Here is a 57,671-nt window from a genome sequence, read left to right as displayed (position 1 = left end):
TGCCGCCAGCGACTTGATGGGTGGCTATTGCTACCTCAACAACGCGGCCATCGCAGCGCAAGCCTTTCTCGACCAGGGCCACAAGAAAGTCGCGATTCTCGATGTCGACTACCACCACGGCAACGGCACCCAGTCGATTTTCTACGAGCGTAGCGACGTGCTGTTCACTTCGATCCATGGCCACCCGGAAGCCGAGTTCCCGTTCTTCCTCGGCTATGAGGACGAGCGCGGCGAAGGCGCCGGTGAAGGTTTCAACTTCAACTATCCTTTGCCCGCCGGCAGCGGCTGGGATAGCTGGAGCGCGGCGCTGGAGCAGGCCTGCAACGAGATCGAAACCTATGGCGCCGATATCGTCGTCGTGTCCCTGGGCGTGGATACGTTCAAGGACGACCCGATCTCCCAGTTCAAGCTCGACAGCCCCGATTACCTGGCCATGGGCAAACGCATCGCCAAGCTTGGCGTGCCGACCCTGTTCGTGATGGAAGGCGGTTACGCGGTAGAAGAGATCGGCATCAACGCCGTCAACGTTCTTGAAGGCTTTGAAAACGCTTAACAAGGAATCGCAAAACCATGAAAAATCTCAAGCGGTTTATCGTTCCTGCCCTGTGCGCCACGGTGCTCGGTAGCGGCGCTCATGCCGAAGAACGAACGTTGCGCGTCTACAACTGGTTCGACTACATCACCCCCAAGGCCCTGGAAGATTTCAAGACCCAGAACCCACAGACCAAACTGGTCTATGACATCTTCGATACCAACGAAGCACTGGAAGCCAAGCTGCTGACCGGCAACTCCGGCTACGACGTGGTGGTGCCGTCCAACGTGTTCCTGGCCAAGCAGATCGAAGCCGGGGTGTTCCAGCCACTGGATCGCAGCAAGCTGCCGAACTGGAACCACCTCGATCCCAAGCTGATGAAGCTGATCGAGGCCAACGACCCGGGCAACCAGTTCGCCGTCCCGTACATGTACGGCACCATCCTGATCGGTTTCAACCCGGACAAGGTCAAGGCCGCGCTCGGTGAAAACGCGCCGGTGGACAGCTGGGACCTGATCTTCAAGGAAGAGAACATCAGCAAGCTCAAGCAGTGCGGCGTCGCCCTGCTCGACTCGCCGTCGGAGATCCTGCCCCTGGCCCTCCAACACCTTGGCCTGGACCCCAACAGCAAAAAGCCTGCGGACTACGACAAGGCTGAAGCGCTGCTGATGAAGATCCGTCCGCACATCACCTACTTCCACTCGTCCAAGTACATGGCCGACATCGCCAACGGTGACATCTGCGTCGCCGTCGGATACTCCGGCAGCTTCTCCCAGGCCGCCAACCGCGCCAAGGAAGCCAAGAACGGTGTGGTGGTCGACATGCGCCTGCCCAAGGAAGGCGCGCCGATCTGGTTCGACATGCTCGCGATTCCCAAAGGCGCGAAGAACCCGCAAGACGCCTACACCTTCATCAACTACCTGCTGCAGCCCCAGGTGATCGCGCCGGTCAGTGACTTCGTGGGTTATCCGAACCCGAACAAGGACGCCACAGAACTGGTCGACCCGGCGATCCGCAACAACCCGAACCTGTACCCGACCGAAGCGGCCATGGGCACCCTCTACACCCTGCAACCGCTGCCGCGCGATGCCGAACGCGCACGCACCCGGGCGTGGACCAAGATCAAGTCGGGGACTTGAAACGACGCTTGAAACCGATGGTACGCAAGGATGCGTAATGACATGGCGCGTGCGTTGGCCTGCGCCGACATACACCTTGTAGGAGCCCGGCTTGCCGGCGAAGGCGTCCTCAGACTTTGCGCTGGCCTTTGAGCCGCCTTCGCCGACAAGTCGAATCGCCGCACCGCGGGCGCCTACAGTAAATCGGGTACATCCGCGAGCGATTGGTCGGCTATAAGATCGCCTTCGCCTTCGCCTTCGCTGCGATGCGGCGACCCGACCACAGGCGCTTCTTTGTGCCTGCAATAACTATCTACCACCTCCCGCCCCCACCTGCCCTCTACCGTGCCCGAACCCCGCGCTGTCCCCTCAGCGCCTCACCGGACACAGGAAACGGCCATGCCCGCCACCCCCTCCAGCAACCCCGACGACATTCTCACTCAACTGGTGACCGGCCCCTCGATCAGGGAAGTCGCTTCGACCTCGATCCGCACTGCCCTCGACACCGAATATCCGCAACTGCATATCGATCCAAACCTGACCCTGGTGGTTACACCCGTCTGGACCATCACTGACAACCAGGTCTTGCCCGGCAGCAGCCGGTTCGAATCCCTGACCGACGTCCTGGTGCGGCTCGTCTTGTCCGGCGCGACCGCCACTTACATCGACGGTGAACACTTCCTGACCCGGCAACCGGGCGTCGAGCCGATCATCAAGCTGCCGGTAAAGATCGATGCCATCGGCTGCCTGCTCAATCGCCTGGCCCAGCTGTATTTCGTGGCCTATCAGGAGCAACAACTGGACTACTGGAATGACGCCATCGCTCCCGATAAACCGCGCTGGCATCAAATCAGCGAAGGCCTGCACAGCCTCTGGAACGGCGACAAACCCGCTGACTGGGACGAAGAGCAACGGGCCCTGGCCCAGACCGTCTACGACTACCCGCAACAGGCCAATCGTCAAGCCCACGACAAGTACCAGACACGCGCTTGCCTGATCGACATCGACGAGCTCGATCAACAGCGCAGCGAACACCGGCAACTGATGGACACCGCCGTGATTGTCGGCACGCTGGGGGATCGCACGCTGGTCGTTACGCATTCAATCACTAAGGGATTCAGTCAGTACGGCTCGTTGGCGGCTTTAGGCGAAGCCCTTCGCGAACGTTTCACTTCATCGGTGAATGCTCGACAACTGCAGTGGCGCCTTTACGAACCCACGGGCAATTTTTTCGACCAGCAGGCCTGTGCGTTGATCGCACTGGAGATCCAGGCCATCGGCTCGCTCGATGAGAGGGCGATATCGATGCTGACCCCTCCGGTCGCAGCAGCGGCCGGTGATTTCGAAAAGCTTGAAAAACAGCATCCCACGCGTTTCAGCCAGGTCCGGCGTCATCTGCAGGACTGGCTGCTCGATGCCTCGACGGTCGACCTCACTCGCTACAGTCGGCACTTGATGGACCTGGCGTTGTTACGCGAGCAACATGCCGGGAAGTCGTTCAACGATGGCATCGCTACGTTGCGCGACTTTACCCTGAAGGCCTTGCGAGACAAGATGACAAAGGATCATCCGCAAGCGTCCCTGCCGCGCCTGGAAGATGTTGAAATCAGCAGCACCCGCCCGGTGATCCTCGGGACCATCGCGGTGCCGGGCAAAACCGAAACCGTCACCCTGACACTCGTCGACCTGGCGTTGCAGAACCTGACAGCCCTGCCCTGGGGTGACAAAACCGTGCAATACCGCGACGGCTCAGCGGTGCCGACATGGCTGACGCCGACCTATCTGGACAGCCTGGTGAGCGCCGTGAACATCGGCGAAACCTACCCTGGGCTGATCAAGCGCACACTGCTCGACGACCCGCAGGAAATGGCCCGGCGCCGGCAACTCTACGCCGACGACCTGCGCATCCAGCTACCGCTGCAAACGCTGCAATCGAAGATCCGTGGCGAAGCCGGCATCGATGACCTGGGTTATCGCTATGTCGTCGCGGCCTTGCAGGAAAAGGCGGCGGATCGTTATGTCGAGGGTCTGGAAATCATCATCCGTCCACTGGCGTTTATTCCCGGCGGGCGCAACGGCGGCAAGGCTGACGACGTCGCCAACATGTTCGTGATCGGGCCGCGCCAAGTCGATAAAGGCCCGTGCCTGCTGTATCGGCCACTGCTCGATCAGCCACTGATGCAGTTCCCCGGCGAAGCGAACCTGCTGTACGCCATCAAGCACGACAAGGCGTTGCGCCAGTCGGTCCTGGCCTGGCTGGCCGATGACGTTCGCTTCAACTACTCGCAGTACGTGTTCCCTGGCGAGTTGCCTTCCGTCTGGACGTTATCGCAATGGCTGGTCGATCCAGCCTCGCTGCTGGGGATGATGGGCGCAGTGACCCTGGGTTCCTCGCCAGTGCCGCAACCTGCCTTGTCGGCACTGTTCAGCGCCAACGCCAACGCCTTGATCACCCTGGCCGACCGGCAATCGGTGTCCAATGCACAAAGTCGTTGGGCCACCCTCAAACAGGCGGCCTGGATGCTGTTCAATGTAACGCTGCCCTTTCTCGGGCGAACGGCGGCGACGGCCGCCTGGATCTGGCAGATCATGGACGATCTGGACCAGGCGCGCGAAGCCCGGGAAGCGGATGATTCCGCGCATGCATGGACCGCGCTGACCGACCTGTTCCTGACCCTGGGCATGGTCCTGGCGCACCACGCCGCCACGCGCAACAAGCCGCGCGCCCCACGCCTCGAGACCGCCACGCCAGCGCTCGAAAAACCGGTCGCGGCCACTACCGTGACGCAGATGCCCGACATCGTCGCTCACCACCTGCCCGACAACCACCCGTCCCCCCTGCACACCGTCGGCATTTTGTCGCCAACGAGCCTGGCGTCGGTGCTCGACCGACTGGCCATCGCCAAGCCCGCAGGTCTCGAAAACCCGTCAAACGAACCCGGCCCCTACCGTTTTCTAAGCCCGCTCAGGCAAAAATGGTATGCCCAGGTCGGCCAGCGCTGGTTCGAGGTCTGGCGCAACGACGATGGCGATGTGCAAATCATCGACTCGCGTTTCACACCGTCACGCAGCGGTCCGCTGCTGATTCATTCCGCGCAGGGACAATGGTTCATCGATACACGCTTGCGCCTGCGCGGCGGAGGCCGCCGCCGAGAAGCACTCGTCCTGCAGAACCAGCAACGCAAGGACGCGCTGAAACTGCAAATGACAACGTTTGAGAGTCGCAAAACCGAACTGGCGGAGGAACTCGATGCCGCGGAGAAAGCAGTGACGGCGCCCGCCACGGACGTGGCCGACCCCAATCGGCAACGCCTGATCGAGACACTGGATAGGCAACTGGCCGAGTTCGGCACTTTCATCGAACAACTCAAGACTTACAACAGCATTGATTCGATCCCCAACTACCGCACGGTCCTGGTCGACTGCCTGACTTATCAGCTGCACCTGGCGCAGAAGTGGTTCATTCAGCAAGACGCGGTCTTCGGCGAACGCATGCGTCGATCCCTGGCGCTGCTGGAAAACGAGCCGGTTGACGGCACACAGACGCCACGCCAGACCCACCAGCTCACCAGTGATCTGAACCAGAGCTTCATCGACAAGATCGAGTTTGCCCAGGCACGCATTGAAGAGCTGAAACGACTGGGCAAGGAAGGGGCCAAAATGGCCCGGCAGGGCCAGGCAGCGCTGCCGCGTTTCGCGCTGAAGAATCTGAAAATGTTCCAGATCAGCCTTGCCCAGGAACTCTGCCTGAGTGACAGCGCCACGGTGGACACGGCGCCAGCCCGACAAGCCATGGCACAACTTGTCGAGGATGCGGACCTGACCATCCAGTCTTCACTGGACCTCGCCGAACAGGACGATGCACTTCCCCTGCCGGAACGAATCGACGGCTTCAGTGAGTTGGTGGAGCAGTTCGCCATCCTCGACCTGAGGATACTCGACCTGCCTGGCGAATATCCGCAGCAGTTGTTGCAAATACCCTTGGACCTCATGCGCCAGCGTATCGGAGCATTCAAGGAGCACAGCGTGAAACAGCTCGCCGGGCTTCTGCATGAGCGCAAGTCGCTCGAACCGACACCGGGCCCTTCTCGCCCCGCCCCTGTCGCAAAACGCATCATCAAGACCCGTTACAATGGAACGGTGGTCGGTAAACCGCGTGCTCCCACGGCGGCAGACAACACCGAGTGGGTCGACGTGATATCCCCACTGACCAACAAGGTCATCGCGACATTCCATGAGAAAACACCCGGAGTCTGGGTCGAGCACGAGCCTGCGCCAGAACAGGCACCTGCCGTGGTACATCCTGATCTGCAAACCAGCGTCCAGAAGGGACTGGTGCTGGTGGACCAATTGCAGTCGTTCATTCGCCGAATCGAGGGTCACTCGAAGGTGGCGGGACGCAATCCCACGGAAATCGAGGAAATGTTTCAACAGCACGCCAGTCGCCTGGAGGCAGCGGCCAATTCGATCGAAGACGCCCTCACCGATAATAATGCGACTGACGAAGGGCCATCGTCAGCCGCGCTCCTGGCCAAGCAGCTCACCGAGCGCGCGACCGAGCTCTTTGACAAAGGTCGCCTTGCCCGTATCCGCATGACCAAGGAACAACCCCCCACTGCGGCTCGCATTGAATGGTTGATGAGCAAGAAACTGATCACCATCGCCAAGAGCCCCGGCCGGCGTCAACTCAAGGGGCATAAAAACGACTATCTCGAGGAGTACGAGATACGCGAACAGGGCACCGCAAAGGTGCTTTGGTACGCCCATTTTCACTATTCGGGCCCGGACAGCGCCCCTGAAGCCTACACCGCGGCCCACCTGAAAACCGAATCCCAACGCCTGCTCGGCGGTGCATTGGATTCGCGCGCACCGGTGTCCAACAACGAGTTGATCGCTGTTTATCGCAGCGAAATCAGCCCGAAACTGGCGCAAGATTTGTTTCTGTCAACCAACAACCCACCCGCTACGGGAACCTGAGAGGCAACCCGTGCCTGCCAGGACTCGCGCTTTCAGCGAGTCCTGCGCCAGACCTTGTTCAATCGTTCCAGTGCCGCGCGGATCGCCTCCTCCGGCACCGCGGCAAAGCCCAATACCAGCCCGGCGCGTTGATCGGGTGTGTTGTTCGAATCCGCCAGCCAGTAGTTGCTCAAGCCATTGATCTCGACATCGACGCTGGCCGCGGCCTCTATCAGTGCTTGTTCGCGGGCCAGGGTGTCGACCGCCACCGTCATGTGCAATCCGGCGGCCACGCTCGGCAGTTGGCCGACACCCGCAATGTCCGCCGGCCAATTGGCCAAAAGCGTGTTGCGCCGGCTCAAGGCGGCACGCCGCATGCGCCGCACGTGGCGCTGGAAATGCCCGGCGGCCATGAACTCGGCCATCACCGCCTGGGTGCTCACCTCGGAATGCCGCACATCCACCGCCCGCCGCTGGGCAAACGCCTCGACCAATGCCGGCGGCAGCACCAGGTAGCCCAGGCGCAGGGCGGGAAACGCGACTTTGCCGAAGGTCCCGACATAGAGCACACGCCCGTGACGATCGAGCGCGGCCAAAGGTGCCAATGGCGCGCCGCTGTATCGGTACTCGCCGTCATAATCGTCCTCGACGATCCAGCCCTGGCTGCGCTCGGCCCAGGCCAGCAATTCCAGGCGTCGCGCCAGACTCATCACCACGCCCAAAGGGTATTGATGCGAGGGCGTCACGTACGCCAGGCGACAATCGCCCAGGCGCGCCAGTTCGCTGCAATCAATGCCCTCGCTGTCCACGGCGATGCCGTGCAAGCGCCCACCGGCCACCGCAAACGCATGACCGGCGGCCCGATACCCGGGGTTTTCAACCGCCACCCCGTCACCAGGTTCCACCAGCAACTGCGCACACAGGCTGATTCCTTGCTGCGCGCCGCTGGTCACGACGATTTGCTCCGCCGTGCACTGCATGCCGCGAGAACTGCGCAAATACGCCGCGATCATCCCGCGCAATCGCGCATCGCCTTGCGGCGCGCCGTAACACAGCTGCTGCAGATCCGGTTTACGCCAGAACGCCGCATTCAGCTTGGCCCACACCTCGAACGGAAACATATCGAACGCCGGCACGCCGACGCGAAAGGCCCGCGGCGGACCGCTCGGAGGCGTCGGCAAATGGTTGTTTTCCAACCGCGCCAATGCGCCGCTGCGAGCGATTTTATCCGCCGCCACCAATGGCACCTCCAGCCCCTTGGCAGAGGCGTCCGGCGACACTTTCGGCGCTGTTTTCCTGCCCGGCACCGGTGCCTGGGGCAATTGCGCGACATAGGTCCCGTCACCCACCCGCCCTTCGATAAACCCCTCGGCGTAGAGCTGGTCGTAGGCCCGCACCACGCTGTTGCGGGAAATCGCCAGGGCCGCCGCCAGATCCCGGCTCGCCGGTAATCGCGTACCGCTGGCCAGTCGTCCGTCGAGCACCCGTACCCGCAAGGCCTGATAGAGCTGGCGACTCAAGCCCTGGCGGCGGTCGAGTTCGATACCCGCCGGGTTGAAGGACAAGGACAGCGGCGCATCCGCCATGGCAATGGACCTATGAAATTTGTCATTAATGGCTCTTACAACAGACCAATAGCCTGCCTAGGATGCAGGCATTCGCCAAGGAATATTTCCATGTATACGCCCCGCGCCTTTGCCCTCACCGATTTGCATGAGCTGCAGCAACAGATCCTCGGCACCCGCCTCGCCGTGCTGGTTACCCATGGCGAACACGGCTTGCAAGCCAGTCATCTGCCCTTGCTGCTCAATACCGACGAGGGTCCCAACGGTACCCTGTATGGCCATTTCGCCAAGGCCAACCCACAGTGGAAAGCACTGCAGGACGGCGCCGAAGCACTGGTCATTTTTGCCGGCGCCGATGCCTATGTCAGCCCCGGGTTCTACCCGAGCAAAGCCGAGGACGGCAAAGTCGTGCCGACCTGGAACTACGTGGCCGTGCATGCCTATGGCAGCGCTGAAGTGTTCACCGATGCCGATCGCCTGCGCTCACTGGTCAGCGCCTTGACCGATCGCCATGAAGCCGGTCGCGCGCAACCATGGAAAGTCGCCGATGCCCCCGCCGATTACATCGACGGCATGCTCAAGGCCATCGTCGGTTTCGCCCTGCCGATCCAGCGCCTGGAAGGCAAACGCAAGCTCAGCCAGAACCGCAACGCCGCCGACATCGCTGGCGTGCGCGCAGGGCTGGCTGCCAGCCCCGACGCGCACGACCAGGCCCTCGCCCACTTGATGCCCTAAGGAATGAACATGAGTCAGATCGACATCCGCCCGGTCAGCGCCGACGACCACGCCGCATGGCTGGCGCTGTGGCAGGCCTACCTGCGTTTCTACAACACCGAACTGCCAGAGACCGTCAGTCAAAGCACCTGGCAGCGTATGCTCGACCCGAACGAACCCACCCATGCCGCCCTCGCCTGGGCCGACGGCAAAGCGGTGGGCATGGTGCATTTCATCTACCATCGTTCCAACTGGAGCATTGAAAACGCCTGCTACCTGCAGGATCTGCTGGTTACTCCCGAGACCCGAGGCACCGGCGTTGGTCGCCAGCTGATCGAATTCGTCTACGCCACGGCCAAAGCCGACGGCTGCAACAAGGTGCATTGGCTGACCCACGAAACCAACGCCACCGCGATCCAGCTCTACGAGCGCATCGCCGAGCGTCCGGGTTTCATCCAGTTTCGCAAAGCCATCTAAGGTTCAAGGAGAACAACATGTCGACTTCACTCGCCGACTGGAAAGGCGTCCCGGCCCCGACAGTCCAATTGATCGAAGGGCGCTTCATCCGCCTGGAAAAACTCGACCCGGCGCGCCACGGCGACGACTTGTTCAACGCCCTGCAAGGTCCAGGCGCCGATCCGAAACTGTGGGATTACCTGCCTTACGGCCCCTTCCCGGAACGCAGCGCATTCAACGACTGGCTGGACAACCACGCCGCCAGCAGCGATCCCTACTTCTTCAGCGTGATCGACCGTGCCAGCGGCGAAGTGCAAGGCATCCTCAGCCTGATGTCGATCGTCCCGGCCCAGGGCCGCATCGAAATTGGCCACGTGACCTTCGGCGCGCCGATGCAACGCTCACCCAAAAGCACCGAGGCCGTCTACCTGCTGGCGAAAGAATCGTTCGCCCTCGGATACCGGCGCCTCGAGTGGAAATGCAACAACGGCAACGCTCGCTCCAAGTACGCGGCCGAGCGCCTGGGCTTCAGTTTCGAAGGCGTCTTCCGCCAGCACATGGTGGTCAAGGGGCAGAACCGCGACACCGCCTGGTATTCGATCATCGATTCGGAATGGCCGGCGATTGGCGCCGGGTTTGAACGCTGGTTGAGTGATGAAAACCAGACGGATTCGGGGCAGGTGAAAGGGTTGGCGGAGTGTCGGGGGTAAAATCTCGGTGAGGGAGTGAAACCTCCCTCACCACGGCTTCAGAACCACTTCAATCCCCCGAAAACCGATCCCGACTGTTTGTCAGGTGCAGCACCATCGCCGCCCGGGCCGCATCGGGATCCTGGCGCTTGATCGCGTTGAAAATCGCTTCATGCTCCAGGTTCGCCAGGCGCCCCAATTGCGAAAAGTCGGCGCCTGCGCGCTCCTCGACTTTCACCTGGGTACGAGGAATCATGGCATTGCCCAAGTGCTGCATGATTTCCGTGAAAAACGTATTGCCGGTAGCCTCGGCAATGATCTGGTGAAAGCGCTTGTCCTCCTCGACGCAACTGTCGTTGTTAGCCAACGAAGCCTGGTAGTCACTCAGGGCCTGGCGCATGCGAGCGAGTTGATCGTCCGTGCGCCGAACGGCCGCCAGCGCAACAGCCGGCACCTCCAGGCCCAATCTCAGTTCCAGCATGCTCCTGACTTTCGCAACCGTATCCACATGCAGGCGCAGCCCTGGCTGGGGGACAATGGGGACGGGGACAATGGGGACGGATCTATTTTTTACTGTAATAAATAGATCCGAACCCTGAAAAAACCCATCACTTGGTAAGTTGCGTGGCTGGAGCCCCCCATATCTCCAGAATTTATTGTTGGAGGTTTGGTTTTTTTCTGATCACTCCTACAGATCATTCCTAAAAATTGACTTCCCACCCAACTTCTGGCCTCTTGAAACATCTTGCTACTACTTGTCATTTTATTTTCAATCTAAATAGTCAATCATAAACACAACTACAACAACCGCACATCGCCTAAAATTTAAAGCCAAAAATTCAACTGCACCTTGTGATCAAGGATCACTTAACAAGCTGCATGAGACATAAAATCCCGCTGTTTCGCCGTATCAGCACGACAAGTAAAAACGCTTATCCCATTACCAAGGAGATGGTATACGGTGCAAATTTCATTACGCCAAAAAGTTCACCGCTTACAGCAAGCTATCGACCCCAATCTGTCCGGCCTGTTACTTGAAGTCTCTTTTCACGTGGCCACCGATCTTTCCACTTCGCAATTGGTATCGCGTATCGTAAGAGTGGCCGAGCGGCACCCACCTGCCGGCGGCGCATGCCGGACAATGCGTTGCTAGTTGTGAAAGTACCCAGCCCAATTCCACGGGCGCAATTATGGATCTTTACATGCTGTCCTTGTTCGGTATCGCCGAAGACAAGGAACGCAACGAAGTTGAATTCAGAACCCTCATTGAAAACAGCAGTTCTATCGTCAAACAGGTAAAGCGGCTGCCAAGTGGGAACGGCATTATCATCGCCTTCCCAAAATAAATGATCACGATCGCTCCTCGCCACTTACCAGAGGGGCTCTTCATTTACGGGTCATTTCCCGCCTGCTTGATTACAAGGAAAACACATGTCGACGCTGGTCTATTACGTAGCCGCCACCTTGGATGGTTTTATTGCCACTCAACAACACAAACTGGATTGGCTGGAGAACTTTGTGCTGGGGGATGACGCAACGGCCTATGATGATTTTTACCAGACAGTCGGAGCGGTGGTCATGGGTTCGCAGACCTATGACTGGATCATGTCGAACGCTCCCGATGACTGGCCCTATCAGGATGTGCCCGCCTTTGTCATGAGCAACCGGAATCTGTCAGTCCCCGCCAACCTGGATATCACCTTCGTACGCGGTGATGCCGAAGCCATCGCGGCCAGGGCCAGGCAAGCGGCGAAGGGCAAGAATGTCTGGCTCGTTGGCGGCGGCAAAACGGCTGCCTGTTTTGCCGACGCCGGGGAGTTGCAGCAGCTGTTCATAACCACCATTCCAGTCTTTCTCGGCACCGGCGTTCCTGTGCTGCCCGTTGACCGCGCGCTTGAGGTCATCCTCAGAAAACAGCGCACGCTGCACAGCGGTGCTATCGAATGCATCCTGGACGTGAAAGCGGATTAACACACCCAAGAAGATCGTGCATCGAAACTCGCAGCGTCGACCGCAAGGGAGAAACCAGTGAAGCGTTTATTGAGTTTACGTTTGCTGGCCGTTGTCGCGCTGGCGAGTGTTTCATGGAGTAAGGATGGTGAAACTCGCCGCCATGACAGCCGCCGATGCTCACGATATCGGCTATCTGAATGTCTTCAAAGCCACTTCAATCCCCCGAAAACCGATCCCGGCTGTTTGTCAGGTGCAGCACCATCGCGGCCCGGGCCGCATCGGGATCCTGGCGCTTGATCGCGTTGAAAATCGCTTCATGCTCCAGGTTCGCCAGGTGCCCCAATTGCGAAAAGTCGGCGCCTGCGCGCTCCTCGACTTTCACCTGGGTACGAGGAATCATGGCATTGCCCAAGTGCTGCATGATTTCCGTGAAAAACGTATTGCCGGTAGCCTCGGCAATGATCTGGTGAAAGCGCTTGTCCTCCTCGACGCAACTGTCGTTGTTAGCCAACGAAGCCTGGTAGTCACTCAGGGCCTGGCGCATGCGAGCGAGTTGATCGTCCGTGCGCCGAACGGCCGCCAGCGCAACAGCCTGCACCTCCAGGCCCAATCTCAGTTCCAGCATGCTCCTGACTTTTGCAACCGTATCCACATGCAGGCGCAGCCCTGGCTGGGAGGGTTGCTCCAACACAAATGTGCCGATGCCGTGTCGTGTTTCCACCAAACCCGAAGCTTGCAGCTTGGAGATAGCCTCCCGGACAACGGTGCGGCTCACGCCATGCTCAAGAACGATGGTCGATTCCGAGGGTAGCTTTTCGCCTGGCTTCAATTGTCCGAGCAAGATGCGCTGGGTCAGTGCTTCAACCACGCCCTGAGCCAGATTACTGGATCGTCTACGGACAGGCGTTCCGCTTTCAATTTGCATAGGTTTGAGTCCACAGTTTTTTGCTCCAGAGAGCTTAACACCCACCAGGGATTCTCTGGCGAAATGCGAACGTACTCCACTGTGTTGAATCGTAGAACGGCCATATCTTGTATGACAACACACCTGAAAACTTTACATGAAGCGCCCCCTTCCAACACTTGACCGAGATGTCAACGCCTCTCCAACCCCACCCACGACCACCCTATAATCCAAGCAAACACTGAATAAAATAACCAAAACAGCGCTTTCCAAGCCCTCGTTATGAAAATAAAACAACGACCATCGCATTGCGGATCAGAAAATCAACTTGTATGATGTCTATCAACTAAAGCGCACCAGACATCTCAACAAAAACCAGCGATGCAGGCGAATCAGATGAATCAACCACTCAAGTCCATCCTCCCGCAAGGCGTCCTGCCTTTTCCGTTGACCGACTTCGACGCGGTCGGCGTTTTGCCTTCTGGCGCCTATGAAAAGCGCATTGAAATGACCAAGCTCGGCACCCAGTAATTCGCTCCGCTACAACCGGCGGCCAAGCCGCCGGCGTCACGCTCAAACCCGCATAAAAATAATCAGTGGGAGATTTGAATTGTGAACAATTCAAACAATGCATCTGTCGTTGCAGAAGATGATTCGGTACTCGCGCGCGCCGTGAGCAAAGTGAAGAGACATGTACTGCCGCTTTTCGTGATCATGTTCATCCTCAACTACATCGACCGGGTCAATATCGGTTTCGTGCGCACGCACATGGAACATGACCTGGGTATCGGCGCTGCCGCCTACGGGCTGGGTGCAGGCCTGTTCTTCATCGGTTACGCGCTCTTCGAAGTACCTTCCAACATGCTGCTGCAAAAAGTCGGCGCCCGTATCTGGCTGACGCGCATCATGTTCACCTGGGGCATCGTCGCCACGATGATGGCGTTCATCCAGAACGAAACCCACTTCTACATTCTGCGGTTCTTGCTCGGCGTGGCCGAAGCGGGCTTCTTCCCTGGCGTGATCTACTACTTCACCCGCTGGTTGCCAGGCGTCGAGCGCGGTAAAGCCATCGCCATCTTCCTCAGTGGTTCAGCCGTTGCGTCGCTGATTTCAGGCCCGCTGTCAGGTGTCCTGCTGCAAATCGAAGGCTTTGGCTTTCACGGCTGGCAGTGGATGTTCGCCATCGAAGGCCTGGCCTCTGTCGTTATCGGCGGTTTTGTCTGGTTCTGGCTGGACTCCAAACCCCACGATGCCAAGTGGCTGACGCGTGAAGAGCAGGATGCACTGGTCGGCGCCATCGATCAGGAGCAACGTGAGCGTGAAGCCCTGACCACCATCAAGCCAACCATCGGCAAGCTCCTTAAAGATCGTCAGATCCTGCTGTTTTGCGCCCTGTACTTCTGCATTCAGCTGACGATCTACGCCGCGACCTTCTGGCTTCCCAGCATCATCAAAAAAATGGGTGACCTGAGCGACGTGCAGGTAGGGTTTTTCAACTCGATTCCCTGGCTGATCTCGATCATCGCCATGTACTCCTTTGCGGCGCTGTCGGGCAAATTCAAGTTCCAGCAAGCCTGGGTCGCCACCGCCCTGTTGATTGCCGCTGCCGGCATGTTCCTGTCCACCACCGGTGGGCCGATCTTCGCCTTTGTCGCCATCTGCTTCGCGGCCATCGGCTTCAAGTCCGCGTCCTCATTGTTCTGGCCCATTCCCCAGGGCTACCTGGATGCCCGTATCGCCGCAGCGGTCATCGCGCTGATCAACTCGATCGGGAACCTGGGTGGTTTTGTGGCACCGACGACCTTCGGCTTCCTGGAACAGACCACCGGCTCGATTCAAGGCGGTCTCTATGGCCTGGCCGGCACCTCGGTACTCGCGGCGATACTGGTGTTTTTTGCCAGGACTTCACCCAAGCCATACCGCCTGCCGACATCGCCGAACGCCGCTCCAACGGGTGCGACAGTCAAAGCGCACTGACCCCATTGATCGCTGAACGACCTCTATTTACAGGAACTTGCCATGAACGCTGAACATACTGCCAACGCCACTCGGTCGCCTGTCGTCACCAGTTTTCAAGTCATCCCCGTTGCAGGGCACGACAGCATGTTGCTGAACCTGAGCGGCGCCCACGGACCGTTCTTCACTCGCAACATCGTCATTCTCAAGGACAGCTCCGGTAATACCGGCGTGGGCGAAGTACCGGGTGGTGAACGCATCCGGGAGACCCTCGAAGACGCTCGTAGCCTGGTGATCGGCCAGCCCATCGGCCAGTACCAACGCATCCTCAATCAGATGCGCACCACCTTCGCCTCCCGTGATGCGGCCGGTCGCGGCCTGCAAACCTTCGACCTGCGGATCACCATTCATGCCGTGACCGCCATGGAAGCTGCCCTGCTCGACTTGCTGGGTCAATTCCTCGAGGTTCCGGTGGCTGCCTTGTTGGGCGAAGGGCAACAACGCGATGCGGTGAAAATGCTTGGCTACCTGTTCTACGTCGGCGATCGCAATGCCACGAACCTGGCCTACCGAAACGAGTCCGACGCCGATGATGACTGGTTCCGGTTGCGTCACGAGAAAGCCATGACCGCCGAGGCAGTCGTACGCCTGGCCGAAGCGGCAAAAGCCAGGTACGGTTTCAACGACTTCAAGCTCAAGGGCGGTGTGCTCAGCGGCGATGAAGAAATCGAAGCGGTGACGGCACTGGCGGAGCGCTTTCCCGGCGCACGCATCACCCTTGACCCCAATGGTGCCTGGTCGCTCAAAGAGGCCATTCGTTTGTGCCGCGATCAGCATCACGTCCTGGCCTACGCCGAAGACCCGTGCGGCGCGGAAAACGGCTACTCGGGCCGCGAAGTCATGGCCGAATTCCGCCGCGCCACGGGACTGAAAACCGCCACCAACATGATCGCGACCGACTGGCGCGAAATGGGCCACGCCATTCAATTGCAATCGGTCGACATCCCGCTTGCCGACCCGCACTTCTGGACGATGCAGGGCTCCGTCCGTGTTGCCCAGATGTGCCACGAATGGGGCGTCACCTGGGGCTCTCATTCCAACAACCACTTCGATATCTCCCTGGCCATGTTCACTCAAGTCGCAGCCGCCGCGCCGGGAGAGATCACCGCGATCGACACCCATTGGATCTGGCAGGACGGCCAGCGCCTGACCAAAGAGCCGCTGAAAATCGAAGGCGGCTACGTCAAGGTTCCGACCAAACATGGCCTGGGCGTAGAGATCGACATGGACGCGGTGGCCAAGGCTCACGAAGTCTACAAGGGCATGGGGCTCGGCGCGCGGGATGACAGCGTCGCCATGCAGTTCCTGATTCCGGGCTGGCGCTTCAACAACAAGCAACCTTGCCTGGTGCGCTGAGCCAGACAGTCAGGGGCCCGGCATCCGGGCCCTGCTGCTCAGCCCTGCCGCAACGCCCCATCAAACGCTGGCGTCAATCCGGACGACTCAAGCTTGCTCACAAAGGCGCCGATACGCTGCTGTTTGTAGGCGTCCACGTCCAGCTCACGGTAATCGTAGAAACCCTGGCCATCGCGCAAGCCGTTGCGGCCGTTTTGCATGTTGTCGGCAATCACCTGCGGCGACTCGAAACGCGGTGCCAGCGCACCACTGAGGTAACGCGAGGCGTAGTAGAGAATGTCGCCGCCCCCCCAGTCGATGAACTCGAGCAGGCCCAGCACCGAGAAGCGCAAGCCGAAACCCACGCGTACCGCGGTGTCGATATCTTCCGCGCTGGCCACGCCCTCTTCCACCATCCGTGCGGCTTCGTTCATCGCCAGCGCCTGGATGCGCGGCACGATATAGCCAGCCACCGGATTGCACACCACCGGCACCTTGCCGATGCGCTTGAGCAGTTGCAGCAGTCGCTCGACCACCTGTGGGCAGGTCGCTGCGCTGCGGCTGACTTCCACCAGCGGCATCAGGTGCGCGGGGTTGAGCCAGTGCGCGTTGACGAAGCGCGCAGGCGTGCTGACCATTTCGCTCAACTCGGTGACCAGGAAGGTCGAGGTGGTCGACGCGATGATCGCCGACGCCGGGACATGCTCGCTGACCCAGGCGAAGGTTTGCTGCTTGACCTGGATGACTTCCGGCACGGCTTCGAACACCAGCTCGCACAGGCGCAACGTCCCGGCGGCCTCGGATCGGGATTGCAGGGTCAAGCGCGATAGCGCGATGTCTGCCTGTTCCGGCTGAAGCATGCCGAGGCGTACCAGCATCTGCAGTTCGCCACGCACGTTATTGCGCACACGCTCGAAGTAGTCGTACCGCTCAGCCTCGGCGCGATCCTTGATATCGATGAGGGTGACCGGCAGGCCGGCATGGATGAACGCCAGGGCAATGCCCTCGCCCATCCGCCCGGCACCGACCACGCAGACATGGGGTAGCGCGGCATTCATCATTTGAATCCCCTGCTCAGGAGCTCGGTCATCTGCACCCGGTCGAGCCCGGCCAGGCCGAGGTTTTCCAGGGTGCGGCCCTCGGCGTAAAGGTCACGCCCGGCGACGACCGAGGCGATGCTCAGCAGGCCCTGGGCAACCGGGGTCGGCACACCGGCCCAACGCCCGACGGACACCAGGAAGGACAGGCCCAGGCGGGTGTCTTCGAGCATGTAGCGATGTTTTTGCAGGTCGATGTCTTCGCGCCAGTCACCGCTGTCGGTGAGCTTGCCATGGGCACCGCGACCGTACATCCACTCCTCGCCTTCGCTGGTGTTGTAGTGATCGGCCAGGGGAAAGTGTGGCGCGCCGTAGGTCAGTGCTTCGCGCACCGCCATGCGCTCGGCATCCAGCTGGTTGGTCACGCGACGAATCGACGGCTGGGTACCTTCGTTGTGAATGTCCCAGGCTTCAAAATGCTCCAGGGGACCGGCGTTCATCATGATCAGCGGCGGGTGGATGATGGGGCCTGCGTTCATCAACGCGCCGCTCAGGGCGTCTTCGATCGGCTCGACGCTCGGGTAGGCCTCGCGCAATACCGCGAAGGCGTGCTCGGACAGGTTGCTGGGGAAGACGCCGGTCGGCAGGCGGGTGGCGTAGCAACTGATCACCAGGTCACTGGCGCCATGCTTGCGCACCAGGTACGGCAGCGTACCGGTTTCAGCGAACGCGACCTTGCTCTGGTTGCCCGCGTCAGCCATGGCCTTGGCGAACACGTAGCTGCCGAAAGTGCCCGGTGGCAGGAACACCACCTGGCCGTCGCGCAGGTGCGGCGCCACATGCCTGGCCAGGTCTTCGTGGGAGGTCGACGGCAGCGGTATGATCACCAGTTGCGCGTCGCCCAGGGCTTCGGCCAGATCGTCGGTCAGCGACAGCTTGTCGCCCGCTTTACCGACCGAAAACTGCCGCGTGCCCCGATAGTCCCTGATGGTCAGGCTGCCGATCGCCAGCAGTTCCTTGAGCGCCGCCGAATCACGACGCCACAGGCGAGTCTGATGCCCCTTTTCAGCCATCTCGACAGCAGCGGCGTAGCAGCCATGTCCCCCACCCAGCACGGTAATCTTCATCGAGTTGCTCCTCTTGTAAGAGACTCGATGCTATCTGGCTGCACCGCCCCGGACTCCTCCGATTGCGCAGCCGACTGACCGATTACGCACAAGTCTCAATGCTTGTGTCGGCGCAGGGTGTCCGACGGCAGGCAGCCATAGCGTTGCCGATAGGCACTGGAAAAATGCCCGAAGCTGTTGATGCCGTGGCGCAACAGGATATCGGTGACGCTATCGCCGGTATTGCCCTGCTGCAGCGATTCGTGGATTACCGCCAGGCGACGGTCACGGATGTACTCGACCGGCGCTTGCTGGAGAAATTGCTTGAAGCCGTTCTGCAAGGTGCGGGCCGAGACGCCACAGAGCTCACTCAGGGTCGCCAGGCTGATCAGCTCGCCAAGGTGGTCCTCGATGTAGTCACGGGCCTTCTTCACGTGGTGCGGCAGCGGCGCGTGCGAGTCGATCAACAGATCCGCCGAGAAGTTATGCGGCAGCTGGGTGAGCAGCAGTTGCATCAGGTAGTCGGACAGGCCGCTGGCGAGGCGCGAACCGTCCACGCCGCTGCCGTACAGCCGGCAGATGTAGTCCAGGGTGTGATAGAGACTGACGACGCCGGCGCCCAGAGGGTCGACGCTGACATCGAAGATCACCGACTGCCGCAGGCTGCGGCCAAGCAGGCGTTGCAGTTGCAGCTGCAGGGCATCGCGGTCGACGCGCAGGATCAGGTTGCGGCACTGCCCGTCGGTAACGATGCGACTTTGCGCGAACGGCGAGGAAACGCTCAGGCAGCCCGATTGCATCGCCGCGCTGCGTCGCCCGTGGGCCACTTGGCAATGTCCCTGCAAGGTAATGCGAAACAGGTACTGGTCGGCAATGTCGCCGATGCTGATCTCCACCGGCGCGCCATAGTGCAGGTCGAGCAGCGCCGACGTGCCGAAGAAGACGCCGTTGAGCCGGGTATGGATCGGCTCGTCACGCAGCACGTTGAAGCTGTGCGGACACAGGTAATGGCTGACCTTGTCCTTGATCTCGCGGTAATCGGCCGAGCTGAGCAGGCTATGCCGTTCCAGCAGGTGTACGTCATTCAACATCGGAGGCTCTCCTGACCTGAAGCGGCTCGGCCTCGCTGCGTGAAAACGCAGCGAGGCCGAAGTACCGAGACTATTTATGTCATGCCTGGGTCGGATATTCCCGGGCATAGCTTTCGCGGAAACGCCGGCAACCACGCCAGAGCAAAAGCACGGTCAACACCGACGCCCCCGCGATCACCCACGACATCGACGAGCCCACCGCTGCCGGCGATCCGAAGTACCGGTCGGTCAACAGTGCCACCAGCGTGGTGCCCAGGCCCAATCCCAGCAGATTGCTGATCAGCAGGAACACCGCCGAGACCTGTGCGCGCACCTGGTTCGGCGCAAGGATCTGCATCGCCGCCGTGGATGCCGGCATCGGGAACGAGGCGAAGAACATCGCTGGCACCAACAGGGTCACCGACAGCCACAGTTGATCGACTTGCGGGAACAGCACGGCGGGTACCACCATGCCCAGAGCACCAATCACCCCAGTGCGCATGGCCGCGTCCTGATGGCCTTTCTTGGCCAGGTAGTCGGTGAGCCATCCACCGAACAGCACCCCGGCAGTGTTGGCCAGCAACAGCACGGTGCCGAGCATGTAGCCCGCCTCCATCGGCGACAGGCCGAACTTGCGGATATACAGCGCCGGGCTCCAGCTCATCATGCAGAACAGCACCATGGCGTAGAACGAGAAACCCAGGTAATGGCAAGTGAAGGTGGCACGGTGGCGACCCAAAAAGCGCAAGCCATCGCTCATCGCGACCTTCTTGGCCCGCCCCTGTGCATCGACTTGCAGGCCTTTGCGCGCCGGGTCGCGCACGGTGAGCCAGATCAGCAGGCCGACCACGATACCGGGCAGGCCGACGATGAAGAATGCCAGCTGCCAGGCCTTCATCGCGCCGAGAAAGGCGACCTCGATGGTGTTCATGTCCTTGAGCATGGCGATCACATAGCCGCCCACCAGGAAGGCCAGGCCGCCACCGACGAACGAGCCGATCGAGTAGATGCCCACTGCGCGGCCGAGTTTCTCCTTGGGGAACATGTCGCTGAACATCGAGTAGGCCGAGGGCGACAGGGCCGCCTCGCCGACACCGACGCCAATGCGCGCGAGGAACATGTGCAGGAAGTTCTTGCTCAGGCCGCAGGCAGCCGTCGCCAAGCTCCAGAACACCACGCCGACGGCGATGATCTTCGGCCTGCTGAAGCGGTCGGCCAGGTAGGCGATTGGCATGCCCATGAAGGCGTAGAACAACGAAAAGGCCAGACCGTGCAGCAGGCTGAACTGGGTATCGCTGATCTGCAGGTCGGCCTTGATCGGCTCGATCATCAGCGCAAGGATCTGCCGATCCACGAATGAAAAGATGTAGGCGATCATGCACAGGGCCACCACGTACCACTCGTAGACGTAGGTTTTCTTGCGCTGCAGGACCGCCTTATCGACCTGTATATTCACTAGTGTTTGCTCCTTTTTGTATTGTTATGGAGTAAATGCGCTTACCAGAACTTCCAGGTGTAGGTCGTGGCGACACGGAACTCGTTGTAGTCGTAGCCATACTTCTGTTTCACATCAATGTTGCGCACATCCAACCCAAGGCCTTGCAGCGCCCCGCTCTGCACCACGTAGTTGAGTCCCAGGTAACGTTCGCTTTCCTGATTGTCGCTCAGGTTGCCGCCGCGGTCCCAGTTCGTGCCCTTGATGTAGCGGGTAAAGAACTTCAGCCCCGGCACGCCCATCCCGGCGAAGTCATAGCTGTAGCGCGCGCCCCAGGACTTTTCATCCGGACGGACAAAACCCAGGGACGACCAGTGCACCAGGTAAGGTTGCGGGATAAAACCGTTCATGGTCGGGAACACGCTGTCACCGAGCATGCGCTGGTAACTGAGGCCAAACATGTGCGCGCCCTTGAGCAGGCTGAACAAGGCACCGTAGGAGCGGTTGTCGATTTCACCGTTCAAGGCATCGCCGTCTTCATTGTTATTGAAGTAGCGCAAGTCGGTTTTAAGTTTGTAGCCATTGCCCAGGTCAGCCATGTGCATCAGGCCGAAATAGTGCTGCTGATAAATATCGTGCAAGACGCCGTAGAAATAACTGGCTTGCAGCGTCTTGCTGATGTCGTAAGTGACACCGCCAAAATCCAGGGCATCACTGTCGAGATTATCGGTGGAGCCAAATTTGTAGAATTTCTCGTGATTGGAAGATTCCCGTGTCACGGCAGACCAGAAACGCCCTCCGGTCACAGTCAATCCGTCAACCTCCTTGGACTCGACCACGGCACCCTGGTAGATGGTATCCAGTTGCCGACTGGGGTCATCGAACGCCACCGGCAATTGCGGGCGCAGGTCACCGACCTTCAACTCGGTCTTGCTGTAGCGCATCTTGAAGGTTGCACCGGCGCGACTGTAGTCGTCGGCCGTCTGTTGATTGCTCACGCTGTACGGCAGCGAACCGTCGTTGCCCGAGGAGTCCAGGCGCACGGCGTATTGCGCATCCACATCGAGGCCGATGGCCAGGGCCGTGTCGGTGTAGCCGGAGGTGAACTGCGCATCGAAACCCTGGGACCAACTGTGCACCTCAGACACCGGCGCATTCGTATTGGTGTAGTTACGGTGCAGGTAGAAGTTACGCGTATCCACTTTGAAGTGACTGTCATCAATCACATCGGCATGCGCTGCCAATGGCGAACAGATAACCCCGATCACACTGGCAATACCGAGCCCACGGCAAGATTGCTTCACCTGACATCTCCATTCTTATTTTTATGGGTAGGCACAAGGTAAGCCAGTAGACGCCGCGCCGGTATCAAGATGAACAGCAGTCCGAAGGGGGGAAATCTCCAGTGCGGCTAAAGGTTTCCCTTAGACAGGAACGGGTACTTGGATAAATGCCGGATTCCGACGGCCTCTGCCGGCAGCCGACAAACGCTCCGGTTTTATTTTCTTACTCTCCCCTGGCCCGACGTTCATTGCTTCACGTCGGCCCAATCAGTCCTGTCACTGCACATCCCGTCCCAGGCGCTAGCCAAGCGCACCGGGGTTGGGTTCAAGGAGAACAAGAATAATGAATCCAGGTACTACATCCGCCTTCAACCAGATACTCGATAGCGCCACCGCCGGACCGCAACGCGTCCCAGGCGTAGTCGCTGCAGTCACCGGGCGCGACGGCTTGCTCTACGAGGGTGCTGCGGGGCAACGAACGCTCGGCCAGCCAAATGCAATGACCACCGACAGTGTTTTCGCGATGTTTTCCACGACTAAAGCGATAACCGCCACGGCCGTGCTCCAGTTGGTCGAGGAAGGCCGACTGGATCTCGATGCGCCCGCCAGGGACTACCTGCCGATGATCGGTGAACTCAAGGTGCTCGAAGGGTTTGATAGCGACGGCACCCCACGGCTTCGCCCTGCCAAAAAACACATCACCACCCGCATGCTTCTACTTCATACGGCGGGCCTGGGTTACGAATTCTTCAACGAACACTACAACAGGCTGGTCCAGGAACAACGCCAACCCAGCATCATCAGCGGAACGTTGGCTGCCCTGCAAACACCGTTGCTGTTCGAGCCGGGTGAACAGTGGGAATACGGTGCCAACCTGGATTGGGCTGGCCTTGTGGTCGAGGCCATTACCGGCAAGCGTCTGGGTGAGGTCATGCAGCAGCGCATTTTCGAGCCCCTGGGCATGACGGACACGGCGTTTACCATGACCCCTTCGATGTTCCAGCGGCGGGCTGGCATGCATCAGCGTGAAGAGGATGGATCGCTGAGCGTAATCGAAGGCTCCCTCCTCCCGCCGGAACCCGAAGTGCACATGGGAGGCCATGGCCTGTTCTCGACAGTCAAGGACTACTGCCTGTTCATCCGGGCCTGGCTTAACGATGGACAGGGTGATCACGGACGGATCCTGAAGCCGGAGACGATTCGTTTCGCCGAAAAAAACGGGCTCGACAACCTGAAAATCAAAGCCCTTCCCTGCGTGAACCCGGGTATTTCCCACACGGCGGAATTCTTCCCCGGCATGCCAAAGTCGTGGGCGTTGAGTTTCATGATCAACGAACAAGACGCCCCCACCGGTCGCCCTGCAGGCTCTTTGGCGTGGGCTGGATTGGCCAATCTCTTCTACTGGATCGACCGCAAGAATGGCATCGGTGGTTTTTGGGCCACTCAGATCTTGCCATTCGTAGACCCCATATCGACCCATGCTTACCTGGACTTCGAAACGGTGGCCTACCGCAACCTGACCAGCTGAGCCAGTGCCTGATTCACCCCCCTATAAAACCAACAAAAACAAAACAGGTGACTCATGGAGATCTCCACGCGTACCCCTGCGCGCGCTCGCTTCACAGCATGCGCATTGGATGCTTCAACGATCGGTACCGGTTTCCTGCTGGCCACCCTGGCGGGCAACGCCCAGGCCATCGATGTTGACGCCGGCGAATACGCCGCTGCACTTCCAGCCGGCAGCAATATCGGCTTGCTCTACCTGCAGCATGCCGAGCGGCGATCGCTGTACAGTGACGGCCACAAGGTTGCGATCAAGGCGGGACTCGACTCGGATATCGGCATATTGCGCGTCGCCAACTACCAGCAGCTGGGTGACTACACGATCAATACTCAGTTCCTGTTGCCCTTCGGCCGCCTGGAAGGAACACGCGACAACGACGCGTTGGGACAGACCAGTGGCACGGGTGATTTGATTCTGGCGTCGACCCTGTGGCTCGTGAATGATCCGGCGAAAAACCGTTACTGGGGCATTGCGCCCTACCTGTTCGTGCCGACCGGTAGCTACGACCACAACGATATACTCAACCTCGGTGAAAACCGTTGGAAGATGACGTTGCAGACCGGCTATGTGACCGGCCTCACTGAAAAGTTGTCCCTGGACCTCACCGCTGATGTCACCGTGTTTGGCAAGAATGAAGACTTCACCAGTCAAGGCCTGACATTACGCCAGAAGCCGCTATGGCAAGCCCAGACCTACCTGAGGTACGCCGTGACACCCAAGCTGTCGGTGCACGTCGGTGCGTCTCAACTCTGGGGCGGCGAGTCGCGCATTGACGGCCAGGACCAGGGCGATGAACCCGGTACCAGCAAGTACCGTGTCGGAGGATCCTACTGGATGACCCCTACGTTCCAGGCCCTGCTCAATTACGGCCAGGACGTGTCGGTCGACAATGGCTTCAAGGAAGAACAGCGGGTTAACCTGCGGTTGTTGTGGGTGTTCTGACCCGCAGCGAATGGTCGGGTTTCTGGGGGCACCGAGGGTGACTTGGACGTCACGCTCGGTGCCTTTTTTGCGTCAACCCGCTAGCGCAGCCGGCGCTGCAAGGTTTGCGACGGCAGTTCACTGAAACGCTTGCGATAGGTTCCCGCGAACTCACCCAGGTTCAGATAACCCCACCGAAAGGCGATGGCAGAAACTGTCGTGCCCGACTCCGGATCCGTCGCCAACAAATCGCGGTGCACCCCCTGCAGCCGCTGCTCGCGCAAGAATGCACCGGGCGTCATGCCGCGAAAGCGCGAGAAGGCCCCACTCAATGCGCGCACACTGGTCCCGACCGCACTGGCAACCTCTGCCAGCGTCGGCAGGCTCGCTGCGTTGGCACTCATGAACGCTTCGGCAGCCCTGACATAACGGGGCGCAATCCGGTTCATCGGACTATTCAAATCAAGCCCAGCCTGCGCGGCGCGGTCAGCCCACTCTCGCAACAGATGAACGCACAGGATTTGCTCCAGATGAGCCCCCATACGCCCTTCAGCCATGTGTTGGCCCGCCTCGGCAACACACCGGGCCGTGTACTCCAGCAGACTTAGCCAACTCGAACCGACCCCGCCGATGACGCACTTGTGTCTCCAGAACCGATCATCGGGCACGAACCCAAACCACTGCTGCGCCATCCGTTCCATAAGTGCATGGGGGATGGTCAGGTTCAGCTGCAGGTGATCCGGGTCAAGGTCGATGCGGTAATCGACACGACTGCAATCGGCAATGAAGGACTCACCCACTGCCGTATCTGCAGTGACTGAACGCTGCGTCCAGTGCCGGGCATTGCCGCGAATGGTCGTGAGCAGTAATGCATTCCCCGCTTCGGGCGAAAAGTCATCGACGCTTACCGCCACGCCATAGCCAAAACGAGTCAGCGTCAACTCGCCTATCCGGGATGAATGCATGGTTGCGTGCGGCTTGATGGCCTGCCCTATGGGGGACACACGATAGGGCATGTAAACGCGATCAGACCAGGCGCTGATTTCATCCCATTCGGTTGAAAAATTTTTGTGCTGCTGGCGTATCGGCTTGCCGCGGACATCCGTTAACAGCGCATCGTCGAGCAGCATGGAGACACCTGTTTTTATTTTTTTAGGGTCGGGTGAATGCTTTTACTGAACCGGGATCATCCGGTGCCAGTGAACCTGCGTAAAGGGCTTTTTGATGGCGACTGTCCCGATCTGAGACAGTTGTTCGGGTTCGATACAACCCGCTTTCGTCGTTGCGGTGCGGATTGCCTATTGGTAAGGCCGACCCGGCCTTGGCCACCGGTTGAAGCCAGGACTCAGGGCGACGGCAGGTACGCCATCGCCCGGGACTCGCCCATCAGCAACGGCTGATTGAGTTCTGCACAGGCACGCAGGTAATCGGCGACCAGGGTGATGCGCTTGAGTTTGCGCAGATCCTCGCTGTAGTACATCCAGAACTGTCGGGTGACCTCTACCTGATCCGGCAGCACTTCGCACAAGCGCGGATCGGGACCTGCGAGGAAGCAGGGCAGAATGGCCAGCGCACGCCCCTCCAAAGCCGCATGGTACTGGGAGACCACGCTGGTGCTGCGCAGGCGGCTGTGCGCGCCGGGCAACAGGTCGTTCAGGTAGAGCAGCTTGAAGCTGAAGGCCAGGTCCTCGACGTAGGTCACGAACGGATGGCTCGCCAAATCCTCGCTTCGGGTAATCGGTGGATGATTGGCCAGGTACGCAGGGGTCGCATACAGGCGCAAGCGGTAGTCGCACAGGCGCGAGCACACGTAGGGACCGCGCTCAGGACGCTCCAGGGTGATGGCAATGTCCGCCTCGCGCCGTGACAGGTTGACGAAGTGCGGGACCGGCAGGATGTCCACTGAGATGTGCGGATAGTGAATGATGAAATGGCTCATCTGAGTGGTGATGAAGCAGGAGCCGAAGGCCTCGGTACAGCCGATGCGCAGGTGCCCGGCGAGGCCCGCGGTGGTTCCCGATACCTGCTCGCAGGCTGCCAGCAACGTACTTTCCAGAGATTCGGCGTGACTGATCAGGCGCTGCCCCTCGACCGTCATGACAAAACCCGACGTGCGGGACTTCTCGAAAAGCAGTGCGCCAAGGCTTTGCTCAAGGGCGCGGATGCGCCGCGACACCGTGGTGTAGTCCACCCCCAAGCGGCGTGCTGCGCCACTGGCGGTGCGCGCACGGGCGACCTCGAGGAAGAAGCGCATATCGTCCCAATTCACATGATTTTGCGTTGTGCGATTTTGCATATTCATCAGGCTTTTCTGCCAATTCTTATTGGAAATTAGCCAACATATACTCGCATCCAGCCTGGTTTTACCAGCAACGTTTCGCAACCGGAAAGGCCCTTTTTTCAATCAGGGCTGACGGCCTGAATGCAGGGTAAAAAGCCTGTTTTCAAGGCGAAAAAAGGCAGCTGCGCGACAACGCAATCTGTCGCATTCGCGCCCGCCATGGACCCATGCGGCTGGCACCCTGTCGGCACCCGATGAGTGCCACCAACATCCCCTCGCATCCGGAAGATCGCCAGGGCCGCAAAGACTCCAGCATTCAGGTGACGCTCCGCTTCGGAACGTCGCCCGGGTACCCGTACGCCCCTCAAAAGGCCGACAAACAACAATTAAAAAAGCGGAGCCTCACCATGACGACTGACCATCCGAACCATGTCCAGATCTGCGCCCTGGTCAGGGCCAATCCCAACTTCCAGCGCCTCACCCGCCAACGTTCCCTGCTGGCCTGGTCACTGAGCGCCGCGGTCCTGGCCGTCTACTACAGCTTCATCATGGTGGTGGCCTTCGCACCTGCCTGGCTGCACCTGCCACTGTACGACGGCAGTCACCTGAGCCTCGGCATCCCGATTGGCGTGGCAATCATCTTGCTGTCCTGGTTGCTGACCGCCTGGTATGTGCACACCGCCAATACCCGCTTCGACGCGCTCAGCGCGCAGATCCTGCAGGAGACCCGCGCATGAAACGCCTGACCGCCCTGCTCGCCCTCAGCCCCCTGCTGGCCAACGCCGCCCCCATCACCGCCGAGAAACAACCGCTCAATGTGCATGCCATTGGCATGTTCTTCGTCTTCGTCCTCGCCACGTTGCTGATCACCTGGTGGGCGTCCCGTCGCACGCGTTCCGCTGCCGATTTCTACAGCGCCGGTGGCGGTATCACAGGCTTCCAGAATGGCCTGGCGATAGCCGGCGACTATATGTCTGCAGCCACGTTGCTGGGTCTCTCGAGCCTGGTGTTCACCAAGGGCTATGACGGCTTCATCTATATCATCGGCTTCTTCGTCGGCTGGCCCATCGTCACCTTCCTGATGGCCGAGCGTCTGCGCAACCTGGGCCGCTACACCTTCGCCGACATCGTCTCCCTGCGCCTGGATCAGACTCGCGTGCGCAGCTTCGCCGCCCTCGGTTCGCTGACGGTGGTGTGTTGCTACCTGGTGGTGCAGATGGTCGGCGCCGGCCAGTTGATCAAGCTGCTGTTCGGCCTCGACTATCGCACGGCGGTGGTGGTGGTCGGCCTGCTGATGCTGGTCTACGTGATCTTCGGCGGCATGCTGGCGACCACCTGGGTACAGATCACCAAGGCGGTCCTGCTGCTGGCGGGCGGCACGACCCTGATGCTGATGGCCCTGAGCCGCTTCGGCTTCAGCTTCGAGACGCTGTCGGCCCAGGCCGTAGCGGTGCACGCCAGCGGCGTGCAGATCATGGGCCCCGGCACCTTGCTGGCCGATCCGGTCAACGCGGTGTCACTGTCCCTGGGCCTCGTCTTCGGCATCGCCGGCCTGCCGCACATCCTGATGCGTTTCTTCACCGTGCCCAATGCCAAGGAGGCGCGCAAATCGGTGCTGTTCGCCACGGTGTTCATCGGCTTCTTCTTCCTCGTGGTCTGCATCCTGGGCTACACCGCCATCGTCATCGTCGGCACAGACCCGCAGTACTACGTCGACGGTAAGCTCGGCGGTGCGATGATCGGCGGCGGCAACATGGTGGCCATGCACCTGGCCAAGGCGGTGGGAGGCAACCTGTTTCTCGGATTCCTTTCCGCCGTTGCCTTCGCCACCATCCTTGCAGTGGTGGCCGGCCTGGCCCTGGCCGGCGCCTCGGCCATCTCCCACGACCTTTATGCCTCGGTCTTCAAGAAGGGCAAGGCCTGCGAGAAGCAGGAAATGCGCGTGTCGCGCATCGCCACTATCGGCCTGGGCATTGTCGCGATCGCCCTGGGCATTCTGTTCGAGGGCCAGAACATCGCCTTCCTGGTCGGCCTGACATTCGGCATAGCCGCCTCGGCAAACTTCCCGGTATTGATCATGGCCATGTACTGGGGTGGCCTGACCACCCGCGGCGCTCTCTACGGCGGCTTGACCGGCCTGGTCAGCGCCCTGGCGCTGGTCATCGGTTCACCGTCGGTGTGGGTCGGTGTATTGGGCCATGCCCAGGCGATCTTCCCCTACGACCAGCCGGCACTGTTCTCCATGCCTCTGGCCTTCCTGGTCATAGTGGTCGTGTCCAGGCTGGATCGCAGCGAGCGCGCCGACCGTGAACGCGCGGCCTATGCCGATCAGTTCGTCCGGGCCCAGACCGGCCTGGGCGCCGCCATGGCCAGCAGTCACTGACGCTGCAGTTTTGTCGGGGCCAATGCCCCGAGCGCGAGTGCGCCCCTTGGCTTCGCGCTTTTTTACTCCCGCCCTGCGCCGCCCGGCCAGGGCACCGTCAACATGCCTTCCCTCCACTGGCCACAGCCAGTGCGGGATCGGCTTGCCCATAACAACAAGAGACAAACATGAAACCTACCCTTTTCAGTCTATTCCTCGCCGGCAGCAGCCTTGCCACCCAGGCCCATGCGGACTTCATCAAGGACAGCAAGGCCAGCCTGGAACTGCGCAACTTTTACTTCAACCGGGATTATCGCCAGGCAGGCGCCGCCCAATCCAAACAAGAGGAATGGGCCCAAGGCTTGCTGCTGCGCCATGAATCAGGCTTCACCGAAGGTTTGATCGGTGTCGGTTTCGATGCCATCGGACTGCTCGGCGTCAAGCTCGACTCCAGCCCTGACCGCGCAGGCTCCGGCCTGCTCAAACGCCATCGCGACATAAGCAAAGGAGCGCAGGACGAGTACGGCGAACTGGGCCTGACCGCCAAAGTGCGCGCCTCCAAAAGCACGCTGAAACTCGGCACACTGCTGCCGAAGCTGCCGACGGTACTGGCTAACGATTCACGGCTGTTGCCACAAACCTTCAAAGGCGGTCAGTTGACGTCGCTGGAACTCGAAGGCCTGACCGTGGATGCCGGGCGACTGACGCAGGTCAACCAGCGCGACTCCTCGGACTACGAGGACATGGGCATCACCCGGACCGGCGCCAAGGGCATCACCACACGCCATGTCGATAGCGACCGCCTGGATTTCGCCAGCCTGAACTACAAATGGACCAGCAACCTCGCCACCGGCTACAGCTACGGTCACCTCGACAACTTCTACAGCCAGCACCTGGTCAACCTGACCTACGTGTTGCCAGTCGCAACCGGCCAGTCGTTGAAGACGGATCTGCGCTTCGCCCGCTCCACGGACGATGGCGGCAGCAATGTCGACAACAATGCCATTGGCGCGATGTTCACCTACAACCTCGGCGGGCATGCGTTGGGCCTGGGTTATCAAGGCATGAGCGGCGACACCGGCTACGCCTACGTCAACGGCACCGACGCCTTCCTGGTGAACTTCGTGCAGATCGGCGACTTCGCCAGCAAGGACGAAAAGTCCTGGCAGGCTCGCTACGACTACAACTTTGCGGCCATAGGCGTACCGGGCCTGACCTTCATGACGCGCTACCTCTCCGGCGACAACATCGATCTGGGCGGCAACCGCCCGGAGGGCAAGGAATGGGAACGGGATACCGACATCGGCTATGTCGTGCAGAGCGGGCCGCTGAAAAATGTCGGGGTGAAATGGCGCAACGCGACGGTGCGCTCGAGCCATTTCGGCAGTGATCTGGATGAGAACCGACTGATCCTCAGCTATACCCTGGCGCTCTGGTAAATCGCCCCCCCACCACTCGGTGCCTCGCTAGGGCTCGGCATGCCCTCTCTCCGGCATTGCTCCGTGGGTCGCCGCGATGGGCCAGCGTGGTTAACGGGGCACCCAGATCAAAAGTCAAAGCGAGGCGGCCTTAAAGCCGACCTGATTTCAAGTGAACACGTGATCGCGGACACACCTGGAATCAGGTCGGCTTTATGGCCGCCTCGTTTTCGCTTTGGCTGTTGATTTGGCTTTCAGGACCGGAGCTCGCGTACCTCGAGCCTTAGCGAGGGGCCGAACGCCAGGGGCAAGAGCCCTTGGTTACTTGGGGCTTTTTCAAGTGACTCGCTGTAAGAGCGAAACCCTAAGTGGCCGTTACCGCAGGAATGGATATACACCCAATACAGCTATGACTTTTCTGCACAACGCACCGGCTTTTATGAGCATTTTTAATTCATTTTTGCATGCATATACTGGACTCAAGCACCGGTCATGTACCGGGCCAGACCCAACAAAAACAAACAAAGGGCACCCAACGTGAAGACATCCATGCCAGCCGCCGTCTCTACGCTCACAGGTAACTGTACGGGTCTTGAACGCATTGCTACCCACAGCAAAGCCGCCCTCGCCGCCTGACCATCCCGTACCCGTTACCCGCGCCGATCGTCACCGCGATCGATGGAGACTCCAATGAACAGCAACTGCCAACCCTTCATCAAAGCTCGCGATTTCCTGCTGGCCCACCGTACCGACTACGCCACTGCCACGCGGGACTTCCGCTGGCCGCAACTGAACCAATTCAACTGGGCACTGGATTACTTCGATGCCATGGCCGAGGGCAACCAGGCCAACGCCCTGTGGATCGTCGAAGAGGACGGCAGCGAGCAACGCTACAGCTTCCAGCAACTGGCCGCGCGGTCCAACCAGGTGGCCAACCACCTGCGTGCCCTTGGCGTGCGCCGTGGCGAGCGCATCCTGCTGATGCTCGGCAACGACGTCGCCCTGTGGGAAACCATGCTGGCCGCCTTCAAGCTCGGCGCCGTGGTCATCCCCGCCACCGCCCTGCTCACCCCTGAAGACTTGCGTGACCGCATCGAGCGTGGCCATGTGCGCCACCTGGTGGTCGGTGCCGCCCATGTCGACAAGTTCGACGGCCTGGGTGAAGGCTGCACGCGCATCTGCGTCGGCCCGGCCCCCACCGGCTGGACGCCGCACAGCGCCGCCAGCGAGCACTCCGAGCGGTTCGACAGCGAGGGGCAGACACTGGCCACCGACCCGATGCTGCTGTACTTCACCTCCGGCACCACCTCCAAGCCGAAAATGGTATTGCACAGCCACCAGAGCTACCCGGTCGGTCACCTGTCGACCATGTACTGGATCGGCCTGCAGCCGGGTGACCTGCACTTGAACATCTCGTCCCCGGGCTGGGCCAAGCACGCCTGGAGTTGCCTCTTCGCCCCGTGGAATGCCGGCGCCTGCATCTTCATCCACAATGTCGCGCGCTTCAGCGCCCCTGCCCTGCTGGGCGCCCTTGAGCGCTACGGCGTCACCAGCCTGTGCGCCCCGCCCACGGTCTGGCGCATGCTGATCCAGGAGGACCTGGCCAGTTACAAGGAGCGCTTGAACCTGCGCGAACTGGTGGGTGCCGGTGAGCCGCTCAACCCGGAGATCATCGAGCAGATCCTGCATGCCTGGGACTTGCCGCTGCGAGACGGCTTCGGCCAGTCGGAAACCACCGCCCTGGTCGGCAACACGCCCGGCCAAGTGCTCAAACCCGGCTCCATGGGCCGTCCGCTGCCGGGCTACCGGGTGACCATGCTCGACCCCGACGGCGTACCCGGCAATGAGGGCGAAGTCGCCCTGCCGCTGGACGTGCGTCCACTCGGCCTGATGCTGTGCTACGAGGACAGCCCGGAAAAAACCGCCGAGGTGATGCGCGATGGCTACTACCGCACCGGCGACACCGCGCAGATCGACGCCGAAGGCTACGTCACCTTCGTCGGCCGCGCCGACGACGTGTTCAAGGCCTCCGACTATCGCATCAGCCCCTTCGAGCTGGAAAGCGCGCTGATCGAGCACCCGGCGGTGATGGAATGCGCCGTGGTTCCCAGCCCCGACCCGCTGCGCCTGGCCGTGCCCAAGGCCTTCCTGATCCTGGCCCATGACGAACCCGGCAGCAGCGAACTCGCCAGCAATATCCTCGCCTTCGCCCGCGAGCACCTGGCGCCGTACAAGCGGGTGCGACGCATCGAGTTCGTCACCGAGTTGCCCAAGACCATCTCCGGGAAGATCCGCCGGGTGGAACTGCGCCAGATGGAAGTGCAGCGCCGGCAGAGTGACGCACGCGGCGCACAAGAGTACTTCGAAGAAGACTTTCCTCAGCTCAAGGGCTGAGCCCGGGCCGGTACGCCGGCCTTCCTGAAATCAAATCCGACCGCTCGGCCAAACAGGCCGAGTGGCTTAACTCGACCCAAAGAAAGTAGGCAGAACTGAAAATGACCTCTTCCAGCATTCCAAGCGTCAAGCTCCTCATCAACGGCGAATTCGTCGAATCGCGTAGCACCGAGTGGCGCAACGTGGTCAACCCGGCCACCCAGGAAGTCCTCGCTCGCGTACCCTTCGCCACGGCCGAAGAAATGGATGCCGCCGTGGCCAGCGCCAAGGAAGCGTTCAAGACCTGGCGCAAGACGCCGATCGGCACCCGCTCGCGGATCTTCTTCAAATACCAGCAGCTGATCCGCGAGAACATCAAGGAACTGGCCGCACTGCTCACCGCCGAACAGGGCAAAACCCTGCCGGACGCCGAAGGTGATGTGTTCCGCGGCCTGGAAGTGGTCGAGCACGCCACCTCCATCGGTAACCTGCAGATGGGCGAGTTGGCCAACAACGTCGCCAACGGCGTCGACACCTACACCCTGATGCAGCCGCTGGGCGTGTGCGCCGGCATCACCCCGTTCAACTTCCCGGCGATGATCCCGCTGTGGATGTTCCCGATGGCCATCGCCACCGGCAACACCTTCGTCCTCAAGCCGTCCGAGCAAGACCCCCTGGTAACCATGCGCCTGGTCGAACTGGCGCTGCAAGCCGGTGTACCCAAGGGCGTGCTCAACGTCATCCACGGCGGCGTCGATGCGGTGAACCTGATCTGTGACCACCCGGACATCAAGGCCGTGTCCTTCGTGGGGTCGACCAAGGTCGGCACCCATGTCTACAACCGTGCCACCCAGAACGGCAAACGCGCACAGTGCATGATGGGCGCGAAGAACCACGCCATCGTCCTGCCCGATGCCAACAAGCAGCAGACCTTGAACAACCTGCTGGGCGCTTCCTTCGGCGCCGCTGGCCAGCGCTGCATGGCCCTGCCGGTGGTGATCCTGGTGGGTGAAGCGCAGACCTGGTTGCCGGACCTGATCGAGCGAACCAAAACCCTCAAGATCAATGGCGGCACCGAACCTGGCACCGACATCGGCCCGGTGATTTCCTGCGCGGCCCTGGATCGCGTCAACAGCCTGATCGCCAGCGGCATCGAAGAAGGCGCCAGGCTCGAACTGGATGGCCGCAACCCGAGCGTGCCTGGCTACCAGGACGGCAATTTCGTCGGCCCGACCATCTTCTCCAACGTCACCGCGCAAATGTCCGTGTACCGCGAAGAAATCTTCGGCCCGGTGCTGTGCGTCATGCAGGCCGACAGCCTGAGCGAGGCGATCGAGATCATCAACGCCAACCCCAATGGCAACGGTACCGCCCTGTTCACCCGTTCCGGCGCGGCTGCCCGTCACTTCCAGGAAGAAATCGACGTCGGCCAGGTGGGCATCAACGTGCCGATCCCGGTACCGGTCCCGCTGTTCTCCTTCTCCGGTTCGCGCGCGTCCAAGCTCGGCGACCTGGGCCCTTACGGCAAGCAAGTGGTGACCTTCTACACCCAGACCAAGACGATCACCCAGCGCTGGTTCGACGAAGACGACGTCGTTGGCGCGGTGAACACCACGATCACGCTCAAATGATCTGTGGCGAGGGGATTTATCCCCTCGCCACCACACGCAAAAAGGTAACCATCATGCATATCGGATTTCTCGGCCTGGGCAACATGGGTGGCCCAATGGCCCGCAACCTGCTCAAGGCCGGCCACAGCCTGACCGTCTTCGATCCCTTCCCCCAGGCGGTCGCCGCCCTGGTCGAGGCCGGCGCCAGCGCCGCTGACTCGCCCGCAGGCGTAGCCAAGGCCGGGGTTGAAGTGATCGTCACCATGCTGCCAACCGCAGACCACGTGAAACAGGTCTATCGCGGCAAGGACGGTCTGCTGGCCAATATTGGCCAAGGCGTGCTGTTGATCGACAGCTCGACCATCGACCCGCTGAGCGCCCGCGAGGTGGCCAAATTCGCCCTTGCCCAAGGCAACCCGATGCTCGACGCGCCGGTCTCCGGTGGCACCGGCGGCGCGACAGCAGGCACCCTGACGTTCATGGTCGGCGGCCCGGTCAGCGTGTACGACCAGGCCCTGCCGATCCTCTCGGCCATGGGCAGGAACATCGTGCACTGCGGCGCGGCCGGTAACGGCCAGGTGGCCAAGATCGCCAACAACATGCTGCTCGGCATCTCCATGGTCGGCGTCGCCGAGGCCATGGCCCTGGGTGTGGCCCTGGGCATGGACGCCAAGGTGCTGGCCGGTGTCATCGGCACCTCCACCGGTCGCTGCTGGAGCTCGGAGATCAACAACCCGTTCCCCGGCGTGCTGGAAAATGCCCCGGCCTCGCGTGGCTACACTGGCGGCTTCGGTACCGACCTGATGCTCAAGGACCTCGGCCTGGCTACCGAAGCCGCCAAACAGGCGCGCCAACCGGTGGTGCTCGGCGCTGCCGCCCAACAGCTGTACCAGACGTTCAGCCTGCAAGGTAATGGCGGCCTGGACTTTTCCGCCATCATCCAAATGTTCCGTGGAGAAGCCCAGGCATGAGCGAGCAGCAAGCCCCGGTGCTGGCCTGCGTGCGCAACCGCATCGGCCACCTGACACTGAACCGGCCCAGCGCGCTGAACACCCTGGACCTGCCCATGGTGACGCTGCTTTGCCGGCACCTGTGGGTCTGGGAACAGGATCCGGACATCGTCGCCATCACCATTCGTGGCGCCGGGGAAAAAGCCTTCTGTGCCGGTGGCGACATTCGCATGCTGTACGACAGTCACAAGGCCGGGGACAACCTGCACGAGCTGTTCCTCGAGGAGGAATACGCCCTGGACGAGTACCTGCATGGCTACTCCAAACCGGTGCTCGCGCTGTTGGACGGTTTCGTCCTGGGTGGCGGCATGGGCCTGGCGCAGGCGGCCTCGCTACGGGTGATCACCGAGCGCACACGCATGGGCATGCCGGAAGTCGGCATCGGCTTTTTCCCCGATGTCGGCGGCAGCTACTTCCTGCCGCGCCTACCCGGTGAGCTGGGTATCTACCTGGGCGTCACCGGCTGCCAGGTGCGTGCGGCTGATGCGCTCTATGCCAACCTGGCCGATTACTACCTGCCCAGCGAGCGACTGGTCGAACTGGACGCCGCCCTGGATCACTTGAACTGGACCCGTGCGCCCGAAGAAGACTTGCAAGCGCTGCTGGCCGGCCTGGCCACCGAGCGTATTGCCGGATCGGAACTCAAGGCTTACCGCCAGGTGATCGATGAATATTTCGCCCTGCCTGATGTGGCGGCGATTCGCAATGCGTTGCAGCGCGAGCAGCGTCCCGAGCTGCGCGACTGGGCCGAACAGACGGTCGAGCTGCTCGACAGCCGCTCACCGCTGGCAATGGCGGCAACCCTGGAACTGTTGCGTCGCGGTCGATACCTGAGCCTGGCCGACTGTTTTGCCCTGGAACTGCACCTGGACTACCAGTGGTTCGACAAGGGCGACCTGATGGAGGGGGTGCGCGCCTTGATCATCGACAAGGACAAGACCCCACGCTGGAACCCGCCAACCCTGGCGGAGCTGGTGCCTGCGCGGGTGCAGGCCTTCTTCAACGATTTCCGCCCGGCCTCTGGCAGACCCCTTCGCACCGCCTGAACGGCAGGAGACTCGCAATGCACGATATCGAATTGACCGAAGAACAACGCATGATCCGCGACATGGCACGCGACTTCGCCCGCAGCGAAGTCGGCCCGCAGGCCCAGGCCTGGGAAAAGGCCGGCTGGATCGATGACGCCGTGGTGGCCCAGATGGGTGAACTGGGCCTGCTCGGCATGGTGGTGCCGGACACCTGGGGTGGCAGTTACACCGACTATGTGGCCTACGCCCTGGCCGTGGAGGAAATCTCCGCCGGCGACGGCGCCCTCGGCGCCTTGATGAGCATCCACAATTCAGTCGGCTGCGGCCCTCTGCTGAAATATGGCAGCCCCTCCCAGCAAGACCGCTGGCTACCGCTTTTGGCCAGCGGCCAGACCATTGGCTGCTTCTGCCTGACCGAGCCACAGGCGGGCACCGAAGCACACAACTTGCGCACTCGCGCCGAATTGCGCGACGGCCAATGGGTACTCAACGGCGCCAAGCAATTCGTCAGCAACGGCAGGCGCGCCAAGCTGGCCATTGTGTTTGCCGTCACCGATCCAGAACTGGGCAAGAAAGGCCTGTCGGCGTTCCTGGTGCCGACCGAAAACCCCGGATTCGTGGTCGACCGCAGCGAACACAAGATGGGCATCAAGGCCTCCGATACCTGCGCGGTGACCCTTGATAACTGCACGATTGCCCAGGACCATTTGCTCGGCGAGCGCGGCAAGGGCCTGGCCATTGCCCTGTCCAACCTTGAAGGCGGCCGCATCGGCATCGCCGCCCAGGCCCTGGGCATCGCCCGCGCCGCCTTTGAGGCCGCGCTGGGGTATGCCCGCGAACGCATCCAGTTCGGCAAGCCGATCATCGAACACCAGAGCGTGTCCAACCTGCTTGCTGATATGCACACCCGACTCAATGCGACCCGCCTGCTGGTGCTGCATGCCGCGCGCCTGAAAAGCGCCGGGCAACCGTGCCTGTCAGAAGCGTCGCAAGCCAAGCTGTTCGCCTCGGAAATGGCCGAGCGCGTGTGCTCCAGCGCCGTGCAGATCCATGGTGGTTATGGCTATCTGGAGGACTACCCGGTGGAGCGCTATTACCGCGATGCGCGCATCACCCAGATCTACGAAGGCACCAGCGAGGTCCAGCGCCTGCTGATCGCCCGCGAACTGGCCCACTACGCCCTCTAAGCCCTTGGCCGCACGCGCCCTGCGTGCCGGCTGCCCGCTTGCCTGCCCCTTCTGGAGTTGCCCATGCCCGGCTTGCGTAATATTCCCATCAGCCGCCGCCTGTGGTTGATCCTGCTGACGTCTATCCTGATGCTACTGATTCTCGCGGGCCTGATGCTCAAGCAGAACCATGACGACCTCTATGCGGCCAAGGCCCTGAAAACCCGGCACGTGGTCGAGACCGCCAGCGGCATCCTGCGCCATTTCCAGAACCTGGAAGGCCAGGGGCTCGATCGTGAGCAGGCGCAACAACAGGCCCGCGCGGTCATACGCGACCTGCGCTACGACCGCGAGGACTACTTCTGGATCGAAGACCTCGACACACGCATGGTCATGCACCCCAATGCCAAGCTCGAAGGCAAGCGCATGGCTGGCACCCGCGACCCTGACGGCAAGGCACTGTTCGACGAGATGGTGACCGTGGCCAACCGCGACGGCTCCGGCCTGGTGCACTACCGTTGGCCAAAGCCGGGCTCCGATGCACCGGTGGAGAAGGTGTCCTATGTCGAACTGTTCAAGCCCTGGGGCTGGATCGTCGGCTCGGGCATCTACATCGACGACGTGCAAGTCGAGTTCCGCCGCCAGCTGATCAAGGCCTTCGTCATTGTGCTGACGATCGCCCTGCTGCTCAGCGCACTGATCCTGCTGATTGCCCGCAGCATCGCCTCGCCGCTGGCGCAGGTGGTCAATGCCATGGAGAACATCGCCAGCGGCGAAGCCGACCTGACCCACAACCTGGACAGTCGCTGGCGCGATGAGCTGACCGCCCTGAGCGGCCACTTCAACGCGTTCACCCGCAAGCTGCGCACGGTGATCGGCCAGTCCATGCAGACCGCCGGCCACCTCGACCAGGCCTCGCAATCGCTCGGCGAAATTGCCAGCAACAGCCAGCGCCACAGCCAACAGCAATCACAGCAGATGGAACTGGTGGCCGCCGCCATCCACGAAGTCTCCCATGCCGTGCAGGAAGTGGCGAAGAACGCCGAGCACGCCGCCAACGAAGTACGCCAGGCCGATGAGCAGGCACGCCAGGGCCAGCACAACATCGACAGCAGCCTGCGCCAGATCGACCAGTTGTCCGAGACCATCGGCCAGGCTGTCGGCGTGATCCAGAGCCTGGCCCAGGAAAGCACGCAGATCGGCAGCGTGCTGGAAGTGATCCGCGCCATCGCCGAGCAGACCAACCTGCTGGCGCTGAACGCTGCCATCGAGGCGGCGCGCGCTGGCGAACAGGGTCGCGGCTTCGCCGTGGTGGCCGACGAAGTGCGCCTGCTGGCCCAGCGCACCCAGCAGTCCACCGCGCAGATCCAGGGCATGATCGAACGCCTGCAGGGCAACTCCGAAGCGGCGGTAGCGGTCATCAATGCCAGCAGCCAGGCCGCCCGAGAAACCGTGGTGCAGGCCCGCGAAACCGGTGAAAGCCTGCACCTGGTCATCACCGCGCTGCGCAACCTCACTGAACTGAACGCCTCGATTGCCAGTGCCACCCTGGAGCAATCCCACGTGGTCGAGGACATCAACCAGAATGTCACCCACGCCGCCTCGCTGGCCCAGGAGAATGCCCTGGCAGCGGATCAGTCCAACGAGGCCAGCCGGCATCTGGGTGAACTGGCGAGCCAGCTCAATCGGTTGTTGGGGCAGTTCCGCCTATGAATGGGATGAACACCGATGGGGCCATCGACCAGATGCCCCCCTCGCGCTATCTGGAAACCCGGCAAAAAGCCCTTGAGCTCTTTGCCCGATGTGGTTTCAGCCGGGTAAGCATGCGCGACCTGGCCGCTTACCTGGGGATCAAGGTCGGCTCCATTTACAACCACATCGATAGCAAGGAAGCACTGCTGTTCGAATTGATCGAGGAACTCTACGAACAGTTGCTGCACGGCGCCAGTCTGGTGAACCGGCGCAAGTCCGCACCCGCTGTGCGACTGCACGCGCTGCTGGAGGCGCACCTGCTGCTGCATGAGCGCATGGGCGCGCATTTTCGCCTGGCCGAGCATGACCTCCATTGCCTGGACAGCGAACAGCAGGCCTCGATCCTGGCCTTGCGTCGGCGCTACGAGGAACACCTGGTGGTGACGATAGAGCAGTTCACCGGTGTGCCGGTGAGCATCGCCCTGCGCTCGACCTTGAGCGGCATCGTGTCCCTGCTCAACCAATTGCCGGCCTGGATCGCAGACTCGCCGGCAAGCAAGGGAGCCCGTCGCAAGCTGCTGCATGACATGGTCATGGGCGCCCTGCAGGGTGCGTTGCAGGCGACGCCTGCCGGCGGTTCCGGGTTCCAGGCTGCTGTACCCAGAGCGTCATGATCGGCCGCAGCAATGCATGGGTGGTCAGCGTCAAGGTGACCTGCAACTGCCCTTCGCGATCAATCAACGGCACGCTCAATACACGCATGCCCACTTCGTATTCCTGGTCCACCGGCACGTAGCCACGTTGCACCGTTAAGGCGATTTCGGCGCGGATCACAGTCAACCCGTTGCAGGCAGGCGGCCAGGGTACCGAACACCCCACCGCCGCAACAGTGACAGCACCGGACAAGGCCATTACAATTTGATTAACATCCAGCGACTTGAGCGATTGAATACCCCATGGAAAGCAAGACTGCGCGCCTCACTGTGCTCATTGATCCCGTCAAGAAAAAAGCTTTCGAGGAACTCTGTGCAGCACAAGACCTGACGCCTTCGCAGGTGGTCCGCCAACTGATTCGTGACTACCTGGACACTCACGGCGCCAGCTATTCGACCAAGAGCAAGCATGCCACCAGCACCAAGTCATAACCAAGACGGGCAGTAGTCTCTAGAGAGTCGACGTACCCTCTACGTGACTGACAGCTTTAGCCAACGCAGTGTTGAAGTCGGCGTGGTAATGCTCCGGACCAATTTCTTGCAGGATACCCACCCTATCGAGCTTGTTGAGCACCTTCGTGTTCGCTTCGCAGAGCTTCACCACGATATGCCGCTTGTGCAGCTGCTGAATAACCTCCTCCAACACTTGCAAGCCCGTGATATCCATAAACGGTACGCGCTTCAGGCGGATAATCAGCAGGTTTGGGTCAGTGTGGGTCTGTGCTATCACACGCTCGAAGGTCTCGGCCGCAGCAAAAAACAATGGCCCTTCAATCGTATAAATCAAAAGCCCTGGCGGTAGGCGAGTATGACCATTGGTCCTCAGCTCTTCTTCAAGCTCGTGCTCCACGACCTGTTGCACTTCCACCGATGAGGCCATGCGGCGCATGAAGTGCAGCATCGCAAGAATGACGCCGATATTCACGGCGATCACCAAGTCACTGAACACAGTGAGGCTGAAAGTGATGAGCAGGATGGATACGTCTGCGCGTGGGGCTCGTTGGACCATGCGTTTGAAGTGCTTCAACTCGCTCATGTTGTATGCGACCACGAAAAGAATGGCAGCCAGGGCGCACAGTGGGATGTTTGAGGCTAGAGGTGCCAGGAACAGAACAATAAGCACCAAGGTGACCGCATGCGTAATGCCGGCCAGCGGGCTCGTACCGCCGTTACGTATATTGGTTGCAGTACGGGCAATGGCCCCGGTAGCTGCAAAGCCGCCAAACAATGGTGTGACCAGGTTGGCGACGCCCTGACCGATCAGCTCCTGATTGGAATCGTGCTTGGTGCCCGCCATGCCATCGGCCACCATCGCCGACAGCAGCGATTCGATTGCTCCAAGCATGGCGATAGTGAACGCCGGACCAATCAAATCGATGACGCGGGACGGCGTAATTTCAGGCAGGCTCAACGCTGGCAAGCCTTGAGGTATACCACCGAATGCACTGCCAATCGTGGCTACCCCCTCGAAATGAAAGGTTGACTGTATTGCTGTAGCGACCGCCATTGCGACTAGCGGGCCAGGCACCCGTTTGAGACCGGGAATTCTGGACGCGGTGATGACCAGGAAAAGGCTAAGTACCGCCAGCAGGGTGGTGGCCATGTGAAGATCCGGCAGGGCCTGTAGCAGATGCCAGAGCTTTTCATGGAAATGCTCTCCACTTATCGTCGGTAAACCGAAAAAGTCTTTCCATTGCCCGACCCAGATGATCACACCGATGCCCGCGGTGAATCCGACAATCACCGGGTCGGGGATAAACTTGATGATCGCACCGAGCCGTGCCATCCCCAGCAATAACAAGATGGCCCCCGCCATCATCGTGGCGATTTGCAGACCGTCAACGCCATGCTTGGCCGTGACCCCCGCCAGAATCACGATGAACGCACCTGTCGGTCCGGCAATCTGCAAGCGGCTTCCCCCAAAGAGTGAAACCAGCAGACCACCGATGATCGCGGTGTAAATGCCTTGCTCAGGTTTGACGCCCGATGCAATGGCAAACGCCATTGCCAGAGGGAGCGCCACGACCCCGACGATCACGCCAGACACCATATTGCGAAGCCAGTGTCCTCGCCCCAACAACCCCGCCTTCCATGCCTCACCTATCGCAATCATGGCTAGCCCCTCAGTGGATGCATGTGCATAATATTAACATACAGTGATAATTGAAATGCCCTGGATCCACTGCCTCGAGCGGCTGGAGATGTTTATAGTGAAAGCTCAGATGGAGCTGGGCGGGCATGCACTGCAAATAGATAATTTTGAGAGCGCGCGTAGCGTGGTGGCAGACATGAATCGTAAAACTGTGCAAACCAAACATGCCGAAGGCGTGACCTTCGACACCCATGTGATCGCAAACCCGACCAACCCCAAGGAGTGGATAGTGTTCTTCAAGAAGGACGCTGGCAGGAGTTATTTCCTGGTTGATGACAACGAGGAGGTCGAGTCTTTTGGGCATCTGGATGACTTGATCGCCGAGCTTCGAGACCTGGGCCTCAAGACCGCTGAAATCCACTTTTAGCCCTTGGATCACGCCTTGGAGACATGATCATGTCAGTGAAGATCTTCACGATGATGAGGGTTCGTCGACAGACCGTTGAACATCCTTTCGGAACGCTCAAGTACTGGATGGGAAGTACCTACTTCCTGACCAGTGCCTCGGCATTCAGGCTCGCCAGCCCACAATCGGCCGATAGCTGCCCTCGGCAATCGTCCACTTCGGGTCGACTGCAACCTTCCCCACAGGCAACACCATCGCCCTACAGCGTCATGATCGGCCGCAGCAATGCCTGGCCTTCATACAAGGTCGACAGATAACGTTCGCGCATTTGCTCCACGGTCATGCGCGATGCATGGGTGGTCAGCGTCAAGGTGGCCTGCAACTGCCCTTCGCGATCAATCAACGGCACGCTCAATACACGCATGCCCACTTCGTATTCCTGGTCCACCAGCACGTAGCCACGTTGCGCCGCCAAGGCGATTTCGGCGCGGATCCGCTTTTCATCGGTGAGCGTGTAGGGCGTGATCGCCTGTGGTGGGTTGCGTTCGAAATACGCATCGAGCGCCTGTGCAGACAGGCTCGCCAGCCAGAGCCGGCCACTGCCGGTGCAATACATGGGCACCCGTGAGCCAGGTCGAATCGACATCGAGGTGATGTGGCTGTAGCGGCTGCGCACCACATGCACGATGTCATCCCCGTCGCGAATGCCCACCGACACATGCTCCTGGGTGGTTCGCGCCACCTGTTCGACGATCGGCCGCAACATGCGCGGCAGCACGGCCGAATCGACATAAGCCTGGCCGATGCGCAAGGTCTTGGCGGTCAGCCAGTAGAAGCGCCCATCGGTCTGTGCGAAGTCGTCATGCACCAGTGTCAGCAAGAAACGCCGGGCGGCGCTCTGGGTCATGTCGGCCATGCGCGCCACCTCGGGCACACTCAGGCGTGGATGCTCCTGGGAAAATAACTGAAGCAACGCCAGGCCCTTCTGCAGGCCGACGATCAGATCCCGTTGATGGATGGTGGGCTGCTTCATCGCGACGACTCTTATTCAGGCAGTTAGTGCGATTATCGCATTAGCGACGCGATTATCAACGTAAACGCCCGGCAGCTTGATTGTCCGCCTCCCTCCCCGCTCGCACTATCGGCCACACAACACAGCCAATAAGCGGGAGCATCAAATGATTCAGGGTTCGACTGAACTGGTCGCCATCGTCGGCTCGCCTGTGACACAGGTCAAATCGCCGGAAAACTTCAACCGCTGGTTCGCTGAGCACCGGCAAAACGTTGCCATGCTGGCCATCGACCTGGCGCCGACCGCCCTGCAGAACTTCGTCGAGACCTTGCGTGGCTGGCAAAACCTGCGCGGCTGCGTGGTCACCGTCCCCTACAAACAACTGCTGGCCGGCCGCCTCGACAGCGTCAGTGCGCGCTCGGCGGCGCTGGGCTCGGTCAACGTGATCCGGCGCGAGGCCGACGGCCGGCTGGTGGGCGATATCGTCGACGGCGAAGGCTTTCTCAGTGCGGCGCGCCAGCAGGGTTTCAATCCGCGGGACAAACAGGCGCTGGTGATCGGCACCGGCGGTGTCGGCAGTGCGATTGCTTATTCACTGTGCCAGGCCGGGGTCAGTCATCTGGTCATCAGCGACTTGAACGCGGAGCGCGTCGAGATGCTCGGCGAACTGTTGCGCGGTGCTTTTCCGGAAATCGTGATCAGCGCCAGCCCCGCCTCGCTCGAACACTTCGACCTGGTGGTCAACGCCTCGCCGGTCGGCATGGGTGCCACCAGCGATGAGGGCCCGCTGCCGTTGCCGCCGGCTCTGATGCAAACCCTGCAAGCGTCGACGCTGGTCGCCGATGTCGTGACTTCGCCGGCCATCACGCCGTTTCTTGCCTTCGCCCGACTGCGCGGTTGCCCGATCCAGACCGGCCCGCAAATGGCCCTGGCGCAACTGGGCAACCTCGGCCACTTCATGGGCGTGACTCCGCTGCAGATCTGATCTGCGGCCGTGTCCTCCAGAGGCGATAGACAATGAACATGACAACAACCCAGTTCCCTGCCGGTGCCGACCTGACCTACGACGTGATTGTCCTGGGCAGCGGCGCCGCCGGTTTCGCTGCGGCGGTGACCGCCAGTTGCCGCGGCCTCAAGGTCTTGCTGGTGGAAAAGACCGAAGCCTTCGGCGGCACCTCGGCGATTTCCGGCGGCGCGGTCTGGCTGCATGACACCGATCAGGCCCGGGCCGCCGGACACCACCTGAGCGCCGACCAGATGCGCCGCTACCTCAAGGAAGTGATAGGTGCCGGCTACAACCCGGTGCTGATCGACTCCTTCATCGACAATGGCCGCCAAGCCTTGAGTTTTCTGCAAACCCACAGCGAGCTCAAGTACAGCCTGCGGCCACTGTCGCCCGATTATTACCCGGACTTGCCCGGCGGCACGCAAACCGGTCGCGCCCTGGAAATCGACGAGTACGACGGGCGCAAGCTCGGGGAGCACTTCAAGGACCTGAAGCGCCCCCCGGACGGCATGCTGCTGTTCGGCGGCATGATGGTCAATCGTGTCGACATCCAGCATTTCCTCAGCTTCAAGCGCTCGCCAGAATCGCTCTGGCATTGCCTGAAGCTGATAGGCCGATATGCCCTGGATCGCCTCAGCCATCCACGCGGCACGCGCCTGACCGTGGGCAATGCCTTGATCGCCCGGCTGGCGACCACCGCTTTCGCCAATGGCGTCGACTTGTGGCTCGAAGCGTCGCCCGAGGCCCTGCTTGTCGAACAGGGAAGCGTAAAGGGCGTGCAGATCACCTGGCGCGGACAAACCCGCAAGGTATGGGCCAAGGGTGGCGTGGTATTGGCCATGGGCGGATTTGCCGCCGGCGCTCAAGCCGCGGGGCAGCGTCCCGCGACGGACGCGGAACACTGGAGCATGTCGCCAGCGGCCAACGTGGGTGACGGACAGCGACTGGCCGCTTCGGTCAACGCTGCCATCGGCGACAACCTGTCGGCGAACTTCTTCTGGGCGCCGGTCTCGGTGCTGCGCAAGGCCGACGGTGGCATCGAGCGTTTTCCGCACCTGGTGACCGATCGGGCCAAACCCGGTGTGATCGCGGTCAACCGCGCCGGGCAACGTTTCGTCAACGAGTCGGACTCCTACCACTGCTTCGTCGAAGGCATGTTCGCAGGCGGCGGCGCCAATGCGCCCTGCTGGCTGATCTGCGACAGCGAAGCCTTGAATCGGTACGGCATGGGCCTGGCCCGTCCGCGACCGGTCGACAACAGCGCATTGATCGAAGCCGGTTATCTGCTGCGCGCCGACAGCCTTGCCGAACTGGCCCTCATTGCCGGCATCGATGCCACTGCCCTGGAGCAGACCCTGGCGCAGTTCAATGCCGATGCAGCCCTTGGCGTCGATCGTCAGTTCGGCAAAGGCAGCAGCGCCTACAACCGCTACATGGGCGACCCGCTTCACGGCCCCAACCCGTGCCTGAAGCCGCTGCAAAAGGCGCCGTACTACGCCATTCGCCTGTTTACCGGTGATCTCGGCTCCGCCCGCGGACTGGTCACCAACGGCCAGGCCAACGTGCTCGATCGCAGCGGCGCACCGATCCCCGGCCTGTACGCCGCCGGCAACGAAATGAATTCGATCATGGATGGTACCTACCCCGGTCCCGGCATCACCCTCGGCCCGGGCATCACCTTCGGTTACCTCGCCGCCAGTGATATCGCAACCCGTCTTGAGCCCTACACAACCCAACAATCCTGCTCTGGAGAACCGCATGTACTACGAACTGCGCACCTACACGATTAAACCGACCCGCCTCGGCGACTGGCTGGCCCTGTACAAAAACGCGGCACTGGCCGTGCAGCAGGAGCACCTGGGCAACCTGGTCGGTTTCTTCACCACCGAAATCGGTGAGGTCAACCAGGTGGTGCACATCTGGGCCTATACCAGCCTCGACGATCGCATGACCCGGCGCACCGCCATGGCAGCCGATCCGCGCTGGCAGGACTTTGCCCGGCAGAACAAGGAACTCGACGCCGTGGTAACGCTGGAGTCGCGCCTGCTGCGCCCGACCGACTTTTCACCGTTGCAGTAACCGTCATCCTGTTGAGCCGCTGCCACCAGGGAGCGGCCAGCCCTCTAAAACAAACAACAATGGAGGTCGCCATGAGCGTCTTGCCGTCGATGAATGTCGACGACCTTATCTGTGATGTCCTGGTCATCGGTTCCGGCGCGTCGGGCCTGGCGGCTGCCGTCACCTGCGCCGAGCTTGGCCTCGACGTCATAGTGGTAGAAAAAGAACCCGTGCTCGGCGGTACCAGTGCCTGGTCGGGTGGCTGGCTGTGGATCCCTCGCAACCCGCTGGCAGTCGCCGAAGGCACGGTCGAAGAGCTCGAACAAGCACGGACCTACCTGCGCCATGAACTGCACACCGATGTGCTCGACCCGCGCCTGGAGATGTTCCTCGAACAAGGCCCGAAGATGGTCGAGTTTTTTCAGCGCCATACCGACGTGCAATTTTTCTCCGGCAGCAAGATGCCGGACTTTCATGCCAGCGAAGGTCATGCCAGCGGCGGTCGCTCGCTCTGCGCCCTGCCGTTCGATGGCCGTCGACTGGGTCCCTGGATCAACAAGCTACGGCGTCCGCTGGACCTCATCAGCCTTGGCGGAATGGGGATTGCCGGCGGCGCCGATCTCAACCATTTCCTCAATGCAACCCGGTCCGCAAGATCAATGCTGTATGCCGGCAAACGCCTGCTGCGCCATGCCCGCGACCTGATATGCCACGGCCGGGGCATGCACCTGGTGAACGGCAATGCCCTGGTGGCCCGACTGTTGAAAAGCGCCCTGGACCGCAACGTCCGCCTGCTGACCGACACGCCGGTGCATGAGCTGCTGCGTGAGGATCAGCGTGTGGTTGGCGCCCGTATCGAGCACAGCGCACGCCGGCTCGACATCCGCGCACGACGGGGTGTGGTGATGGCCTGTGGCGGATTCCCCCACGACCGGCAACGCATTGCCCGGCAGTTCGCCCATGCCCCCGATGGCAGCGCACACTTGAGCGCTGCCCCCAAGGGCAATACCGGCGACGGCTTGCGCCTGGGTGAAAGCGTCGGCGCGAGCGCCGCCTGCGACCTGGCGCATGCCGCGGCGTGGGCACCGGTCTCTCGCGTGCCACGGGAGGACGGAGGCTTCAGTGCTTTTCCACACTTGATGGAGCGGGCTAAACCGGGTTTTCTCGCGGTGCGCCAGGATGGTCGACGCTTCGTTAACGAAGCAGACTCCTACCATGACTACATGTGCGCACTGTTCGATGCCTGCGGACCGGGAGAAAACCCGGTGTCCTGGTTGATCTGCGACCACCGCGCCCAGCGGCGCTATGGCCTGGGCTGGTCCAGACCCTTTCCGTTCCCGACAGCGTCATATGTGCGCAAGGGCTATCTGTTCAAGGACGCAACCCTGGCGGGACTGGCACGCCAGTGCGCAATCGATGCACAGCAACTGCAGGCCACGGTCGATACCTTCAACCAGTTTGCCGAGAAAGGCTGCGATCCGCAGTTTCGCCGCGGTGAGTCGCTGTACAACAAAAACCAGGGGGAGATTCTCCAGGGTCCCAACCCGTCCCTGGGCAGCCTGCGCCAAGCCCCCTTCTACGCCGTAAAGCTGGTGCCTGGCAGTCTCGGTACCTTCGCCGGGCTGCACACCGATGCCTGTGCCCGGGTGCTGGACAAAAACGAGGCGCCGATCCCGGGATTGTTCGCCGTGGGCAATGACATGAACAGCATCATGAACGGTTATTACCCCAGCGGTGGCATCACCCTCGGGCCGGGCATGACGTTCGGCTACATTGCCGGAAGAACACTTGCAGGCTCTATTGCGTGTCGGTGAGTGCCGAATCTGGAAGGTGCCGGGCAGCGCGAGGGATCAACGCAACTTCAGCGGATCGACCATCTGCGCCGCGATGGCCATGCCCACCAGGTCCGGCAACGTGTTGGCCTGCATGCGCTTCATGACGCGCGCGCGATACAGATCAACGGTTTTTGCACTCACGCCCAGTTGTTCCGCGATTTCGCGGGTGGTGTAACCCTGCACCAACGGCAACAGGATATCGCGCTCGCGCGGGGTCAAGGTCAGCAAACGCGCCTGCAAGGCTTCGTGGCCCTGGTTACCCGAACGGTTGGCGGCACAGTTGCTGAGCGCCTGTTGCACGCTGTCCAGCAACAGCTGTTCGTTGTAAGGCTTCTCGATAAAATCATGGGCACCGGCCTTGAACGCGCGCACCACGATCGGCACATCCGCATGCCCGCTGACGAAGATGATCGGCAGGTTCAGTTGGCGTACGCGCATTTCTTCCTGCACGTTCAAGCCGCCCATACCGGGCATGCGAACGTCCAGCAGCACGCAGGCATCGAGGCTTGCGTCGCAAGCTTCGAGGAACGCGATGCCACTGGTAAACGGCAAGGCCTTGAGCCCGACCGACTCCAGTAACCAGACCGTCGATTCGAGCATGCCCTGGTCATCATCGACCACATACACAACGTGCTCCGTTACACCTGCCATTACCTGATTCCTATTGTTGTTTTGTTGGGCCGGCAAGCGGCAAGCGGCAACACATCAGCAACCCGGCAGGCTGGCGCCGGGCATTCAATTCGCCACCGAAACCTTCAATGATACTGCGGCTCATGGACAGACCGAGCCCCAAGCCATCGGCCTTGCTGGTGTAGAAAGGGGTAAATATCTGCTCCAGTTCCGGTTCGCTGACGCCCGGCCCCTGGTCTCGCACATGGATTTCCACACAGGCGCCATTGCCTTGCTCCACGGCCATCACGATCAGCGAAGGCTGCCCGGGGTGTTGCTCACGGTTGGCGTCGATGGCATTGCGCAACAAGTTGAGCAGTACCTGTTCCAGCAACACGCGGTCGGCATAAACGGGTGGCAGATTATCCGGCAGCCGATCCTCGATTGTCACTTGGCAATTACTCGCCTCCCAGGCACACAAACGCACGGCTTCGCGGGCGACATCAGTCAGATTCAGCGCCTGCATGCGACGCTGTCCCTTGCGCAAAAAGGAGCGTAGCCGCCGGATCACTTCAGAAGCGTGGGTGGCATGATGGGTAATGCGCTCCAGGCCCTGGGTGACTCTTGCCGCAGCCTGGGGATTGGAGTCCAGCGTCTGCAGGTAACGCTGGCTCGCGTTCGCGTAATTGACCACGGCAGCCAGCGGCTGGTTGATTTCGTGGGCGATCCCCGAAGCCAGTTCGCCGAGAGTGACCAACCGTGCGGTGTGGGCCAGTTCGTCCTGATGATGGCGCTGTTGCACTTCGCGCAGCTCACGCTCGGTCATGTCGCGCGCGACCAATGAGTAATACCGCTCGCCGCTGGCGCAGCGGTGCGCCAACAGTACCAGCGACACCGGCACCGATGTGTCGCCGCCCGGGGGTTGCAGCCGCGCATCGGTGCTCCAGACACCGTCGCGCTCGGCGCTCCTCCAGCCGTCGCATTGCAGGCGCGCAAGGTCGCCGCTTGCAAACAACGCGGCCAGGGCCGGCATGGGTTGTTGCTCATCAATCCCCAGAATGCGGCGCGCGGCGGGATTGAGGTAGGTGACTTGGCCCTCGGGAGCGATGAACAATACCGGATCGATGTTGGCCTCGACCACTTCGGCCAGGCGCCGCTTGTTCTCCTCGGCCTGCACTCGGGCCGTGATGTCCCGGGATACGCTGACGATTTCGACCACCGCCCCGGTGTAGGTTTCCCGGATCGACCGGCTGGCCGTTTCGAACCACAGGTAATGGCCGTCGCGATGGCGGATGCGATAAGTCATGGTGTGATAGCCATCCTGCTCCAGTGCATCGCGCGCGCGCTGCACGAGGCCGGCCAGATCCTGGCCATGAAACAGGCCCTGGGCCATTTGCCCGCGCAACTCTTCGGGCCAATAACCGAGCAAGGTCCAGGATGCCGGTGACGCATCGATAACGCGCCCTTCGGGAGTGTGGCGGGAAATCAGGTCGGTGGTGTTTTCGATGATCAGCCGGTACAGCCGTCGTGCGGTAGCCGCTTCACGCTCCGCCAACACTTGCGCCGTAGCGTCGCGGCAACGGGCGAGCACTCGGTTGTCCTGGGGATCGGGGATAAACGTCCAGATCAGTATCTGCGACTCGAACTGAGCCTCGACGCCCTCGACAGCGCGTTGCTGGTCCAGGCAGGCACGCACCAGCACCCGATGATTGACCGGTAAAAAGCCCAACACATCCGTCAGCGATTTCTCGGCGAGCAGCGCCATCAGTGCCGCATTGAACTCCAGCGGTCGACCTTGCGCATCGAGCAACAGGCTCGGTTGCGGATCGTGGCCTAGCAGGGGCGAACCGCGCAGCATGCCGTTGACGCTGCTCAGCAACGTCGTCAGCAAATCCTGCACCCAGCCCAGCCAATCGAGGCTCACGCCCTCGCGCACTTGCACCAGCAACAAGCCCGGCTGCCCAGGCTGCAAGGCCAGGTCAAATGCCTGGCCATGGCTGATCCCGGCCCGGCGCAACCGGCCGGACAACCAGCAATCGAGTTGACGGACGTGAGCCAGGTCCAGGCGCCCGGCCTCCACCAGATGCTCATGGAGCAACTGATCGCTGGCCAGCGCAGGATCGCCAAGTCCCGGCGGAAAATGCTGGGCGGCACCCTCATGGCTGTAGATCCGCGCATTGGGCTGCCAACTCAGGTAAACCGCCCGCTGCACCTCAGGGCAATCCTGTAGCGCGCGACACAACGCATCGGCCCGGGCGGCCAGAGACACACCCTCGCGCTGCAAGCGCAACCAACTGTGCAATCGAACGGGAGTCAGAGTCATTGCGGGTCCACTTTGTCAGGGTACCCAGCATATACCAGGCATGGAGGGTTAGCGGCACTGATTTGGAGTTAAGAAGAATTTGATATGGTACATATACTATACTACATAGGTTCTACTTCCATATTCGAAGCAGATTGTTATATAACGTCATCCGGACTTTGAAGGTGACCTTGGCGACTGCGCTGCCAGGTCAACCATAGAGCTAACAATCAGCCATCGAGTACCCGCACATGTCTATCTATGACCAAGGCCTAGGCCCTTCGGCTGTCAATCACATTGCCCTGTCTCCGCTCAGTTTCATCGAGCGCACCGCCAGTACTTACCCGAACCACCCTGCCGTTATCCACGGTTCGATTCGCCGCACCTGGGCGCAGACCTATACCCGTTGCCGACGCCTGGCCTCGGCGCTGGCCGGACGCGGTATCGGCAAGGACGACACGGTGGCGGTGATGCTGCCCAACATTCCCGAGATGCTTGAAGTGCATTTCGGTGTGCCGATGATCGGCGCCGTGCTCAACCCGCTCAACGTTCGACTGGATGCCGAGGCGATCGCATTCATGCTGCAGCATGGCGAGGCCAAGGTGCTGATTACCGACCGCGAGTTCCATGACGTGATCAAGGCGGCGCTTGGCATGCTCGATCACCCGCCTCTGGTGATCGACGTCAATGACCCGGAATACGGTGAAGGCCAGGCCGCGAGCGACCTGGACTACGAAGCGCTGTTAGCCGAAGGCGACCCGGCGTTCGACTGGAAATGGCCGGCCGACGAGTGGCAAGCCATTTCGCTGAATTACACGTCAGGCACCACCGGCAATCCCAAGGGCGTGGTCTACCACCATCGCGGTGCTTACCTGAGCGCACTGGGCAACCAGATGACCTGGGCCATTGGCAACCATCCGGTGTACCTCTGGACTTTGCCGATGTTCCATTGCAATGGCTGGTGCTATCCATGGACCATCACCGCCCTGGCGGGTGTGCACGTTTTCCTGCGCCGGGTCGATCCGCAGAAAATCCTCACGCTGATCCGCGAACATCAGGTCACTCACCTGTGCGGGGCGCCAATCGTGCTCAATGCACTGGTAAACATGCCCGAATCGGCAAAAGCGGCCATCGATCACCCGGTCAATGCCTTGGTCGCGGGCGCTGCGCCCCCGGCCAAAGTGATCGGTGCCGTCGAAGAGATGGGCATCAAGGTCACGCACGTGTTTGGCCTGACCGAAACCTATGGCCCAGTGACGGTCTGCGCCTGGCACGCCGAATGGGATGAGTTTTCCCTGGAGCAGCGGGCGCAAATCAAGTCACGACAGGGCGTGCGTTACCCGACGCTGGAAGGCGTGATGGTCGGCGATTGCACAACGCTGGAGCCCACCCCGCGTGACGGCCAGACGATCGGTGAGATCTTCCTGCGCGGTAACACCGTGATGAAGGGCTACCTGAAGAACCCGACCGCCACTGCCGAAGCGTTCGAAGGCGGCTGGTTCCACACGGGTGACCTGGCCGTCTGGCACCCCGACGGTTATGTCGAGATCAAGGACCGGCTCAAGGACATCATCATCTCGGGCGGCGAGAACATTTCCACCATCGAGCTCGAAGGTGTGCTCTATCGCCACCCGGCTGTGATGGAAGCCGCCGTGGTCGCCCGTCCCGATGAGAAATGGGGCGAAACACCCTGCGCCTTCGTAACCTTGAAGGCTGACCATCAGGACGTTCGCGAGGCTGACATCATCAGTTTCTGCCGTGAGCACCTGGCCGGATTCAAGGTACCGCGCACAGTGGTTTTCACGCTCTTGCCCAAGACGTCCACAGGCAAGATCCAGAAGTACGTGTTGCGCGACCGGGCCAAGACGCTCTAACCCCCTCTGACATTGCATCCATCGAGCAGCAGGTGTTTGACCTGCTGCCAGGGGTTCGTGCAGGCCGAATTCGGCGGTGCCGTGCCCACTCACACTGAAAACAAAAACAATGTGGAGCTAGCGATGATCGACATCCATTCAACCGATACCCAACGTTGCGAACGCATTCGGCGCAACCCGAAATTCCTTCAACTGGTGAGCAGTCGTTCACGCCTGGCCTGGTCGTTGAGTGCCATCGTACTGGGCACCTACTACCTGTTCATGCTGGTGGTGGCTTTTGCCCCGCAGTGGCTGCATGCCCCCCTGGGCGAGCAGCGAATGTTGACCTTGGGCATGCCGGTTGGCGCGGCAATCATCGTGTTTTCCTGGTTACTGACCGGTTGGTATGTCTACAGCGCCAACACCCGCTTTGACGCCTTGGGCGCAGCCATTATCGAGGAGAGCAAGTGATGAGCCTGTTGCATAAACTGATCCTTGCCGCTACCGGCCTGCTGCCCGCCTCCATTGCGCTCGCCGCGCCAGCGATGGGCGTGGTGGAAAAGCAACCACTGAACCTGAACGCGATCGGCATGTTTTTCGTGTTCGTCCTCGGCACGCTGGCCATCACTGGGTGGGCCGCACGCCAAACCAGAACCACCTCGGACTTCTACACGGCAGGCGGTGGTATCACCGGGTTTCAGAATGGCCTGGCAATTGCCGGCGACTACATGTCCGCAGCCACCCTGCTGGGGCTTTCCAGCCTGGTGTTCGCCAAGGGTTACGATGGTTTCATCTATACCATCGGCTTCTTCGTCGGCTGGCCCATCATTACCTTCCTGATGGCCGAGCGTCTGCGCAACCTCGGACGCTATACTTTCGCGGACATCGTTTCCTATCGACTGGACCAGAACAAGGTGCGGATCTTCGCGGCCTTTGGCTCGCTCACGGTGGTGTGCTGCTACCTGATCGTGCAGATGGTCGGTGCCGGCCAACTGATCAAATTGCTGTTCGGCCTCGACTACCCGGTTGCAGTGATGATCGTTGGTGCGTTGATGCTGATCTACGTGATCTTCGGCGGAATGATCGCCACGACCTGGGTCCAGATCATCAAGGCTGTGCTGCTGCTCGTCGGTGGCACCACCCTGGCGGTCATGGCCATGTCGCAGTTCGGTTTCAGCTACGAAACCCTGGCCGACAAAGCCGTCAAGGTTCACGCCAGTGGCTGGAACATCATGGGCCCGGGCTCAATGCTCGCCGACCCCATAAACACCGTGTCGATGTCGCTGGGCCTGGTGTTCGGGATTGCCGGATTGCCACACATCCTGATGCGCTTCTTCACCGTGCCCAGCGCCAAGGAAGCCCGCAAGTCGGTGTTCTACGCCACCGGTTTCATCGGCTTCTTTTTTCTCGTGGTCTGCACCCTGGGTTTTGTCGCAATGGTGATCATAGGCACCGATGCGCAGTACTACGTCAATGGGCAAATCGGCGGTGCCTTGATCGGCGGCGGCAACATGGTCGCCATGCATCTGGCCAGGGCGGTCGGCGGGGATCTGTTCTTCGGTTTCCTCGCTGCTGTAGCGTTCGCCACCATCCTGGCGGTGGTGTCCGGCTTGGCGCTGGCCGGTGCTTCGGCGATTTCCCATGACCTCTACGCCACCGTGTACAAGAAAGGAGGCGCGAACGAGAAACAGGAAATGCGCGTGACCCGCATGGCCACTGTCGGCCTGGGCATCATCGCGATTGTGCTGGGCATCGTGTTCGAGAAGATGAACGTCGCCATTCTGGTGGGCCTGACGTTCGGCATCGCCGCTTCGACCAACTTTCCGGTGCTGATCATGGCCATGTACTGGAAAGGCCTGACGACCAAAGGCGCGATCCTGGGCGGTTTCGCCGGCCTGATCTGCGCGCTGGCACTGGTCATCCTGTCCCCACCTGTCTGGGTGACCGTACTCGGTCATGCCCAAGCGATCTTCCCGTACGACCACCCAGCGCTGTTCTCCATGCCGCTGGCCTTCCTGGTGATCATCGTGGTGTCCAGGCTCGACCGCAGTGCGCGCGCCGACAAGGAGCGTGACGCCTACGCCGACCAGTTCGTTCGAGCCCAGACCGGCCTCGGCGCCGCCAGCGCCAGCAGCCATTGACTGAAGGGGCACAGCCCGCCTTTGCGGCGCTGTGCCCGAGACACAACCGTCCCAACGAGGTTCACGTTATGCCCCAATTCAAAGCCCCCTTGCGCGACATGCGCTTTGTACTGCACGAAGTGTTCGATGCCCCGGCCATGTGGGCGCGCCTGCCGGCTCTGGCCGACAGCATCGACGCCGATACGGCAGACGCCATTCTCGAGGAGGCGGCAAAAGTCACCGCGCACCTGATTGCGCCGCTCAATCGCAGCGGTGACGAAGAAGGCGCGCAGTGGCATGAGGGACGAGTCACTACCCCCATCGGTTTCAAACAGGCTTATGCAACCTACATTGAAGGCGGTTGGGTGGGACTGTCCGGCAATGCCGAGTTCGGTGGCATGGGGATGCCGAAAATGCTGGCGGTGCAATTCGAAGAGATGCTCTACGGCGCCAACTCGAGTTTTGCCCTGTATTCGGCATTGAGTTCCGGTGCCTGCCTGGCACTGGATGCCCACGCCAGCGACGCCCTGAAAAACCTCTATCTGCCACCGATGTATGAAGGCCGCTGGGCCGGCTCCATGTGTCTGACCGAGGCCCATGCCGGCACCGACCTGGGGCTCATCCGCACCCGCGCCGAGCCTCAGGCTGACGGCAGCTACAAGATCACCGGCAGCAAGATTTTCATCACCGGGGGCGATCAGGACCTGACCGAAAACATCGTTCATCTAGTACTGGCCAAACTGCCGGACGCGCCTGCCGGTCCAAAAGGCATTTCGCTGTTTGTCGTGCCCAAGATCCTGGTCAATGCCGACGGTTCCCTCGGCGCTCCCAACGCGGTGAGTTGCGGTTCGATCGAACACAAGATGGGCATCAAGGCTTCCGCCACCTGCGTGATGAACTTCGACGGCGCCGGTGGCTGGCTGGTCGGTGAGGAGAACAAAGGCCTGGCGGCGATGTTCACCATGATGAATTACGAACGCCTGTCCATTGGTATCCAGGGCATCGGCTGCGCCGAGGCGTCCTACCAGAGTGCTGTCGCCTACGCCCGTGAACGCATCCAGAGTCGGGCACCCACAGGCATCGTGGCGCCGGACAAACTCGCCGACCCGATCATCGTTCACCCGGATGTGCGGCGGATGCTGCTCGGTATGAAAGCCATGACCGAAGGTGGTCGCGCGTTCGCCAGTTATGTCGGGCAACAACTGGACCTGGCAAAGTTTTCCCGTGATGCCAGCGAGCGCGATAGCGCGCAGGTCCTGGTTGCGCTGCTGACGCCAGTGGCCAAGGCTTTTTTTACCGACACAGGCCTGGAAAGCTGCATCAACGGCCAGCAGGTTTTCGGCGGTCATGGCTACATCCGCGAATGGGGCCAGGAACAATTGGTCCGTGATGTGCGCATTGCACAGATCTACGAAGGCACCAATGGCATCCAGGCACTGGACCTGCTCGGACGCAAGGTACTGGCCGATAAATGCGCTGCGCTTGGCCAGTTCACCGGCCAGATTCGCCGCTTCGCCGCCCAGCCCGATGCCCCCTATGCCACACAGCTGCTCGACGCCGTGCAGCGGCTCGAAGACATCAGCGACTGGCTACACGACAGGGCCGCAACCAACCGCAACGAAGTCGGTGCTGCCTCGGTGGAGTATTTGCACCTGTTCGGTTACGTCGCCTACGCCTGGCTCTGGTCGCGCATGGCCCAGGTTGCCCGTAAAAAACGCAACGAAGACGAAATTTTCTATGACGCGAAAATCGCCACCGCCGATTTTTACTTCCACCGCTTGCTACCACGCACGTTGGGCCTTGAACAATCCATTCGGGCCGGCAGTGCCTCGTTGTATGGCCTGAGCGCTGAACAGTTCTGACATCGAACCGACGCCACGTAAAAAAACGCCCGCCTTTGGGCATGGGCGTTTTTCCCAATAACCCTTGGTGCTCTGGCAGGCGTTGCGCAAATTACAGAGGCACCCTAGAACTTTTCCCTGTTTGTCGGTCTATTTGGATAGGCACATTCGCTCGTAAGCGCGAACCCGCAGGTTTCGCGCAACCGGATGGCCACACGCCCAATTGTCAA

At 61.0% G+C, this 57,671-nt stretch carries 46 protein-coding genes and 4 pseudogenes (1 of these 50 cut by a window edge); 35 read left to right on the top strand and 15 right to left on the bottom strand.

What is annotated here, in order from left to right:
• The 3 genes from ACIO0C_RS19175 to ACIO0C_RS19165 all read left to right on the top strand — a co-directional run.
• Window positions 1–553: the 3' portion of a histone deacetylase family protein gene (locus tag ACIO0C_RS19175; protein WP_401314578.1), read on the top strand. It extends 476 nt beyond the left edge of the window; only the last 553 of its 1,029 coding nucleotides appear in the window; its start codon lies off the left edge, out of view; it ends in the stop codon at window positions 551–553.
• Between the two features lie 17 nt (window positions 554–570).
• Entirely contained in the window at window positions 571–1,671 is a 1,101-nt protein-coding gene (locus ACIO0C_RS19170) for a polyamine ABC transporter substrate-binding protein (RefSeq protein WP_401314577.1), read from the top strand.
• 378 nt (window positions 1,672–2,049) lie between these two features.
• Complete coding sequence (locus tag ACIO0C_RS19165) at window positions 2,050–6,627, top strand: hypothetical protein (protein ID WP_401314575.1); 4,578 nt, start codon at window positions 2,050–2,052, stop codon at window positions 6,625–6,627.
• Window positions 6,628–6,659: 32 nt separating this feature from the next.
• On the opposite strand, the gene ACIO0C_RS19160 is transcribed toward ACIO0C_RS19165, so the two are convergent.
• Window positions 6,660–8,192, bottom strand: coding sequence for a PLP-dependent aminotransferase family protein (locus tag ACIO0C_RS19160; protein WP_401314573.1), 1,533 nt, complete (start codon window positions 8,190–8,192; stop codon window positions 6,660–6,662).
• A gap of 90 nt (window positions 8,193–8,282) precedes the next feature.
• Here ACIO0C_RS19160 and ACIO0C_RS19155 point away from each other — a divergent pair, with 90 nt between their 5' ends.
• The 3 genes from ACIO0C_RS19155 to ACIO0C_RS19145 are packed head-to-tail and all read left to right on the top strand — an operon-like array spanning window position 8,283 to window position 10,051.
• Window positions 8,283–8,906, top strand: coding sequence for an FMN-binding negative transcriptional regulator (locus ACIO0C_RS19155; protein ID WP_401314571.1), 624 nt, complete (start codon window positions 8,283–8,285; stop codon window positions 8,904–8,906).
• A 9-nt stretch (window positions 8,907–8,915) separates the two neighbouring features.
• Complete coding sequence (locus tag ACIO0C_RS19150; RefSeq protein WP_401314569.1) at window positions 8,916–9,362, top strand: GNAT family N-acetyltransferase; 447 nt, start codon at window positions 8,916–8,918, stop codon at window positions 9,360–9,362.
• Window positions 9,363–9,379: 17 nt separating this feature from the next.
• Window positions 9,380–10,051 carry a GNAT family N-acetyltransferase gene (locus ACIO0C_RS19145; RefSeq protein WP_401314567.1) on the top strand — a complete coding sequence of 224 codons (672 nt, stop codon included), beginning with the start codon at window positions 9,380–9,382 and terminating at the stop codon, window positions 10,049–10,051.
• Between the two features lie 49 nt (window positions 10,052–10,100).
• Here the strand turns inward: ACIO0C_RS19145 and ACIO0C_RS19140 are convergent.
• Window positions 10,101–10,559: pseudogene (locus tag ACIO0C_RS19140) on the bottom strand (FadR/GntR family transcriptional regulator); the annotation flags it as partial.
• A gap of 673 nt (window positions 10,560–11,232) precedes the next feature.
• Here ACIO0C_RS19140 and ACIO0C_RS19135 point away from each other — a divergent pair.
• Both ACIO0C_RS19135 and ACIO0C_RS19130 read left to right on the top strand, forming a co-directional pair.
• Window positions 11,233–11,376, top strand: a complete 144-nt coding sequence (locus tag ACIO0C_RS19135) for a hypothetical protein (protein ID WP_401314565.1) — start codon at window positions 11,233–11,235, stop codon at window positions 11,374–11,376.
• A gap of 85 nt (window positions 11,377–11,461) precedes the next feature.
• The gene (locus ACIO0C_RS19130; protein ID WP_401314563.1) at window positions 11,462–12,001 is read left to right on the top strand and encodes a dihydrofolate reductase family protein; all 540 of its coding nucleotides are present in this window, start codon (window positions 11,462–11,464) and stop codon (window positions 11,999–12,001) included.
• A gap of 196 nt (window positions 12,002–12,197) precedes the next feature.
• On the opposite strand, the gene ACIO0C_RS19125 is transcribed toward ACIO0C_RS19130, so the two are convergent.
• A complete protein-coding gene (locus ACIO0C_RS19125) occupies window positions 12,198–12,908 on the bottom strand; it encodes a FadR/GntR family transcriptional regulator (RefSeq protein WP_401314601.1) in 711 nt (236 codons plus the stop codon).
• A 375-nt stretch (window positions 12,909–13,283) separates the two neighbouring features.
• On the opposite strand from ACIO0C_RS19125, the gene ACIO0C_RS19120 reads away from it, so the two are divergent.
• From ACIO0C_RS19120 to gudD, 3 genes are all read left to right on the top strand, one after another.
• Window positions 13,284–13,418, top strand: coding sequence for a hypothetical protein (locus tag ACIO0C_RS19120; protein WP_401314562.1), 135 nt, complete (start codon window positions 13,284–13,286; stop codon window positions 13,416–13,418).
• An 81-nt stretch (window positions 13,419–13,499) separates the two neighbouring features.
• Window positions 13,500–14,864, top strand: a complete 1,365-nt coding sequence (locus ACIO0C_RS19115) for an MFS transporter (RefSeq protein WP_401314560.1) — start codon at window positions 13,500–13,502, stop codon at window positions 14,862–14,864.
• Between the two features lie 42 nt (window positions 14,865–14,906).
• Window positions 14,907–16,259, top strand: coding sequence for a glucarate dehydratase (gudD, locus tag ACIO0C_RS19110; protein WP_401314558.1), 1,353 nt, complete (start codon window positions 14,907–14,909; stop codon window positions 16,257–16,259).
• Window positions 16,260–16,297: 38 nt separating this feature from the next.
• Here gudD and ACIO0C_RS19105 read toward each other — a convergent pair whose 3' ends face one another.
• The 5 genes from ACIO0C_RS19105 to ACIO0C_RS19085 form a co-directional block, all read right to left on the bottom strand.
• A complete protein-coding gene (locus ACIO0C_RS19105; RefSeq protein ID WP_401314556.1) occupies window positions 16,298–17,296 on the bottom strand; it encodes a 3-hydroxybutyryl-CoA dehydrogenase in 999 nt (332 codons plus the stop codon).
• On the bottom strand, window positions 17,296–18,402 hold the full coding sequence (locus tag ACIO0C_RS19100; protein ID WP_401314554.1) for an NAD/NADP octopine/nopaline dehydrogenase family protein: 1,107 nt from the start codon (window positions 18,400–18,402) through the stop codon (window positions 17,296–17,298). The genes ACIO0C_RS19105 and ACIO0C_RS19100 overlap by 1 nt, the downstream gene beginning before the upstream one ends.
• Before the next feature lie 95 nt (window positions 18,403–18,497).
• Complete coding sequence (locus ACIO0C_RS19095) at window positions 18,498–19,472, bottom strand: AraC family transcriptional regulator (RefSeq protein ID WP_401314552.1); 975 nt, start codon at window positions 19,470–19,472, stop codon at window positions 18,498–18,500.
• Window positions 19,473–19,551: 79 nt separating this feature from the next.
• On the bottom strand, window positions 19,552–20,907 hold the full coding sequence (locus tag ACIO0C_RS19090; RefSeq protein WP_401314550.1) for a spinster family MFS transporter: 1,356 nt from the start codon (window positions 20,905–20,907) through the stop codon (window positions 19,552–19,554).
• Window positions 20,908–20,948: 41 nt separating this feature from the next.
• Window positions 20,949–22,190 (bottom strand): OprD family outer membrane porin, encoded by a 1,242-nt coding sequence (locus tag ACIO0C_RS19085; protein WP_401314548.1) that lies wholly within the window; start codon window positions 22,188–22,190, stop codon window positions 20,949–20,951.
• Between the two features lie 322 nt (window positions 22,191–22,512).
• Between ACIO0C_RS19085 and ACIO0C_RS19080 the strand changes: the two genes are divergently transcribed.
• Complete coding sequence (locus tag ACIO0C_RS19080) at window positions 22,513–23,697, top strand: serine hydrolase domain-containing protein (RefSeq protein WP_401314546.1); 1,185 nt, start codon at window positions 22,513–22,515, stop codon at window positions 23,695–23,697.
• Between the two features lie 54 nt (window positions 23,698–23,751).
• Window positions 23,752–24,675 carry a transporter gene (locus ACIO0C_RS19075; protein WP_401314544.1) on the top strand — a complete coding sequence of 308 codons (924 nt, stop codon included), beginning with the start codon at window positions 23,752–23,754 and terminating at the stop codon, window positions 24,673–24,675.
• A gap of 80 nt (window positions 24,676–24,755) precedes the next feature.
• Here ACIO0C_RS19075 and ACIO0C_RS19070 read toward each other — a convergent pair whose 3' ends face one another.
• Both ACIO0C_RS19070 and ACIO0C_RS19065 read right to left on the bottom strand, forming a co-directional pair.
• Window positions 24,756–25,784 carry an AraC family transcriptional regulator gene (locus ACIO0C_RS19070; RefSeq protein WP_401314543.1) on the bottom strand — a complete coding sequence of 343 codons (1,029 nt, stop codon included), beginning with the start codon at window positions 25,782–25,784 and terminating at the stop codon, window positions 24,756–24,758.
• Window positions 25,785–25,999: 215 nt separating this feature from the next.
• Complete coding sequence (locus ACIO0C_RS19065) at window positions 26,000–26,956, bottom strand: LysR family transcriptional regulator (RefSeq protein WP_401314542.1); 957 nt, start codon at window positions 26,954–26,956, stop codon at window positions 26,000–26,002.
• Between the two features lie 386 nt (window positions 26,957–27,342).
• Between ACIO0C_RS19065 and ACIO0C_RS19060 the strand changes: the two genes are divergently transcribed.
• The 11 genes and pseudogenes from ACIO0C_RS19060 (at window position 27,343) to ACIO0C_RS19010 (ending at window position 40,268) form a co-directional block, all read left to right on the top strand.
• Window positions 27,343–27,672, top strand: coding sequence for a DUF485 domain-containing protein (locus tag ACIO0C_RS19060; RefSeq protein ID WP_008063274.1), 330 nt, complete (start codon window positions 27,343–27,345; stop codon window positions 27,670–27,672).
• On the top strand, window positions 27,669–29,318 hold the full coding sequence (locus ACIO0C_RS19055; protein WP_401314541.1) for a cation acetate symporter: 1,650 nt from the start codon (window positions 27,669–27,671) through the stop codon (window positions 29,316–29,318). Before ACIO0C_RS19060 ends, ACIO0C_RS19055 begins: the two co-directional genes overlap by 4 nt.
• Window positions 29,319–29,485: 167 nt before the next feature.
• On the top strand, window positions 29,486–30,736 hold the full coding sequence (locus ACIO0C_RS19050; RefSeq protein WP_401314540.1) for an OprD family porin: 1,251 nt from the start codon (window positions 29,486–29,488) through the stop codon (window positions 30,734–30,736).
• A gap of 669 nt (window positions 30,737–31,405) precedes the next feature.
• Window positions 31,406–33,109 (top strand): AMP-binding protein, encoded by a 1,704-nt coding sequence (locus ACIO0C_RS19045; RefSeq protein ID WP_401314538.1) that lies wholly within the window; start codon window positions 31,406–31,408, stop codon window positions 33,107–33,109.
• A 101-nt stretch (window positions 33,110–33,210) separates the two neighbouring features.
• Window positions 33,211–34,719: a CoA-acylating methylmalonate-semialdehyde dehydrogenase gene (locus tag ACIO0C_RS19040; protein WP_401314536.1), complete on the top strand. Its 1,509-nt coding sequence runs from the start codon at window positions 33,211–33,213 to the stop codon at window positions 34,717–34,719.
• A 53-nt stretch (window positions 34,720–34,772) separates the two neighbouring features.
• The gene (mmsB, locus tag ACIO0C_RS19035) at window positions 34,773–35,669 is read left to right on the top strand and encodes a 3-hydroxyisobutyrate dehydrogenase (protein ID WP_401314535.1); all 897 of its coding nucleotides are present in this window, start codon (window positions 34,773–34,775) and stop codon (window positions 35,667–35,669) included.
• Complete coding sequence (locus ACIO0C_RS19030; RefSeq protein WP_401314534.1) at window positions 35,666–36,754, top strand: enoyl-CoA hydratase/isomerase family protein; 1,089 nt, start codon at window positions 35,666–35,668, stop codon at window positions 36,752–36,754. The genes mmsB and ACIO0C_RS19030 overlap by 4 nt, the downstream gene beginning before the upstream one ends.
• 17 nt (window positions 36,755–36,771) lie before the next feature.
• A complete protein-coding gene (locus ACIO0C_RS19025) occupies window positions 36,772–37,923 on the top strand; it encodes an acyl-CoA dehydrogenase family protein (RefSeq protein WP_401314532.1) in 1,152 nt (383 codons plus the stop codon).
• Between the two features lie 63 nt (window positions 37,924–37,986).
• A pseudogene (locus ACIO0C_RS19020) lies at window positions 37,987–38,757 on the top strand (cache domain-containing protein); the annotation flags it as partial.
• Window positions 38,758–38,787: 30 nt separating this feature from the next.
• The gene (locus ACIO0C_RS19015) at window positions 38,788–39,615 is read left to right on the top strand and encodes a methyl-accepting chemotaxis protein (protein ID WP_401314599.1); all 828 of its coding nucleotides are present in this window, start codon (window positions 38,788–38,790) and stop codon (window positions 39,613–39,615) included.
• Window positions 39,616–39,620: 5 nt separating this feature from the next.
• A complete protein-coding gene (locus ACIO0C_RS19010) occupies window positions 39,621–40,268 on the top strand; it encodes a TetR family transcriptional regulator (RefSeq protein WP_401314530.1) in 648 nt (215 codons plus the stop codon).
• On the opposite strand, the pseudogene ACIO0C_RS19005 reads toward ACIO0C_RS19010, so the two are convergent.
• Window positions 40,186–40,386 (bottom strand): annotated as a pseudogene (locus ACIO0C_RS19005) (hypothetical protein); the annotation flags it as partial. The gene ACIO0C_RS19010 and the pseudogene ACIO0C_RS19005 sit on opposite strands and share 83 nt — an antisense overlap.
• Before the next feature lie 164 nt (window positions 40,387–40,550).
• Here ACIO0C_RS19005 and ACIO0C_RS19000 point away from each other — a divergent pair.
• Entirely contained in the window at window positions 40,551–40,739 is a 189-nt protein-coding gene (locus ACIO0C_RS19000; RefSeq protein ID WP_007988436.1) for a ribbon-helix-helix protein, CopG family, read from the top strand.
• Window positions 40,740–40,758: 19 nt separating this feature from the next.
• On the opposite strand, the gene ACIO0C_RS18995 is transcribed toward ACIO0C_RS19000, so the two are convergent.
• Window positions 40,759–42,420: a SulP family inorganic anion transporter gene (locus ACIO0C_RS18995; protein WP_401314528.1), complete on the bottom strand. Its 1,662-nt coding sequence runs from the start codon at window positions 42,418–42,420 to the stop codon at window positions 40,759–40,761.
• A gap of 175 nt (window positions 42,421–42,595) precedes the next feature.
• Between ACIO0C_RS18995 and ACIO0C_RS18990 the strand changes: the two genes are divergently transcribed.
• Window positions 42,596–42,826, top strand: a complete 231-nt coding sequence (locus ACIO0C_RS18990; protein ID WP_033039294.1) for a hypothetical protein — start codon at window positions 42,596–42,598, stop codon at window positions 42,824–42,826.
• 50 nt (window positions 42,827–42,876) lie between these two features.
• Window positions 42,877–43,122, top strand: a pseudogene (locus ACIO0C_RS18985) (hypothetical protein); the annotation flags it as partial.
• Here ACIO0C_RS18985 and ACIO0C_RS18980 read toward each other — a convergent pair.
• On the bottom strand, window positions 43,065–43,838 hold the full coding sequence (locus tag ACIO0C_RS18980; RefSeq protein ID WP_401314526.1) for an IclR family transcriptional regulator C-terminal domain-containing protein: 774 nt from the start codon (window positions 43,836–43,838) through the stop codon (window positions 43,065–43,067). The pseudogene ACIO0C_RS18985 and the gene ACIO0C_RS18980 sit on opposite strands and share 58 nt — an antisense overlap.
• A gap of 145 nt (window positions 43,839–43,983) precedes the next feature.
• Between ACIO0C_RS18980 and ACIO0C_RS18975 the strand changes: the two genes are divergently transcribed.
• The 4 genes from ACIO0C_RS18975 (at window position 43,984) to ACIO0C_RS18960 (ending at window position 48,695) form a co-directional block, all read left to right on the top strand.
• Complete coding sequence (locus ACIO0C_RS18975; RefSeq protein ID WP_401314524.1) at window positions 43,984–44,802, top strand: shikimate dehydrogenase family protein; 819 nt, start codon at window positions 43,984–43,986, stop codon at window positions 44,800–44,802.
• Between the two features lie 32 nt (window positions 44,803–44,834).
• Entirely contained in the window at window positions 44,835–46,613 is a 1,779-nt protein-coding gene (locus ACIO0C_RS18970) for an FAD-dependent oxidoreductase (protein ID WP_401314523.1), read from the top strand.
• Window positions 46,582–46,902 carry an NIPSNAP family protein gene (locus tag ACIO0C_RS18965; protein ID WP_401314521.1) on the top strand — a complete coding sequence of 107 codons (321 nt, stop codon included), beginning with the start codon at window positions 46,582–46,584 and terminating at the stop codon, window positions 46,900–46,902. Before ACIO0C_RS18970 ends, ACIO0C_RS18965 begins: the two co-directional genes overlap by 32 nt.
• A 71-nt stretch (window positions 46,903–46,973) precedes the next feature.
• The gene (locus ACIO0C_RS18960) at window positions 46,974–48,695 is read left to right on the top strand and encodes an FAD-dependent oxidoreductase (RefSeq protein WP_401314519.1); all 1,722 of its coding nucleotides are present in this window, start codon (window positions 46,974–46,976) and stop codon (window positions 48,693–48,695) included.
• A gap of 36 nt (window positions 48,696–48,731) precedes the next feature.
• Here ACIO0C_RS18960 and ACIO0C_RS18955 read toward each other — a convergent pair whose 3' ends face one another.
• Entirely contained in the window at window positions 48,732–49,367 is a 636-nt protein-coding gene (locus tag ACIO0C_RS18955; RefSeq protein WP_401314517.1) for a response regulator transcription factor, read from the bottom strand.
• Between the two features lie 10 nt (window positions 49,368–49,377).
• Entirely contained in the window at window positions 49,378–51,648 is a 2,271-nt protein-coding gene (locus tag ACIO0C_RS18950; protein WP_401314516.1) for a PAS domain S-box protein, read from the bottom strand.
• Window positions 51,649–51,878: 230 nt separating this feature from the next.
• Here ACIO0C_RS18950 and ACIO0C_RS18945 point away from each other — a divergent pair, with 230 nt between their 5' ends.
• The 4 genes from ACIO0C_RS18945 to ACIO0C_RS18930 all read left to right on the top strand — a co-directional run bounded on the left by ACIO0C_RS18945 (window position 51,879) and on the right by ACIO0C_RS18930 (window position 57,462).
• Window positions 51,879–53,501, top strand: a complete 1,623-nt coding sequence (locus ACIO0C_RS18945) for an acyl-CoA synthetase (protein ID WP_401314514.1) — start codon at window positions 51,879–51,881, stop codon at window positions 53,499–53,501.
• Window positions 53,502–53,624: 123 nt separating this feature from the next.
• Window positions 53,625–53,951, top strand: a complete 327-nt coding sequence (locus ACIO0C_RS18940; protein WP_272605493.1) for a DUF485 domain-containing protein — start codon at window positions 53,625–53,627, stop codon at window positions 53,949–53,951.
• A complete protein-coding gene (locus ACIO0C_RS18935; protein ID WP_401314512.1) occupies window positions 53,951–55,621 on the top strand; it encodes a cation acetate symporter in 1,671 nt (556 codons plus the stop codon). Before ACIO0C_RS18940 ends, ACIO0C_RS18935 begins: the two co-directional genes overlap by 1 nt.
• A 68-nt stretch (window positions 55,622–55,689) precedes the next feature.
• The gene (locus tag ACIO0C_RS18930; protein ID WP_401314510.1) at window positions 55,690–57,462 is read left to right on the top strand and encodes an acyl-CoA dehydrogenase C-terminal domain-containing protein; all 1,773 of its coding nucleotides are present in this window, start codon (window positions 55,690–55,692) and stop codon (window positions 57,460–57,462) included.
• Window positions 57,463–57,671: the final 209 nt, after the last annotated feature.

Origin of the sequence: Pseudomonas sp. NPDC087336, assembly GCF_044744285.1 — a bacterium.
In the GTDB taxonomy this organism is placed as follows: domain Bacteria; phylum Pseudomonadota; class Gammaproteobacteria; order Pseudomonadales; family Pseudomonadaceae; genus Aquipseudomonas.
Note: the sequence above shows the minus strand (reverse complement) of the source record. Positions and strands in the feature narration are given on the sequence as shown.

Excerpts from the sequence above, each read along its gene's own strand:
- ACIO0C_RS19170 (WP_401314577.1), top strand. The coding sequence starts at position 571 with ATGAAAAATCTCAAGCGGTTTATCGTTCCTGCCCTGTGCGCCACGGTG.
- ACIO0C_RS19165 (WP_401314575.1), top strand. The coding sequence starts at position 2,050 with ATGCCCGCCACCCCCTCCAGCAACCCCGACGACATTCTCACTCAACTG.
- ACIO0C_RS19160 (WP_401314573.1), bottom strand. The coding sequence starts at position 8,192 with ATGGCGGATGCGCCGCTGTCCTTGTCCTTCAACCCGGCGGGTATCGAA.
- ACIO0C_RS19155 (WP_401314571.1), top strand. The coding sequence starts at position 8,283 with ATGTATACGCCCCGCGCCTTTGCCCTCACCGATTTGCATGAGCTGCAG.
- ACIO0C_RS19150 (WP_401314569.1), top strand. The coding sequence starts at position 8,916 with ATGAGTCAGATCGACATCCGCCCGGTCAGCGCCGACGACCACGCCGCA.
- ACIO0C_RS19145 (WP_401314567.1), top strand. The coding sequence starts at position 9,380 with ATGTCGACTTCACTCGCCGACTGGAAAGGCGTCCCGGCCCCGACAGTC.
- ACIO0C_RS19135 (WP_401314565.1), top strand. The coding sequence starts at position 11,233 with ATGCTGTCCTTGTTCGGTATCGCCGAAGACAAGGAACGCAACGAAGTT.
- ACIO0C_RS19130 (WP_401314563.1), top strand. The coding sequence starts at position 11,462 with ATGTCGACGCTGGTCTATTACGTAGCCGCCACCTTGGATGGTTTTATT.
- ACIO0C_RS19125 (WP_401314601.1), bottom strand. The coding sequence starts at position 12,908 with ATGCAAATTGAAAGCGGAACGCCTGTCCGTAGACGATCCAGTAATCTG.
- ACIO0C_RS19120 (WP_401314562.1), top strand. The coding sequence starts at position 13,284 with ATGAATCAACCACTCAAGTCCATCCTCCCGCAAGGCGTCCTGCCTTTT.
- gudD (WP_401314558.1), top strand. The coding sequence starts at position 14,907 with ATGAACGCTGAACATACTGCCAACGCCACTCGGTCGCCTGTCGTCACC.
- ACIO0C_RS19105 (WP_401314556.1), bottom strand. The coding sequence starts at position 17,296 with ATGAATGCCGCGCTACCCCATGTCTGCGTGGTCGGTGCCGGGCGGATG.
- ACIO0C_RS19100 (WP_401314554.1), bottom strand. The coding sequence starts at position 18,402 with ATGAAGATTACCGTGCTGGGTGGGGGACATGGCTGCTACGCCGCTGCT.
- ACIO0C_RS19095 (WP_401314552.1), bottom strand. The coding sequence starts at position 19,472 with ATGTTGAATGACGTACACCTGCTGGAACGGCATAGCCTGCTCAGCTCG.
- ACIO0C_RS19080 (WP_401314546.1), top strand. The coding sequence starts at position 22,513 with ATGAATCCAGGTACTACATCCGCCTTCAACCAGATACTCGATAGCGCC.
- ACIO0C_RS19075 (WP_401314544.1), top strand. The coding sequence starts at position 23,752 with ATGGAGATCTCCACGCGTACCCCTGCGCGCGCTCGCTTCACAGCATGC.
- ACIO0C_RS19070 (WP_401314543.1), bottom strand. The coding sequence starts at position 25,784 with ATGCTGCTCGACGATGCGCTGTTAACGGATGTCCGCGGCAAGCCGATA.
- ACIO0C_RS19065 (WP_401314542.1), bottom strand. The coding sequence starts at position 26,956 with ATGAATATGCAAAATCGCACAACGCAAAATCATGTGAATTGGGACGAT.
- ACIO0C_RS19060 (WP_008063274.1), top strand. The coding sequence starts at position 27,343 with ATGACGACTGACCATCCGAACCATGTCCAGATCTGCGCCCTGGTCAGG.
- ACIO0C_RS19055 (WP_401314541.1), top strand. The coding sequence starts at position 27,669 with ATGAAACGCCTGACCGCCCTGCTCGCCCTCAGCCCCCTGCTGGCCAAC.
- ACIO0C_RS19050 (WP_401314540.1), top strand. The coding sequence starts at position 29,486 with ATGAAACCTACCCTTTTCAGTCTATTCCTCGCCGGCAGCAGCCTTGCC.
- ACIO0C_RS19045 (WP_401314538.1), top strand. The coding sequence starts at position 31,406 with ATGAACAGCAACTGCCAACCCTTCATCAAAGCTCGCGATTTCCTGCTG.
- ACIO0C_RS19040 (WP_401314536.1), top strand. The coding sequence starts at position 33,211 with ATGACCTCTTCCAGCATTCCAAGCGTCAAGCTCCTCATCAACGGCGAA.
- mmsB (WP_401314535.1), top strand. The coding sequence starts at position 34,773 with ATGCATATCGGATTTCTCGGCCTGGGCAACATGGGTGGCCCAATGGCC.
- ACIO0C_RS19030 (WP_401314534.1), top strand. The coding sequence starts at position 35,666 with ATGAGCGAGCAGCAAGCCCCGGTGCTGGCCTGCGTGCGCAACCGCATC.
- ACIO0C_RS19025 (WP_401314532.1), top strand. The coding sequence starts at position 36,772 with ATGCACGATATCGAATTGACCGAAGAACAACGCATGATCCGCGACATG.
- ACIO0C_RS19015 (WP_401314599.1), top strand. The coding sequence starts at position 38,788 with ATGCAGACCGCCGGCCACCTCGACCAGGCCTCGCAATCGCTCGGCGAA.
- ACIO0C_RS19010 (WP_401314530.1), top strand. The coding sequence starts at position 39,621 with ATGAACACCGATGGGGCCATCGACCAGATGCCCCCCTCGCGCTATCTG.
- ACIO0C_RS19000 (WP_007988436.1), top strand. The coding sequence starts at position 40,551 with ATGGAAAGCAAGACTGCGCGCCTCACTGTGCTCATTGATCCCGTCAAG.
- ACIO0C_RS18995 (WP_401314528.1), bottom strand. The coding sequence starts at position 42,420 with ATGATTGCGATAGGTGAGGCATGGAAGGCGGGGTTGTTGGGGCGAGGA.
- ACIO0C_RS18990 (WP_033039294.1), top strand. The coding sequence starts at position 42,596 with ATGAATCGTAAAACTGTGCAAACCAAACATGCCGAAGGCGTGACCTTC.
- ACIO0C_RS18980 (WP_401314526.1), bottom strand. The coding sequence starts at position 43,838 with ATGAAGCAGCCCACCATCCATCAACGGGATCTGATCGTCGGCCTGCAG.
- ACIO0C_RS18975 (WP_401314524.1), top strand. The coding sequence starts at position 43,984 with ATGATTCAGGGTTCGACTGAACTGGTCGCCATCGTCGGCTCGCCTGTG.
- ACIO0C_RS18970 (WP_401314523.1), top strand. The coding sequence starts at position 44,835 with ATGAACATGACAACAACCCAGTTCCCTGCCGGTGCCGACCTGACCTAC.
- ACIO0C_RS18965 (WP_401314521.1), top strand. The coding sequence starts at position 46,582 with ATGTACTACGAACTGCGCACCTACACGATTAAACCGACCCGCCTCGGC.
- ACIO0C_RS18960 (WP_401314519.1), top strand. The coding sequence starts at position 46,974 with ATGAGCGTCTTGCCGTCGATGAATGTCGACGACCTTATCTGTGATGTC.
- ACIO0C_RS18955 (WP_401314517.1), bottom strand. The coding sequence starts at position 49,367 with ATGGCAGGTGTAACGGAGCACGTTGTGTATGTGGTCGATGATGACCAG.
- ACIO0C_RS18950 (WP_401314516.1), bottom strand. The coding sequence starts at position 51,648 with ATGACTCTGACTCCCGTTCGATTGCACAGTTGGTTGCGCTTGCAGCGC.
- ACIO0C_RS18945 (WP_401314514.1), top strand. The coding sequence starts at position 51,879 with ATGTCTATCTATGACCAAGGCCTAGGCCCTTCGGCTGTCAATCACATT.
- ACIO0C_RS18940 (WP_272605493.1), top strand. The coding sequence starts at position 53,625 with ATGATCGACATCCATTCAACCGATACCCAACGTTGCGAACGCATTCGG.
- ACIO0C_RS18935 (WP_401314512.1), top strand. The coding sequence starts at position 53,951 with ATGAGCCTGTTGCATAAACTGATCCTTGCCGCTACCGGCCTGCTGCCC.
- ACIO0C_RS18930 (WP_401314510.1), top strand. The coding sequence starts at position 55,690 with ATGCCCCAATTCAAAGCCCCCTTGCGCGACATGCGCTTTGTACTGCAC.